Source organism: Vibrio sp. 5S239 (assembly GCF_041439575.1).
Taxonomy (GTDB): domain Bacteria; phylum Pseudomonadota; class Gammaproteobacteria; order Enterobacterales; family Vibrionaceae; genus Vibrio; species Vibrio kanaloae.
Genome location: NZ_JBGOOM010000002.1, coordinates 1 through 57671 on the forward strand (window position 1 = coordinate 1; position 57671 = coordinate 57671).

General features: G+C 43.4%; 52 protein-coding genes and 2 pseudogenes. 25 read left to right on the top strand and 29 right to left on the bottom strand.

Features of this window, described 5'->3' with window-relative positions; genetic code table 11:
• Nucleotides 1-70: 70 nt before the first annotated feature.
• The 6 genes from ACED48_RS02220 to ACED48_RS02245 all read left to right on the top strand — a co-directional run bounded on the left by ACED48_RS02220 (nt 71) and on the right by ACED48_RS02245 (nt 3125).
• A complete protein-coding gene (locus tag ACED48_RS02220; RefSeq protein WP_017057318.1) occupies nt 71-493 on the top strand; it encodes a DUF6678 family protein in 423 nt (140 codons plus the stop codon).
• A 359-nt stretch (nt 494-852) separates the two neighbouring features.
• Nucleotides 853-1365, top strand: a complete 513-nt coding sequence (locus tag ACED48_RS02225; protein ID WP_158006793.1) for an IS3 family transposase — start codon at nt 853-855, stop codon at nt 1363-1365.
• Between the two features lie 31 nt (nt 1366-1396).
• The gene (locus ACED48_RS02230) at nt 1397-1492 is read left to right on the top strand and encodes an IS3 family transposase (protein ID WP_371692170.1); all 96 of its coding nucleotides are present in this window, start codon (nt 1397-1399) and stop codon (nt 1490-1492) included.
• 51 nt (nt 1493-1543) lie between these two features.
• Complete coding sequence (locus ACED48_RS02235) at nt 1544-1972, top strand: hypothetical protein (RefSeq protein WP_017057316.1); 429 nt, start codon at nt 1544-1546, stop codon at nt 1970-1972.
• A gap of 134 nt (nt 1973-2106) precedes the next feature.
• Nucleotides 2107-2616 (top strand): peptide deformylase, encoded by a 510-nt coding sequence (gene def, locus ACED48_RS02240; RefSeq protein WP_017057315.1) that lies wholly within the window; start codon nt 2107-2109, stop codon nt 2614-2616.
• Between the two features lie 56 nt (nt 2617-2672).
• Nucleotides 2673-3125, top strand: a complete 453-nt coding sequence (locus tag ACED48_RS02245; RefSeq protein ID WP_017057314.1) for a hypothetical protein — start codon at nt 2673-2675, stop codon at nt 3123-3125.
• A 126-nt stretch (nt 3126-3251) separates the two neighbouring features.
• On the opposite strand, the pseudogene ACED48_RS02250 reads toward ACED48_RS02245, so the two are convergent.
• The 15 genes and pseudogenes from ACED48_RS02250 to ACED48_RS02320 form a co-directional block, all read right to left on the bottom strand.
• Nucleotides 3252-3663 (bottom strand): annotated as a pseudogene (locus tag ACED48_RS02250) (hypothetical protein); the annotation flags it as partial.
• Nucleotides 3659-4318, bottom strand: a complete 660-nt coding sequence (locus ACED48_RS02255) for a sugar transferase (protein WP_017057312.1) — start codon at nt 4316-4318, stop codon at nt 3659-3661. The pseudogene ACED48_RS02250 and the gene ACED48_RS02255, both read right to left, overlap by 5 nt.
• A 9-nt stretch (nt 4319-4327) precedes the next feature.
• Nucleotides 4328-5515: a glycosyltransferase family 2 protein gene (locus ACED48_RS02260; protein ID WP_017057311.1), complete on the bottom strand. Its 1188-nt coding sequence runs from the start codon at nt 5513-5515 to the stop codon at nt 4328-4330.
• Entirely contained in the window at nt 5512-6654 is a 1143-nt protein-coding gene (locus ACED48_RS02265) for a glycosyltransferase (RefSeq protein WP_017057310.1), read from the bottom strand. Before ACED48_RS02265 ends, ACED48_RS02260 begins: the two co-directional genes overlap by 4 nt.
• A gap of 317 nt (nt 6655-6971) precedes the next feature.
• Nucleotides 6972-8405 carry a chain-length determining protein gene (locus ACED48_RS02270; RefSeq protein ID WP_017057309.1) on the bottom strand — a complete coding sequence of 478 codons (1434 nt, stop codon included), beginning with the start codon at nt 8403-8405 and terminating at the stop codon, nt 6972-6974.
• On the bottom strand, nt 8402-9520 hold the full coding sequence (locus tag ACED48_RS02275) for a glycosyltransferase (RefSeq protein WP_017057308.1): 1119 nt from the start codon (nt 9518-9520) through the stop codon (nt 8402-8404). Before ACED48_RS02275 ends, ACED48_RS02270 begins: the two co-directional genes overlap by 4 nt.
• Entirely contained in the window at nt 9513-10298 is a 786-nt protein-coding gene (locus tag ACED48_RS02280) for a DapH/DapD/GlmU-related protein (RefSeq protein WP_017057307.1), read from the bottom strand. The genes ACED48_RS02275 and ACED48_RS02280 overlap by 8 nt, the downstream gene beginning before the upstream one ends.
• A gap of 92 nt (nt 10299-10390) precedes the next feature.
• Nucleotides 10391-11764 (bottom strand): O-antigen ligase family protein, encoded by a 1374-nt coding sequence (locus tag ACED48_RS02285; RefSeq protein WP_017057306.1) that lies wholly within the window; start codon nt 11762-11764, stop codon nt 10391-10393.
• Nucleotides 11765-12020: 256 nt separating this feature from the next.
• Nucleotides 12021-13160: a glycosyltransferase family 4 protein gene (locus ACED48_RS02290; RefSeq protein WP_017057305.1), complete on the bottom strand. Its 1140-nt coding sequence runs from the start codon at nt 13158-13160 to the stop codon at nt 12021-12023.
• A complete protein-coding gene (locus tag ACED48_RS02295; protein WP_017057304.1) occupies nt 13141-14676 on the bottom strand; it encodes a sigma-54 dependent transcriptional regulator in 1536 nt (511 codons plus the stop codon). Before ACED48_RS02295 ends, ACED48_RS02290 begins: the two co-directional genes overlap by 20 nt.
• A 249-nt stretch (nt 14677-14925) precedes the next feature.
• Nucleotides 14926-15321, bottom strand: a complete 396-nt coding sequence (locus ACED48_RS02300; RefSeq protein WP_017057303.1) for an Hpt domain-containing protein — start codon at nt 15319-15321, stop codon at nt 14926-14928.
• A 360-nt stretch (nt 15322-15681) separates the two neighbouring features.
• Nucleotides 15682-16371, bottom strand: a complete 690-nt coding sequence (locus tag ACED48_RS02305; RefSeq protein WP_017057302.1) for a tyrosine-protein kinase family protein — start codon at nt 16369-16371, stop codon at nt 15682-15684.
• A complete protein-coding gene (locus ACED48_RS02310; protein WP_017057301.1) occupies nt 16371-18470 on the bottom strand; it encodes an SLBB domain-containing protein in 2100 nt (699 codons plus the stop codon). Before ACED48_RS02310 ends, ACED48_RS02305 begins: the two co-directional genes overlap by 1 nt.
• Nucleotides 18467-19300, bottom strand: a complete 834-nt coding sequence (locus ACED48_RS02315) for an OmpA family protein (protein WP_017057300.1) — start codon at nt 19298-19300, stop codon at nt 18467-18469. Before ACED48_RS02315 ends, ACED48_RS02310 begins: the two co-directional genes overlap by 4 nt.
• Before the next feature lie 62 nt (nt 19301-19362).
• A complete protein-coding gene (locus ACED48_RS02320; RefSeq protein WP_017057299.1) occupies nt 19363-19692 on the bottom strand; it encodes an STAS domain-containing protein in 330 nt (109 codons plus the stop codon).
• Between the two features lie 294 nt (nt 19693-19986).
• Between ACED48_RS02320 and ACED48_RS02325 the strand changes: the two genes are divergently transcribed.
• Nucleotides 19987-20829 carry a DNA ligase gene (locus tag ACED48_RS02325; protein WP_029627123.1) on the top strand — a complete coding sequence of 281 codons (843 nt, stop codon included), beginning with the start codon at nt 19987-19989 and terminating at the stop codon, nt 20827-20829.
• A gap of 114 nt (nt 20830-20943) precedes the next feature.
• Here ACED48_RS02325 and ACED48_RS02330 read toward each other — a convergent pair whose 3' ends face one another.
• Complete coding sequence (locus tag ACED48_RS02330) at nt 20944-22314, bottom strand: MATE family efflux transporter (protein ID WP_017057297.1); 1371 nt, start codon at nt 22312-22314, stop codon at nt 20944-20946.
• Between the two features lie 151 nt (nt 22315-22465).
• Between ACED48_RS02330 and ACED48_RS02335 the strand changes: the two genes are divergently transcribed.
• Complete coding sequence (locus tag ACED48_RS02335) at nt 22466-23074, top strand: riboflavin synthase (RefSeq protein ID WP_017057296.1); 609 nt, start codon at nt 22466-22468, stop codon at nt 23072-23074.
• Nucleotides 23075-23203: 129 nt separating this feature from the next.
• Here the strand turns inward: ACED48_RS02335 and ACED48_RS02340 are convergent, their stop codons facing one another.
• On the bottom strand, nt 23204-23407 hold the full coding sequence (locus tag ACED48_RS02340) for a CPXCG motif-containing cysteine-rich protein (protein ID WP_017057295.1): 204 nt from the start codon (nt 23405-23407) through the stop codon (nt 23204-23206).
• A 56-nt stretch (nt 23408-23463) separates the two neighbouring features.
• On the bottom strand, nt 23464-24330 hold the full coding sequence (locus ACED48_RS02345) for a fructosamine kinase family protein (RefSeq protein ID WP_017057294.1): 867 nt from the start codon (nt 24328-24330) through the stop codon (nt 23464-23466).
• Between the two features lie 528 nt (nt 24331-24858).
• Here ACED48_RS02345 and ACED48_RS02350 point away from each other — a divergent pair.
• Complete coding sequence (locus tag ACED48_RS02350) at nt 24859-25203, top strand: DUF3802 family protein (RefSeq protein ID WP_017057293.1); 345 nt, start codon at nt 24859-24861, stop codon at nt 25201-25203.
• A gap of 80 nt (nt 25204-25283) precedes the next feature.
• Here ACED48_RS02350 and ACED48_RS02355 read toward each other — a convergent pair whose 3' ends face one another.
• Nucleotides 25284-25769 carry a C40 family peptidase gene (locus tag ACED48_RS02355; protein WP_017057292.1) on the bottom strand — a complete coding sequence of 162 codons (486 nt, stop codon included), beginning with the start codon at nt 25767-25769 and terminating at the stop codon, nt 25284-25286.
• A 104-nt stretch (nt 25770-25873) separates the two neighbouring features.
• On the opposite strand from ACED48_RS02355, the gene ACED48_RS02360 reads away from it, so the two are divergent.
• Nucleotides 25874-27928, top strand: coding sequence for a methyl-accepting chemotaxis protein (locus tag ACED48_RS02360; RefSeq protein WP_029627122.1), 2055 nt, complete (start codon nt 25874-25876; stop codon nt 27926-27928).
• Nucleotides 27929-27999: 71 nt separating this feature from the next.
• Here ACED48_RS02360 and ACED48_RS02365 read toward each other — a convergent pair whose 3' ends face one another.
• On the bottom strand, nt 28000-28803 hold the full coding sequence (locus ACED48_RS02365) for a sterol desaturase family protein (protein ID WP_017057290.1): 804 nt from the start codon (nt 28801-28803) through the stop codon (nt 28000-28002).
• 72 nt (nt 28804-28875) lie between these two features.
• Between ACED48_RS02365 and ACED48_RS02370 the strand changes: the two genes are divergently transcribed.
• Together ACED48_RS02370 and nagK are read left to right on the top strand one after the other, a co-directional pair.
• Entirely contained in the window at nt 28876-29622 is a 747-nt protein-coding gene (locus tag ACED48_RS02370; RefSeq protein WP_077680385.1) for a tRNA-uridine aminocarboxypropyltransferase, read from the top strand.
• A gap of 163 nt (nt 29623-29785) precedes the next feature.
• Complete coding sequence (gene nagK / locus ACED48_RS02375; RefSeq protein WP_017057288.1) at nt 29786-30694, top strand: N-acetylglucosamine kinase; 909 nt, start codon at nt 29786-29788, stop codon at nt 30692-30694.
• Nucleotides 30695-30831: 137 nt separating this feature from the next.
• Here the strand turns inward: nagK and ACED48_RS02380 are convergent, their stop codons facing one another.
• The 6 genes from ACED48_RS02380 to ACED48_RS02405 all read right to left on the bottom strand — a co-directional run bounded on the left by ACED48_RS02380 (nt 30832) and on the right by ACED48_RS02405 (nt 35983).
• Nucleotides 30832-31098, bottom strand: coding sequence for a DUF2960 family protein (locus ACED48_RS02380; RefSeq protein ID WP_017057287.1), 267 nt, complete (start codon nt 31096-31098; stop codon nt 30832-30834).
• Between the two features lie 122 nt (nt 31099-31220).
• Complete coding sequence (locus ACED48_RS02385; protein ID WP_017057286.1) at nt 31221-33038, bottom strand: bifunctional molybdopterin-guanine dinucleotide biosynthesis adaptor protein MobB/molybdopterin molybdotransferase MoeA; 1818 nt, start codon at nt 33036-33038, stop codon at nt 31221-31223.
• Nucleotides 33038-33622: a molybdenum cofactor guanylyltransferase MobA gene (gene mobA / locus ACED48_RS02390; RefSeq protein WP_017057285.1), complete on the bottom strand. Its 585-nt coding sequence runs from the start codon at nt 33620-33622 to the stop codon at nt 33038-33040. The genes ACED48_RS02385 and mobA overlap by 1 nt, the downstream gene beginning before the upstream one ends.
• Entirely contained in the window at nt 33600-34319 is a 720-nt protein-coding gene (locus ACED48_RS02395) for an energy-coupling factor ABC transporter ATP-binding protein (protein WP_017057284.1), read from the bottom strand. The genes mobA and ACED48_RS02395 overlap by 23 nt, the downstream gene beginning before the upstream one ends.
• A 10-nt stretch (nt 34320-34329) precedes the next feature.
• The gene (locus ACED48_RS02400) at nt 34330-35028 is read right to left on the bottom strand and encodes an ABC transporter permease (RefSeq protein WP_017057283.1); all 699 of its coding nucleotides are present in this window, start codon (nt 35026-35028) and stop codon (nt 34330-34332) included.
• A 148-nt stretch (nt 35029-35176) separates the two neighbouring features.
• Nucleotides 35177-35983, bottom strand: a complete 807-nt coding sequence (locus ACED48_RS02405) for a substrate-binding domain-containing protein (protein WP_017057282.1) — start codon at nt 35981-35983, stop codon at nt 35177-35179.
• A gap of 301 nt (nt 35984-36284) precedes the next feature.
• On the opposite strand from ACED48_RS02405, the gene ACED48_RS02410 reads away from it, so the two are divergent.
• From ACED48_RS02410 to ACED48_RS02420, 3 genes are all read left to right on the top strand, one after another.
• Nucleotides 36285-37748 carry a sigma-54 dependent transcriptional regulator gene (locus tag ACED48_RS02410; protein WP_017057281.1) on the top strand — a complete coding sequence of 488 codons (1464 nt, stop codon included), beginning with the start codon at nt 36285-36287 and terminating at the stop codon, nt 37746-37748.
• On the top strand, nt 37738-39765 hold the full coding sequence (locus ACED48_RS02415; RefSeq protein ID WP_017057280.1) for a cache domain-containing protein: 2028 nt from the start codon (nt 37738-37740) through the stop codon (nt 39763-39765). The genes ACED48_RS02410 and ACED48_RS02415 overlap by 11 nt, the downstream gene beginning before the upstream one ends.
• 273 nt (nt 39766-40038) lie before the next feature.
• Nucleotides 40039-41658 (top strand): methyl-accepting chemotaxis protein, encoded by a 1620-nt coding sequence (locus ACED48_RS02420; RefSeq protein WP_371692173.1) that lies wholly within the window; start codon nt 40039-40041, stop codon nt 41656-41658.
• 129 nt (nt 41659-41787) lie between these two features.
• Here the strand turns inward: ACED48_RS02420 and ACED48_RS02425 are convergent, their stop codons facing one another.
• Both ACED48_RS02425 and ACED48_RS02430 read right to left on the bottom strand, forming a co-directional pair.
• On the bottom strand, nt 41788-42675 hold the full coding sequence (locus tag ACED48_RS02425) for a mechanosensitive ion channel family protein (protein ID WP_017057278.1): 888 nt from the start codon (nt 42673-42675) through the stop codon (nt 41788-41790).
• Between the two features lies 1 nt (nt 42676).
• On the bottom strand, nt 42677-45022 hold the full coding sequence (locus ACED48_RS02430) for an ATP-binding protein (RefSeq protein ID WP_017057277.1): 2346 nt from the start codon (nt 45020-45022) through the stop codon (nt 42677-42679).
• Nucleotides 45023-45467: 445 nt separating this feature from the next.
• Between ACED48_RS02430 and ACED48_RS02435 the strand changes: the two genes are divergently transcribed.
• A complete protein-coding gene (locus ACED48_RS02435; RefSeq protein WP_017057276.1) occupies nt 45468-47051 on the top strand; it encodes an ABC-F family ATPase in 1584 nt (527 codons plus the stop codon).
• A 174-nt stretch (nt 47052-47225) separates the two neighbouring features.
• On the opposite strand, the gene fdhD is transcribed toward ACED48_RS02435, so the two are convergent.
• Complete coding sequence (gene fdhD / locus ACED48_RS02440) at nt 47226-48071, bottom strand: formate dehydrogenase accessory sulfurtransferase FdhD (protein WP_029627115.1); 846 nt, start codon at nt 48069-48071, stop codon at nt 47226-47228.
• Between the two features lie 401 nt (nt 48072-48472).
• Between fdhD and ACED48_RS02445 the strand changes: the two genes are divergently transcribed.
• The 9 genes and pseudogenes from ACED48_RS02445 to ACED48_RS02485 all read left to right on the top strand — a co-directional run bounded on the left by ACED48_RS02445 (nt 48473) and on the right by ACED48_RS02485 (nt 57470).
• Complete coding sequence (locus tag ACED48_RS02445; RefSeq protein ID WP_017057274.1) at nt 48473-48937, top strand: DUF3305 domain-containing protein; 465 nt, start codon at nt 48473-48475, stop codon at nt 48935-48937.
• Nucleotides 48927-49615 (top strand): annotated as a pseudogene (locus ACED48_RS02450) (DUF3306 domain-containing protein). Before ACED48_RS02445 ends, ACED48_RS02450 begins: the two are co-directional and overlap by 11 nt.
• Nucleotides 49616-49916: 301 nt before the next feature.
• Entirely contained in the window at nt 49917-51578 is a 1662-nt protein-coding gene (locus tag ACED48_RS02455; protein ID WP_017057272.1) for a 4Fe-4S dicluster domain-containing protein, read from the top strand.
• Nucleotides 51579-51587: 9 nt separating this feature from the next.
• On the top strand, nt 51588-52220 hold the full coding sequence (locus ACED48_RS02460) for a molecular chaperone (RefSeq protein WP_017057271.1): 633 nt from the start codon (nt 51588-51590) through the stop codon (nt 52218-52220).
• 76 nt (nt 52221-52296) lie between these two features.
• Nucleotides 52297-52497, top strand: coding sequence for a twin-arginine translocation signal domain-containing protein (locus ACED48_RS02465; protein ID WP_017057270.1), 201 nt, complete (start codon nt 52297-52299; stop codon nt 52495-52497).
• A gap of 10 nt (nt 52498-52507) precedes the next feature.
• Nucleotides 52508-55363, top strand: a complete 2856-nt coding sequence (locus tag ACED48_RS02470) for a formate dehydrogenase subunit alpha (protein ID WP_017057269.1) — start codon at nt 52508-52510, stop codon at nt 55361-55363.
• A gap of 11 nt (nt 55364-55374) precedes the next feature.
• Entirely contained in the window at nt 55375-55983 is a 609-nt protein-coding gene (fdh3B, locus tag ACED48_RS02475; RefSeq protein ID WP_010440854.1) for a formate dehydrogenase FDH3 subunit beta, read from the top strand.
• A 13-nt stretch (nt 55984-55996) separates the two neighbouring features.
• Nucleotides 55997-57070: a formate dehydrogenase subunit gamma gene (locus tag ACED48_RS02480; protein ID WP_017057268.1), complete on the top strand. Its 1074-nt coding sequence runs from the start codon at nt 55997-55999 to the stop codon at nt 57068-57070.
• On the top strand, nt 57054-57470 hold the full coding sequence (locus ACED48_RS02485) for a hypothetical protein (RefSeq protein ID WP_017057267.1): 417 nt from the start codon (nt 57054-57056) through the stop codon (nt 57468-57470). Before ACED48_RS02480 ends, ACED48_RS02485 begins: the two co-directional genes overlap by 17 nt.
• The last annotated feature ends 201 nt before the right edge of the window (nt 57471-57671 follow it).

Consider the following 57671-nt stretch of genomic DNA (forward strand, 5'->3'; position numbering starts at 1 on the left):
AAGGTGTTATGCGGTGGCTTCGTATTACGTTGCTCACTACTTAGCTTAGCGTTATGTGTATTGGGAATTTATGCGTTTAGATTTAAAGTCAAATATCATCAAACTAATTGATAGTAATAGTCTTTTTGGTGTTATGAATGACACTAAGTGGAACAATTTGCTTGCAGCGTTGAGCGATATCGATGAGCTACTAAGCTACCGAGTTACCTACATTGACGGGTCAACATGGCCGGAAAGTGACTCTAGCTATCAATATACCAGTGAACTGGCACAAATATGGGGAAACTTTCGAGCGATACATTTTATTGATATTGATGCTCGTATCTCTCATTCAAGAGGCGTTTTGCTGGAGCCAGAAGTTCTAGATCATAGGGATAAGGTCATTGCTATATGTAAAGAGCAAAATGCTAAAATATCTCTCACAGAGTGTGGTGTTAGAATTTGGGGCTATTTTCAGCACGGTAAAGATATAGAAATGTATAAATACACATAACAAAGCGTTCAAGAGCGACTCACAACGCGTGGCATTTTTGATATGCGTTGGGTTAAGTGATTACGGTGCATTGCAGAGGCTTCTGTATTGCGTTGCTCGCACCTTAACGCGGCGTTAGTTTGCAAAGGGCAGAAAAGCGTTTGTGGTCTAAAAGCCTTGTTCTGCGTTCTCGCTATACATCTGTTATTTCCCAAAGACTCTCCATCGAAATAGGCATCTCGCGTAGCCCGTTTTTCGGTTAATTGGCTTCCGTGTCATTCAATGCTTTCGTGTTAGTAAGGTTCATTTCTCAACGTTCTTGCGCGCTGCTTCTTTGGTTTTGAAAGTTAAGCGGGAGCATTGAAAGATGGTATTTGTGGTTGTCAGCATCTATGACAGTCTTCTTAGCCAAGTGCGTTAACTATGTTGCTGATATTATGAAAGAAAAGGGTATCAAAGCGCGCAACGGTATAGGGTTCAAATACACTAAAGATGTTGCCGCGATGACGAATGTAGCTGATAATTTATTACGTAGAGACTTTGAAGCAGCGCGCCCTAATCAAAAATGGGTGACTGACATTACGTACATCTGGGTGAAGAGCCGTTGGCTCTACCTAGCGACGGTTCTGGACTTGCATTCACGCCGTATTGTTGGTTGGTCGTTAGATACGACGATGACGGTTCAACTGATTACGAATGCCCTGAAAATGGCGTTTAAGTCACGTAAGCCGCCTAAAGGCGTCATAATCCATTCAGACCGTGGTGTACAATACAGAGCACATGACTATCAGGACTTCATGCGTAAGCATGGTGGGGTGCCGAGCATGAGCCGTAAGGGCAACTGCTGGGATAATTCGGTGATGGAGTCGACTGAAAGTCGAGCTGATATATGAAGAAGACTACCAGAATATCGAAGAAGGTCGAATGGGGATTTTTGAATACATCGAGATCTATTACAATCGAAATAGAAAGCACTCAGCGTTGGGCTACGTAAGTCCAGTTGCGTTTGAAAGTGTGTAGTTATGTTGTGTCCACTTTTCGTGGGGTACACTAGTATCTAGGAAGATTAGGATGACCAAAACTAATAAATTACTCTTAATTTTAGCTCTCTCTATGATTATCATGGGAGCTTCAAAGGTAGTTGGATACTATTTCAACTATGGATTAACCAACATCGTATATACAGCCTACGTATTGATTGGATTACTATTTTGCTTCCTGCTTTACGCTAAAATGCAAATTGCTAACTGGCTTTTGTTCGTGTTTTTTCTAGCTCAGGTTGTCGTGATATATAGCCCCACATATAGATATGACTTTACTACGGGGTTGAGCGTACACCTCACATATTGGACTGGCTCGATTGACACTCCTGTAAACGAAAGGTTGGGGTTTGCTTTCAATTTTCTGTCGGTTTTTCTTATGGGGTTGTGTATAGCAGGGATAGGAAGCGCCAAAAAAGCTAACACCCTCAAAAATAGGGGCAAAGTTGAAAATACATAACAATCTGTTTAAGAGTGATTCCCAACGCTTGGCATTTTCACTATGCGTTGATTTATGTGTTATACGGTGGCTTTGTATTGCGTTGCTCACTACTTAATTGGGTGTTAGTTACTTCCAAGGACTATAAGGTAAATATGGCAGTTTTAGGAATTCTGACTGCACCAGATCCAAGGCTCAAGCTTAAAGCGGAAAAGGTGCAAGATCTGTCGACGGTACAAACATTAATAGACGATATGTTGGAAACGTTATATGCGACTGACAATGGTATAGGTTTGGCGTCGACTCAAGTTGGTCATAAAGAGGCCGTTGTTATTATCGACCTTTCAGAAAGTCGAGATGAACCGTTAATTTTAGTTAATCCAGAAGTGGTTAGTGGCTCAGATAAAGCATTGGGTCAAGAAGGTTGTTTATCAGTTCCTGATTACTATGCAGACGTAGAGCGTTTTACCTCAGTTGTTGTGTCTGCTTTAGATCGCGAAGGTAAACCAATTACCATAGAAAGCGATGATTTCTTAGCTATCGTAATGCAGCACGAAATAGATCATTTGTCGGGCAATTTGTTTATTGACTACCTTTCTCCACTTAAGCGTCAAATGGCCATGAAAAAGGTTAAAAAGCACGCAAGGTTGATTTTGTATTCTTGAGTGTGTCATATCGTGTTGTTTTCTACTGAATTAGATGGTTTGTGAACAGGGGAGTTATGGGTAATTATTTAGATATTTGGTTCACGGTTACCGCCCTAGTTTTTATTGTCAGCTTACTTTCAGCAATGTTTGTTGGCGTTTGGCATAAGAATGGGAAAGCGTTAATACTATTAATCGGAGTCGCGTTCATTAGTATTGCTCTGTTTTTTTCTCAAAAATATCAAATTAGATGGCTCCTTTCTGAAGAGTTGAGTGCGTCTAGTTTCGTCATTGAGGCACATGAAGAGTTTGAAGCATCTAAATTGTTAGATTCTTTGAAAAATAAGAAGTACGTGGAGATGAATAGAACGGACCCATTGTCTAAAAGTAAAGTGCGTATTGTTACTAATACTGGTGAGGTTGAGTTATTAATAGCTCAAGATTCTAAGAACAAAGAACTCTTTTGGATATATTACCCTAGGTATCGATTTAGCCGTCTAAACCCAATTGGAAAAGTGCGTATTCATTAGACTTAGGCAGGCAGATACTTCCAGATGAGTACCGTTAAATACAAAAATACCGCCGAGATCATCAGCGGTATTTTTATGGATCTAATTGTCCATGTAAGTAATCTGTCGCTGCTTATTTAACCAGAGCTAACTGTCGAGGCCCTGTTTTTTGCTAGGTGTTTTGTGCGTTGCTTGACCTTCTTTTGCTGTCTGTTCAGAGGAGTTTGCTTTCGGCTTTACTTGCCAATCTCCGCCTAAGGCTTTGTATACAGCAATGGTGGTGCTGGCTGTTTGAAGTTTGGCGGCCTTGCATCATTTTTTGTTGTCTCTGTGCATCTAATACCGATAAGTAATCCACTAGGCCAGCTCTATATAATGACTTGGCTTTACTGACCGCGCCATCGACGGCCAGAGTGGCTTCATCAATACGTTTTTGGTTCTCTTAACTGCGGCCATAGGCGAACAGGCTTGAATCTACTTCTGTGAATGCACTGTCTACCGAATGTTGGTAGTTAAGTGCAGCTGATCGAAACCTTGCTTCGTTCAGCTCGATACTAGCGACCTCGGCCATCAACCATCACCAAAATTGTTTTTGTCATAATGTTTAGATCTGCAGCAATCCATGATCTCATAGAACATAGACTAAGAGCATAACTGTGGTCGAAGCCAACTTTGCGACGAACATCTTCAATGCACGTGTCATACCCTTGGTTAACCTGTGCAAGACCTGTGATGCCAGGCATAACACCATAAGTACGGTCAGCAAAGTAAGGGATTTCATTTTCCAGTTTGTTATAGAACGTTGGGCGCTCGGGGCGAGGGCCAATTAATGACATTTCTCCTTTCAACACGTTAAACAACTGCGGAAGCTCATCAAGGCGCGTCTTTCTTAAAAAACGACCAACTGGTGTGATTCGAGGGTCATTTTCCGTTGCCCACACTGCACCTGAGCGAGTTTCCGCATCTTGATACATGCTACGAAACTTCATGATTTCAAAAATCTCCATCTTTTCCGGTGTCGATTTTCCGACGCGCAGTTGACGGTAGAAGATCGGGCCGCGAGAAGTCAGTGCAATAGCCAGTGCGATAAATGGGAACACTGGAGATAAGATGACTAACGCGAGTAAAGAGCTAACAAAATCAAAGGTGCGTTTCGCGCGAGAAATCTTGTATTGGTATAGATTCAGGTTTGATAGTTGATCAATGTTCATCATGGTCAGTCCTTAACGATTCACTCGAGTCCAAGGGGAGTTTTCAAGTCCCAGTAGGTAACGTACGCCACCAATGAAGTTGGCATAATGACCAACGATTAAATAAGAAATTAATGAAATAGGCTTATTGATCAGGGCTTTTGGCATGATGCAGCCCAGTACACCAATGCTGTAGACCGAGATTTGTATCCAAAGTAACACTTCGAATAACAGGTTTTCTTTGAGAAGGGCGGAGCAAACTAAGCACATAATCATTAGATAAGGAGTGAGAAGTCGCAGGCCTTTCCCGGAGAAGAAAGCAAAAGCGGTGCCTTTAAATTTAGGGTTAAACAAGCCACACAACAGAATCGCTTGTTGCATGTTGCCAGCAGAAATTCGCAAACGTCGATTGAAGTCTGTCTTTAGGTTTGATTCTTCTAATTCTAAAGCCACCATTTGCGTTTCGTATTCAGCTATATAGCCTTGTTTGACGATTTGCATGGGTAAGATAAAATCGTCATTGATGGCGTTATGAGGTAATAACTCAAACAGTTCAGTTCGGAATAAGTAGAAGGCACCGTGAGAACCTAAGCTTGAACCCATTGACGATTCATACTCTTTGACAGCGGTTTGATACTGCCAATAACTATTCTCACCCGTGTTTTCCGTTGGGTATAATTGATAAGTGGCATTAACGACACCAACCTTGTCATTTTCAAAATGAGCAGCAGCAATCAATAACGCATCCAATGAAATGAGTGCTGAAACGTCACTAAGAGCAATGATATTGCTGGTTATGTTTGTTACTTCTTCGTTGATAATGGCGACTTTTCCTCGATTTTGAGCATAGTCATGTATCTCGAAGTGAACATCACTACACATCGCTTCTTGGATTGCCATTTGTGCAATTTCGACCGTGTTGTCGTTACAGCCATCACATGCAATGATCACTTGCAGTTTCTTTTTTGGGTAATCCAATGCGGCTAGGTTACGTATTTTGTCCGCTATCCATAGCTCTTCGTTAAAAGCGGGAACAAGAATGGTCACAGTCGGAAGTGTATGATCTTGTTGATCGTCTTTGTAACAACGCGAACTCTCTGCAATTTGACGTGTAGGGTGGTGTCTTGCATACCAACGGAGTAATACCGGGTACGCGACATGATGATACATAATCAAGAGCCCAGAGAATAAACATAGTACAGCGAGTATCCCATTCATCATGCATATACTCCTTCAGTGATGTTGTTATAAGAGGCAACCATTTTCACAATGTCGAAGTTATTAAGAACGTAGCGACGAGGGTTAGAAGTATTTTCAAAAGTTAGATCTATTTGATGTTGCTTCTTGACTGATGAGTTGAGAGTGGCTTTAAGCAGTTCGCCTGCTAACCCTGTGATACTGCCATTTTTGACAAGATGTCCACTGATTGGACAGAGTGTTTCTTCGACAGCCCCCACATTCATTGCGACGGTCGGAATGTTACAAGCTTGAGCTTCTAATGCAGAAAGAGGTAACCCTTCGTGACGGGATGGTAGGCAGAAGGTATCGAGAGCACTGTAAAATGTAGCCATGTCTTCAACTAGACCTAAAAAGATGACGCGTTCGACCAAGTTGAGTTTGTTGATGAGCAGTTCCAACTGTTTGCGTTTAGAACCTGTGCCAGCAAAAGCAACAATAGTATTTTTTGGAAGCAGTGTAAGTGCTTTGATCAACTGGTCTTGTCCTTTAACGTGCTCTAGACGACCTGCGCAACCTATGATGTTTTTTCCTTGTGGTAGATTTAACGCTGCTCTTGCATCAATTTTAGATACTGGCTTGAATTTGTCGCAATCAACGCCATTTCTGATGGTAATAATCTTGTTGTAGGTGAAAGCTGATCGGAGTTGGTTGTAGACACGTGTTGCATCGGCCACGAGTGTTGGTTGAACGGTTTTCAGTGCTAGAGCTTGTAGATGACGGCGTTTATCGTCTTGAAGATGCCACGCATCGTGTTCGGTATGGATTCGGGTCTGTACACCGGTGAGGCGAGCGGCATAACCCGCGTAAAGTAGTGGGCCAATATGATGAGTATGAACCACATCTGGACAAATAGATTTGAATGCTTTGACCAACTTGAGAATGACATTGAATTGAACGCCTGGCGCTTTGTCTAGGAATATGATTTGGTTTTGGTAACGCTCTAACTTTGGCCAGTTATCAATAGACTCTTGTTTTGTTCCCTCTAAGCTCACAATAAACACTTGGTCACAAGGCTTAGCAAGGCGAAGCAAATCTGTGGTGAGTATCTCTAGGCCTCCAGGAGCAAGATGCTGAACAACATGTATTACCTTCTTCCCATGTGTTGTGAGTTGGTTTTCCATAGCGCTCTCCCTGCTATTAAGTTATCTAAGTTGCTTCGTTTTCATTTTGTTATTCAATAACTGCACGAGTTGTGCCAATAAATTAAGTTTTATTTATCAATAACTTAATTGTTTTTTGGTTTTATCCTCTTGTTATTCTCAAAATAGGAATCAAAACAGAATGTCGAAATAGGTGAGAGATCAATTAAGTGGGAGAAGAATAAGGTGAGGCGGTGTTTTAATCTGACAAAGACAAATGGCAGAGATGAAAATACAAGCGTAAAAAAGTGCCCATAGAAAGAAAAACACCAGTACGAAGCTGGTGTATTGGTTAAGTCTTAAATTGGATTGCTCATTTTGGGGATAACGGTGATCACAGGAACGCCCAAAATATCTTCGATTTCTTCTTTACGTTTGATAGAAGAATCAAACAATTCGAATAACACCGCTAAACCGACACCAAGACCAATGCCAGCAACCAAACCTGCTAGGATAAATACGAATGTCGGCATGTTAGATTTTACGCTTGGTGTAAAAGGCAAATCAATAATCTTGACTCGCTTGTTCTGCTCGAATATACCTAGAGAGCCTGTTAGTTGTGCCATTTCATAGCGTTCAGTAAGTTCATCATATAACTGACGTTTGATCTTCACATCTCGTTGAAGTCGGTACATTTCTTTTGCGTTTTCACCGAAGTTGTTGGCCTTGTTTTCCAATTCAAAGATTATAGTGCGAAGGCTTTTTGTTTCTTCTGTTAATGATTCAAAGCGCGATCGCACTAATTGAAGGCTTTGCAATTGTGTGACCAGCAATGGTTGATTGTCGGATAGCTTACTCAATGTTGTGCTACTCGCAATATCCCACAACTGGTCATTGTTCATTCCTGGTTGTTTTAGAGCCAGCAATGTCTTGCGCTCGTTCTCCAGCCTCTCTAGTTCGCGAACCTTGGCTTGAACTGCGCTGTGTTTGTCTGTGTATTTAGCTTGTAGCAAGGTTAGCTCACTACGAATATCAATCAATTGGTCTTCTAAGCGCCCAATTACCGGGTTGGTTTTCGATAGTTGCTGATCAATCGAGCCTAGGCTTTTTTGGACACCAGATAACTCCGCCTCTTTCTCGGCCAATGTTTGTTTGAGTGACGCTAGTCGATTCAAACTCTGACTCTGAACTTCAGGTGTTGAGTGCACGTTTTCATTTACATAAAGTGCTAACGCTTCCTCTGCTTTGGCTAATTCTGCGCTGCGTTCGTCAATATGTACTTTTAAGAAGCTACTAGAGTCTTGAATTGATGAACGCTCCGGCGCTAACAGCTGCTCAATAAAATGCTCGCTGACTGACTGAAGGGTTGCCTCCATGCCAGTTGGAGTGTTTGACCTCAGGCTTATTTTTAGAAAATCTTTTCCTAGTTGAGTGACTGATAAACGTTGTGACAAATCGGAGATGAGTGTCTCTTTGTCGAAATTGGACATTTCCGGCGTGAGCAATTTAAGCTCTTCCGCCACTGAGTAAAGTACATGGCGGCTATGCAGCAGTGTTCTGAGTGCGCTAATTCGATCTTTAAGCATTGTCGATACAGCGATGTCTTTTAAGAAAGGGTTCATCTTTGCGGTTTCTTGGATCAACATGCTGGTGTGAGCATCATATTGGGTAGGAGCCAGTTTACTGACTCCGAACCCGACGAAGGGGAGAACAAGAATCGGGACTAATATTACGTAGCGTTGACGCCACATTGCATTCAAAAGAATCAATAATCGCAATTTCAGAGTATTCATAGTAGCTCCAACATCCAGTGTACGAACTTGGCGCGGTTCTGCCAGCTGTCTTTTTCAACGAGTGATAATGGTGAATTGTTAAGCTGCCGAGCTTTGTTTAACGCCTCTATCATTTGTTGTGCATTACTGACCTTTGTTACGTGCTCTTGATAAGGCAATAACGCTGGAAAAGGAGTGGTTACAATAGGCGTTCCTGCCGCAAGGTATTCCATCAGCTTTAAAGGGCTACATGCACGAATCTGTTCGTTATCAACAAATGGCAAAAGGCTCACATCCCAATGTTGCGAATAACTTGGCAAAGAATGATGTGGTTTTGGACCAAGGTAATGAATATTGTCAAGGTTAGGAAGCGCTAAATTATCAAGCTCATTCGGGCCAATGAAAACAAAATCCCAGTTAGGCATTGCTGTCGCTACATGTTCAATAAGGCCGTAATCGAGCCATTGAGATAGGCTGCCATAAAAACCTGCGATTGGTCTGTGATTACTGGGTAAGTCTTTCGCTCTCGGTACTTGAGTAGAGAAAAGGCTAACATCTACGCCATGTGGCAACAGCTGGACTTTATCTTCTGGAAACTTGTTGATTAATGTCTTACTCGCGGCAAAAATTAGGTGCGATTTTTTTATCAGATCGGATTCATGCTCGGCAACAGTTTGATGGTCAACTCCGGCTAATGCACTAAAATCGTCTCCACAATAATAAACCACTGCGGATTCACCAAGATGACCACACAGGTCGACAGCGGTAGGAAGTGACGTCCACAAGATCGGTGCCCGCAGGTTTAGCTGTGCGATAATGGGCTTTAGTTGTTTCAACATGAGCATTTGTGCAAGCTTTCTTGCTAATGTTGATGAAGGTGCGGGGATAGTTTTTAGGTTTACCACCGTAATATGACTGTGTTCATTTGAATCGAGCATATTCTGTGTCACGGCATTGGTTTTACCAAACCATTTGTTGAACGCACGCGTGACATCTTTTGTTGACAGTTTAGGTTGTCTTAAACCAATGGAGTTAATCCATAGCACTTTGTGTGTCTTAGCTAAATGGCGAATCAGATGCTGAGTGGATGAAGGAAGCCCGCCAAAGTCTTCACCAAATACGATTAGATCACGCATAGTCACCTCTATGATTTTCAAACGATTTAGCGGTATCTGGTTTGGCTGCTTTAACTGATTGAACCTGTCCTACAACTCGTGCTGGGTTGCCGGCTGCAATTGCAAACGGCGGGACATTTTTGATGACGACACTACCTGCAGCAATCACAGCGCCTTCACCAATGGTCACACCGCCTTTTACGGTCACGTTTGTGCCTAGCCACACATCTCGCTCGAGGATAATATCGCTGATCTGTTGGGGGTCATCGCCTTCACCGTCGGCTCTTCGTTTTGCATCAAGAGGGTGACCCGAATACCCAAACAAGAATGCACCGCCAGCGATACGCACATTGTCAGAGATGATGACACGTTTACCCACTGCAATCGTTGATTGCCAGCCGATATCAACATTGTTGCCAATCGATAGAAGAGGGGGCTTGAAACTGTCTAGTGGCTGTGAACACCCTGAAAATGTCGTGTGGCCAGAAATTCGACAGTTATCGCCAATTGAAATTTGTAAAGGACCACTCACAAACGGTAAACCACCGTACAGGTACAAATGTTTTCCGCATTGCGTGACTCTTCCTTTGAATGCGGGTGTCCAATAGCAAAAACGAGTAAAGCCCGTAATCATGCTCACAACCAACTTGTGTAATTGGTAAAGGCAACGGTTAACCATTTGTGGGGTCGGTAACTCTGCGCTTCTTACGCTTTTCAAGATAGAAAATACATTTCGAATTCGAGAGTTTGGGTGAAACTTAAGCCAATGCTTGAATTGATGTAAGGATACTGTCGTCATAATGAAATTCCTTTTACGTTGTTACATAGAAGTCCTTCATATTGCGTGCCACTAAATAAATATATAATTTTCATATAGTTATAGCTTGCCTTTTAGATTTTCTCATTTTGACAAGCAGTATGAGACACGTTTGATACGCAAACGGTAAGTGCGGCTAAGATGTAAATTGGCCAGTTGAAGCCTTGTGTTAGGAAGGTGCCTGATACAATGGTACCAATTAAGCCCGCATAGACAGCATAAGCAACTGCATTAAGCTCGGGAGCGACCGCCGTACCTGCTTCAGACAGTCTTGCTAGTGTGGAGCGAGAAGTTCTGATTAATGAGATAATTAGCATGACAAAAATAATGAGACCAATAAAGCCTGTTTCTGCTAGAACGCCAAACCATGTACTGTGAACCGCGTGATTTAAACCATCCCAGTGGGCGCTGTAAAAAAAATAATTTGAGAAGAAATTGTTTAATCCAACACCAGTCAATGGGTTTTCCACGGCCATTTTTATTGCAGCTTCCCAAGCGTAAATTCTCCCCATGGCAGATTCATCAATGCCTTGCTCAGCAGCGCCTCCAGAGGCTCTGTCGGCAATGCCTGCGACAAGATAAAGTATAATCGCAGCTATGGATCCTAGAGATAGCAACAACACTTTTGAACGAATCAATTTCAAAGCAAAAATACCTATTACCGCAATAGAGCCAAGTAATCCGCCACGACTCTGAGTGGCAATAATCGCCGCTAGCAATAAGACGCAAACTAGCGCACTTATTATTCGCTTGAAATGGGAAATGCCTGGCGTTGTGGTTTGACTAATGGCGAATGCCAATGGGAAAAGCAACACCAAAGCGAGGTCGTTCGGGTCACCAAGCATCGAACCAAAATCTCGTCCAATGGTTACTCTTGATCCTTCAACAAGACCAATACCGTTCACGGAGTTATAAACGGCGATAGTACTCACTAATGCGCCGGCGTAGATGATGGTCATCGCTGTTTTAGCAAGATTTTCTGTTGTATTAACGAGCCAAACGATAGCGAGGGACATGACTATTATCTTCCAATAAATGCTTTTGAACTCTGTGATCGCTATGTTTCGGTTCGACGCGAATACGATTCCAATAATGGTTAACACCCAAAATATAGAAAGCCAATTAAGTGAAGGGTGCCAATAGATTTTTAGCTCTTTACTGATTAGTGAGTGCCATAACAGTGCCGATAAGGCCCCTATGGATAGCAGCAAAGGTATTTTCAAAGGGTAAAGTAAAGGTAGTGCTTCGTGAATTCTAAAAAATGAAAACACAACAAACAGGATCACAAACCAAAATGCTTTGTTGATAATAAACAGTGCGCCTAAAGGAATGAAGGCGATCAATATCACCATCGCTGGATGTGGAACAAAATACCAAGCAGCACCAATCAGTAGGCTTAAGGTGGATAGCCCAATAATGAGTGGTGTTCTGTTGGCTTGATATTTCATTACATCTCCTAGAAACGGATATATCTGCTAGCTCTGTTGATAGGCCTTTCTAATCGACAATTTGATTCTAAAACCAATCAATAACTTTACTTCTGAATAAGAGATAGCAAGGTAAGTGCCACATACGTATTAAATTTAAATCACTGTATTCGATGAACATTTAAAATATAGATGGGGTGTACTTTGACGATTGTTCAAATTGAGAATCAGATTGAATGGAGAATTAAAGAGATTGAAGTAGCTGATCAGAAGGGAATTATAAACCGTAACACTTTAAAATTTGGGGAATAACAGCTTGAGGGGAGTAACGCTCAATGATGGTGCTTCTTGCTTTATCTCCCACCGTGCTTTTGTCTTGAAGAGGAAGGTTGATCCAGTTCTGCAAACATGTGTGGAGTTCTGCTTCATTTTGAGCGAGGTAACCATTGGTTTGATGTTCAATCAACTGTGGTAGATTACCAACCGCTGTGGCGATAACAGGAATACGTCGTGCCATGGCTTCGAGCGCTGCCATCGGTAATCCTTCATATCGAGAAGGTACAACTAACACATCGATGGTTTGCCAAGCTTTTTCCATACTTGTTTGGTGACCATGAAAGGTGAGGTTAGCAGGTTGATTACACTCTAACGATTGCCTTTCAGGGCCATCACCGAAAATATGGAAGTGTTGATTTGGGTTAGACCTCGCTAACATCACAAATCTATCGGCGGCTTTTTCGTGACTCAAGCGCCCAACAAAGCCTATGTCATAAGTGGTTGTGTTTTCTTCTAATGCGCAATGCTCTGCTGAGTTAGACTTACAAGATGAACAGGATTGCTCCGGGATTGAAATGAAGTTATTGAGCAGTGTCGTTTTCGTTGGGATCTTATCTCTGATTTTATCGCTCACCACTAAAGAGCGATTAGAGATAAAACCGCTATATCGGTCGATAAAGTCATAGAGCCACACTTTTCCTCTTGGCTTTTCTCCTGCGTGATAAGTGGATATTTGACGCAGTTTGTTCAGAGTCGTTAACTTAATTATCTTACTCACTATGCTCGCTTTGTAACCATGGGCATGAATAAAGCTAGGTTGGTATTCGGTAATTGCCTGTTTGAGTTGAGATAGTGCGTTTTGGCTATTTGGAGCAAGCTCGCAGAGGTGACAGTAAGGAAGCTGTAATTGGTTTAAGCGTGTGATAATCGGCGGTGGAGGGTTGAACTTAGTGAGAAGAACGACTCTTACTTTCTGTTTATGCTCAATTAAACCCATTGCTAATTCAATAACGTGAGTTTCAATTCCTCCGAAAGTTTGGCTGTCGATCAACAGCCAAATTTCATCATGCTCAAGAGCAAGTTGTTGTTGAGCCGAAGTGAGTATCGTCGTGTTCAATTGATTAGGCTTGATTGTACTCATCTTCTGATTCCCAAGCCTGTTTCTTACGATAAACAGTAGAAGGGCTTAGCTCTAGCAATACGGCAGCGCTTAGTACATTGCCATCACAATGATTAATGGCGTGCTGGATTGCTTCACGTTCAATTTGCCACATAGGGCGAATTGCGCCATCACTGGTTGTTAGTGGAGGCGTTATTGGAGCATGTTGTGCTGGCATTTTGTGATCGTGAGTCGTTGAAGTGTGCAGCAGCTCTTCAGGGGGGATTGGTGATAATCTAGTTTCGGAGACAGCGGTCTCTTGAGGCGCAGCAACAGAGGGCGATGCTACATTTCGTATTGAAGTAACACTTTTCGGCGTCGCAATATCCATTCTGTTGATTGGCGGCGGTACCATCTCTATAGTCACGCTCGTTTCGTTGTTTAACACCACTATGTTTCTAATGACGTTCTGTAATTGACGAACGTTTCCTGGCCATGGGTAACGTTTGAGTTGTGTCTGTGTTTCTTTGTCTATGGATTTGAATTTCTTTTTATCTTGCTTAGCGTACAGCTTTAAAAAGTGGTTAGCTAAGGTGAGAATATCACTCCCGCGTTCTCTTAAGGGGGGCATTTCGATAGGCACGACATGTACCCGATAGTAAAGGTCTTCTCGGAATCGGCCTTCTTCAACTTCAACGAGTGGGTCACGGTTAGTTGCACAGATAATTCTGACATCAACTTTTATTTCTCGATTACCACCTAACGGTGTGAAGGTTCCGGTTTGCAAGAATCTCAGCAGCTTTTTTTGCATCTCCAATTCCATTTCACAAAGTTCATCAAGAAATAGGGTTCCGCCATTGGCCTGCATTGCTGCACCTTTACGATCGGTTGTCGCTCCAGTGAAAGCGCCTTTTACGTGACCAAAAATTTCACTTTCCATCAAATCACGAGGAATCGCACCACAGTTAATGGCAACGAATGGTTTACCGTTACGTTGACTTTCTTGGTGAATGGCTTCTGCGCAGACTTCTTTACCTGTACCACTTTCGCCGTTGATGAATACGCTTGCGGTGGTGGGGGCTACCGAGTCAATGATTTTGTAGACTGCTTGCATGGGTAAACAAGAGCCAATGAAATTATGAAAGCGGTTACGATCGAACTTACTCTGGATGTCGTCGACAAGGTTTTCGAGCTTAGTTCTACGCAGGTGGAGGTTGATTGACGTTCTCAGGCGGTCGGCCTGAATGGGTTTCTCTAGAAAATCTTCTGCGCCACGTTGAATGAGGTCAACAGCGATATTCACGGAACCATGCGCAGTTGCGATTACAACGGCCGTGGGAATGTCATTATCACTGATCCAATCCAATACTTCTTCACCCTGCATATCGGGCAGTTTCAAATCAAGGATAACCAGTTCTGGAGCGTGTCTTTCAATGAATATTTTTGCTTCAGTACCAGTCTCAACATGAAATATATCGTAAGGCTCGTCTTTAACATACTGTTTGTAGAGCACAGCGAGAGAGGTGGAGTCTTCAACCAACAATACTTTAGGGCGCATTGAGTCTTCCTTTTGAAACTTTATCCTAACCAATCAATAGCATAGTGATATGCAACCATCAACATGAAACAAGTAGAATTGTTATCTACGTGTACAATATCTTTAATAACACTTGGTGAGTAACGAATAGTTCTTAGTTACTGGATCTTAACAATAAATGTGATTAAGCCTACTGCAGATACTTAAATAAGTATTGATACCGTCCTATTCGAAGTTTTGCTTTTCCAGGATAATTCGAAAGCTGACTTATTAACTAAAGCCTTCGTTTTTTCTTTTCAGTAAGGCCTTAATTGAACGGTCTGCGAGCTCTAACAACTCTTCAACCCTAAGAAAGGCGGCATCATACTCTTGCTCTAGACATTGTTTTTCTAAAGTTCGAGACAGTACTGATAGAGGGCGGTTGCCTAACACCAATGCAGTACTGCCTATAGTGTGTACTTCAAATTCGAGGGCTTGTGCGTCGTTATTGGTGGCGGCATGTCTAATGGCGGCTAAGCGCGTTCGTGATTCTTCAACGTAGTGATCGATTAAAATAGGGATAACCTCCGCACTTGTGTCATGAATTAGCTGTTTTATAATTCGCTCATCAACAAGTTCTGCACCCACTTCTGCAGAGATGTCTGAAGCTAAAGTCGAGTTGTCCACACTAACTCCTTTATTGTCCCGTGAGTAAATACGCTCGATTGAGGTATATATATTTTGAGCATTATTAAGTTTTAGTCATTTACTAGAATAATTTCAACTGCTTGTCGGTAAAAGATGAGAATTAGTCGACGGGCTCTAGCTAATGACTTTATAAAGGCCTGAATGCAGATCTATACCTCGTTGTTCTTGAATGTTTTTAAAGGTGTCGAACCTATAGACTATGAGCGAAAATGTGATTTCTTTTCTCTAAAAATCAGTTTCTTAATGATTTCCTCAGTAAGAGGATTGATTATGTAGGGTTTAAAGGCTGGAAGCGCTAGGAAGGGAGAAAGCTGTCAGTTTTAAATGACAGCTAACGGATTACATCGACAGGTTTAAGAATTCATTACGATGCAGCCTATTCGCCAAGTTAACGCGAATTTTTTTGGGAATGAACTTCATCCGATTAATCTGCCTAACGAGTTCTTGAGCGAAACTAGGATGTTGTTTCATATTCATTACGCAGCCCATGAGAGAGATACTTTTTGCGTCGAGTAGTTGCTTAGCTTGCTCTAGATGATGAGTCGACGTTTCACCATAGGCGACAACCAGTAATGCACAATCACAAGCACTTGCGACGGATTGAGCTGGGATATTGCCTTTGTTGATATTCAGTAGTGGTGAGGTATCGACGATGACACGATCATAGCTGTGCAGCCATTGGGTTACTGCTTTTTGAAGCGTCGAAGGATCTTTGTATGCCAGTTGAGCAGATGCCAATTGTGGGGCCGGGACCCCAAGGAACATACGTTGTGACTCTATGTGCTCTATAAGTTGGCCTGACTGATCTTCTTCACGCATGTTTACGTCCTTAAACCCAGGGTTAAACAGGTTAAGGTCTACGTAAAGCGTAGAGTGACCTGCCAACAAAAAACGTTCTGCAAGTGCTGTGGCGATAGATGTTACACCGTCACCAGATTGGCAAGCCGTAACACAAATTGAACGCTGACCGTTAAGTTCCGAAGCTAAATACAATTGTTCAACTTCGGCATGCGTGGCTGAAATAGTCATTATAAAGCCCCTATAAGAACGATGGTGGTCGTGAGACGAAGAATGTCATCTAACCCTACACGGGCTTTTTCAAGAAAACTTTCACGACGGTCAGGAATGTAAATGGTGTCACCCGCGCGCAATACCGGTAAATTGTAAATATTCGCGGTTTTACTGAACTCGATAAGGTTGAAGGTGCGTGCTTGGCCTTGGCAGCAAGACATATTGACGATGGTAATTTTCTCTACGTAAGCATTGTCGGTAGGACCTGCTGCTTCTGCCAATATATCAAGGATCGTCATATTGTCGTTGAACACATAACGACCAGGGTTGTTGATAGCGCCCAGCACTCGAACGGTTGCTTCTTTTGGCGTATCTAACCAATTCTTGTTTTTCTCTGGGATGTAAATGGTGTCACCAGTGGTCACGTTTGGCAGCAATGATTCATCACCAGTTTCAAAGTAAACGGATAAGTTTAGCTTGCTTACTTGCGAATAGGTTTTGTCACGATGTGTCACTCTAATATTGTGTATATCGGCACCTTTAGCTGGGCCATCAGCGGCAGACAATATGTCTAAGAAGTGCATGTCCTTGGTAAAACGGTAACGGCCGGGGGAATTCACTTGACCAAAAACGTAGATCGAAGCATCTGAGCTTTGACGAACCCATTGTGATTTATTGTCTGAAGGATCTTGTGGTAAGTCGTGAACACGGACGATTGAACCAGCTCGAATCGAGGGCATTTGATCTCGTGGGGCGCCGTTTTTAATAAACTCATCAAGGTTAAAGACAACCAGTTTTCTTCCTGTCACCACCTCAATTTTTGACGTGTCTGCACGTAGAGTTGGGCCTCCCACGTGAGCTAACAAACCCATGAAATTCATTTCATCTGACCATTCTATACGACCGGGTCGATTCACCTCACCAATAACATTAACGGCTCTATCGGGCGTAATTTTCAACCAAGACTTCTCATTCATATCGGTTTTTTCAGGAACGAAAATCGCGTCACCCGCCTGAATTGAGGGGGGATCTGAATCTGATATGCCTTCAGTATAGGCTGCTAGGTCAAATTTAAGTACACGGCCATTGGATTTGATAACGCGGATTTGTCTAGACTCAGCAAATCGAGTCGGACCACCAGCATTCGCAAGAATGTCCATAAATGTCGCGTCTTTTTTACCTTCAAAAGCACCAGGTGCAGCTACTTCTCCCATGACGTAAACTGTATTCGCACCAGATTTAATCTCTTCTTCTTGTTTCGGTACAAAAATGGTTGAGCCGGGTTGAAGGACGGGCAACAAGCTTTCATCTCCAGAGTCTAGGTAGCGCTTAAGGTTAAACAGAGTCGGTGTGTTGTTCGAAATTACGCGGATTTGTTCGACGCCGGCATAACGGGTTACACCACCAGAACGCATCAGTACATCAACTAAGTCGGTGTTCTCTTTGTAAGTAAACGAGCCAGGTGCGTTCACTTCACCAAACACCTTAATGGCGTTGCGAGAATCGGCACTGTCGCCAGAGTTAGCAAGTTTTGCTGCATCAAACTCTTGCTCGATGTTGCCTACTAACGGAGAAGCTGGAACAAACAGGGAGTCGAGCGATTTAAGCGTTGGTAAGGTAGATTCATCACCAGAATCAAGGAAACGTTTATAGTTAAACTCTGTCTTACCAGCCCCGCGTTTTAAGATAAGTTTGTCTAATTGTGCGCCCGGACGCAGACCACCCGCAGCATACAATGCCATTTGAATACTAGAGCCCAATGACAATGTGTATTCACCTGGCTTTTCTACGTAGCCTTGAACAGCGATAATGATTTGCTGCTCTTTCACGTAAACTGAAGCGTTAGTTAGATCTTTATATGCGGAGGCTAGTGCTTCAAGCACGACTTGATTCAACTGGTCGTTATCGTAACCCGCGACAAAAATTGTACCCACTTCCGGAAGAGTGATTCGCCCGCGCTTGTCAACCTGAAAACCTGTATTCAAGGTGACTTCTCCGGGTAAATTGACTTGAATAAGATCTCCCACTTGTACTGCACCTGAAAATTTGTCTTCTGCATTGATTGTGGCTGCAAAGCATAGCGAGATGGTAATAATAAACGTCAGTAGTATTTTCATAGTGCGACTCCCATTTTTGCCGCATTTTCATGCGAGATCACTTCAATGCTTACCCGACGATTGGTTAAACGTGTTTCGTCATTCTCACCTTCGAAAAGTGGTACTGTTTCACCGACTGACACTGCTTTGATTCGTTGTGGGCTTAACCCAAAGATAGTGAGGTAACGCTCAACTTGTTTAGCACGGCCGAGCGCCAGTTTGTTGTTGTAAGTTTCTGATCCGCTTGCGTCTGCATGCCCCGTAACAATAAGGTCTAGCGATTTATTTTGCTTTAAAATATTGGCCGCCTCAGCGAGGTGTCCCATGTACTTAGGATTTACTTCGGTAGAGTTTTTCGCGAATTGATTGTCGACATTGAGTAGGTCATACAACTGCTCAATCACCGACAGTTGCATACGGAATTGGCTTTCATTCTTAGGAGGTTCACAACGAGCCTGTGAGGTCACATAATCAAGTTGGAGCTCAAGTTCATTAAGGCGTTTTCTTTGAATAACCAAATCGTTAGCAGCATCTAACAACAACCCACCTTGCAGTTCGCGTGCAATTCGGTTTTGCTTTTCGATGGCTTGAAGTACCGCAGCAGGAAAGCACCAACGAGCGCCTTCCTGAATTAAGGCATTTAGGTGCAGTTTTGCTAATTGCCAATCAAAGCGTAAGCCGTGTTCTGGGCCGAGTGGTTCGTCAGGCATGACTGGCGATAAATCTGAATTTTGATAGTTAATGGAATCATAACTTTCAGCCAATCCTCCCGTGCCTTGCTCCGGGTAGCTTGTACAACCAAGAACAAGAAAAGACAGAGAAAGGCTTATATAATTTTTCAGTATTTTCATGCCAACGTCCTTTGTTTTCTATTTTTATTATTATGTTTTGTTATTTCTAGCTTAGTGGATCTTCATGAATTAGTAGGATTTTTTGAGTTAACTGGGATCGCGTGGCCAATGCGAAGTAGCTGCATAATTTCAAGAGGTTGCCCTGAGACATTTTCTAAACGCATATTTCTTTCTCGCTCCGTAAGACGTTTGAACATATAAACAATGGCACCTACACCTGATGAATCAAGAAACTGAACTTGGCTAAAATCCACTTCGATTTCTTGATGCCCATAATTTGAAATAACATCATCAATATCGGCTTGCGCCTCGCGGCTACCTGCTGCGTCTAAGTTGCCAAAAATAGAAAGAGTCAGTGTTGTAGTGTCTAAGTCAATTTTACGTAATTCCATAATGCTATCTCCTTTAATGTATGACTTAACAAGAGCATGTAGCATGCCAAGTTTAATTTTATTGTTTTTCAATGAGTTACAATGTCTATTGTTTTTAATCTCATATTGATAGAGGTTGTTTCTCAATATGAGAATTAGAAATGAGCTAATTTTTGTGAGTTATAAGTCATTAATTTTATGAATGAAATTTAAAATTAAATAAGGTTGATGTCTGGATCGCATCTTATTCCAAAGTTTGTCTATCTGTGGAGTGGAACGCTTAGGATTGAAGGAGTTATTAATACGGAGCAGATAATGAGGCTAACCAAACTGGCTATAGCGACTTTATGGGCGTGTTCGCTTTCATCTCATTCATACAATTTACCGCCAGAAAATTTAATCTTGGCAAACACATACCAGCAAGGTATTGATGTTTCTGAATATTGGAAAAGTGAAAAGCTCGATGGGATTCGGGCGCTGTGGGATGGTAACCATCTCTATACTCGTAACGGAAACCAGATTTATGCACCAACGTGGTTCACTGAACAGCTACCAAAGGTCCGCCTTGAAGGGGAGTTATGGGCCGGTAGAGGCAAGTTCCATTTAGTGCAATCGACTGTTCTTGATCATACCCCTAGTGATACAGCATGGCGTGAAATAAAGTTCATGTTATTCGATATGCCGGGAGCGGCGGGAGATTACCAAAAACGCTACTATAATATCTTGCATTGGGTGAGTTTAATTGACGAGTCTCATGTTGGTTATATTGAACATGTCCCAATCCAAAATGAAAAGGCGTTATTTCATCAGTTAGACAATATCGATGAACGTAACGGGGAAGGTTTGATGCTCCGCAAGATCACAAGTCGTTATCAGGCAGGTCGAAGTAATGATCTTCTAAAACTGAAAAGACATCATGATGCGGAAGCAACAGTCATTGGTTACAAAAGTGGTACAGGAAAATACAAGGGGATGATGGGTTCAATTTTGGTCCATACGGAAGAGGGGGTTGAGTTCTATATCGGTAGTGGATTTAGCGATAAAATGAGACTGTCACCTCCTGAAATCGGCAGCAGGATTACCTTTCGTTATAATGGCTTTACGCAAAATGGAAAACCGAAGTTTGCCCGCTTCGTTCGAGAGAAGAGTGAATATTAGACCACATTCACTGAACTCATACAGTAAAAAATTGAGCTCTAGACTCTTATCGTAAGAAAGTCAGAGCTCTTTTTTATTTGTGGTATCGGTTCTATCAATTTAGCAATTGAGCATTTAACGAGAACTAAATTCTAACTGTACAACGTCATCTTGCTTGTGCATCCAGTGCAGGCGCATACCAAGCATCATTGCGGCTGAAGTGAGTCCGATAATGAAACCAATCCAGAAGCCGTGAGCCCCCATTGGTTCCACAAGCCAATCCGTCATCCCAAGAATATAACCCGTCGGTAGACCAAGTAACCAATACGCAATAAAGGTTATGTTAAAAATAGAACGCATGTCTTTATATCCACGTAATGCACCCGCCGCGATCACTTGAATCGCATCAGTACATTGATATACCGCAGCAAAAATAAGAAGCTGCATAGCAATGGTGATCACTGCGGTATTTTCTGTATACAGTAATGATACTTGTTCTCTAAACAATACCGTCAATGCTGCGGTCATAAAGGCGGTAACCAAACCAACAATAATCCCTACATGGGTCGCAATCTTAGCGCCTTCGGTATTATTCTCGCCCAGCTTATGTCCCACACGAATACTCACTGCAGCGCCGATACTCATTGGAATCATAAACACCAAAGTCGAGAAATTAATTGCGACTTGATGCGCTGCAACCACTAGTGAACCTAATGGGGCAACCAGAAGAGCAACTACCGCAAACAAGGTCACTTCAAAGAAAAGTGCCGCGGCTACGGGAAAACCTAGCTTAAATAAACGGATTTGTGCTTTTAATTCAGGTTTATGGAATTGACCAAAGATGTTGATCTTCGCGAGACGCTTCGAAGTGAGTATGTATGCAAATAGTAGAGCAAACATTATCCAATAAACGATAGCCGTTGCTACGCCACAACCAATACCACCCAGAGCAGGAGCTCCAAGCTTACCGTATACAAACATCCAGTTAAGCGGGATGTTTAGCAACAAACCAATAAAACCAATCACCATTGCAGGTTTAGTTAAAGACATACCGTCAGTAAAACTTCTTAAGGTTTGGAAAAGTAAGAAAGCAGGTACCGCAAACATTACCGCATGCATATAGCCAATGGTCTTTTGAGCCATCAAGGCTTCAATGTCCATTAGCTCAAGTATGGCTTGAGTTTGAAAAAGTACGCCAATGATCGGCAGTGATATCAATAACGCCAGCACCGCGCCTTGTTGAATCTCGTATGGAATTTTAACTTGACGACCTGAGCCATTAAGTTGAGCAACCACTGGGACTAATGCCATCAATAAGCCTACACCGAACAAGATCGAAGGAAGCCAAATACTCGCAGCTATTGATACTGCGGCCATGTCAATAGCACTCACGCCACCGGCCATCACAGTATCGACGAACCCCATTCCGGTTTGTGCTACGGATGCGATCAATACAGGGGTCGCAAGTTTGATTAGATTTGAGGCTTCTTCTTTGTAACGATGCACAAATTACTCCAAATTAGATTAGTAGTATGAGGGATAGACGTTCAGAATAAATCAGAGGCACTGATCATTAAGCTTCCATTGGACGAATCATAAAGAAATGTCACAATAACTGCTATTAAAAACTGATAGTAATACGCTAAATAGGAATTTTATGTTTACAGGTATCGTTCAAGGAATGGCAACATTGGTTGCTATAAATAAAAAAGAGTTGTTTCAGACTCATACCATTGAGCTAACAGATGAAATGATTGAAGGATTAGTGATTGGCGCTTCATTAGCTCATAACGGTTGTTGCTTGACTGTCACTGAAATTTCAGGAAACCAAGTTGCATTTGATTTAATGCAAGCAACGTTGAAGTTAACGAACCTTGGTCAATTGAATGTTGGAGATCAAGTAAATGTAGAGCGTGCGGCCAAGTTTGGCGATGAAATTGGTGGTCACAGTATGTCTGGGCATATTGCTCTAATGGCTAAACTTGTTGAAGTGATCAAAACTGAAAACAATCGTACACTATGGTTCGAATTGCCGGAAGCATCGATGAAATATGTACTTAGTAAAGGCTACATTGGTCTAGATGGGTGTTCATTGACTATTGGTGAAGTTGAAGACAATCGTTTTTCTGTGCATTTAATACCAGAAACATTAAACCGAACTCTATTTGGTGGTCGTAAAGTAGGGGACGATATAAACATTGAATTCGATCCTCAAACACAAGCCATTGTAGATACGGTTGAACGCGTACTAGCTAATCAGAAATAGCTCTGTTTACTTCAAAGTTTCGTTTATCCTCGGATTAGCCCGATACATTGCGATAAAGACACAATATAATTAAAAAAGAGCGCTTGATGTGCTCTTTTCTCTCTCGTGTAGGGCATCAATACATGCTACTCAAAACACCTGCTCGTCATCAGCGTCAATGGATAGACTTATTTTTTCTCTTATCTCGTCGACCTGCATATCTAAGTGAATCGGATTGCAACATACAGGACAATCGTCATAAAACTCCTGGCTGCCGTTGGACGCATCAAGCGTTATATTGATGGCGTGCCCGCAGTGAGGGCAGGAGACATGTTTTTCGGTGTATTTATGCATGGCAAATTCTCCTCACTGTAACCAATAGCAACCCTAGTTAATTACTGTGATTAGCATTAAACGGCCTGAATCTTCTGAATACACGCTTCGGTTTGTGCCAAGTAATGACCGCCAAATTGATTGCAGTGGTTAAGAAGATGGTACAAGTTGTAAATGTCTTTCCGATCAGTATAGCCAACGTCGAGTGGATTGATGCTTTGGTAACCTTCATAAAACTCTTTTGGAAACCCTTCAAACAATTCGGTTAATGCCAAATCACATTCATGATCGCCCCAATAACAGGCTGGATCATAACAGATTGGACCAAAAGCTGTGTTCGCAACATTACCATACCAAAGATCACCATGAAGCAAAGAAGGGCGAGGGTTGTGGCCAGCGAGGCGCATATTAACAACATCGACGAGTTCATCAATATCACCGAATTTAATGCCTTTTTCTTTCAACAGTTGCAGTTGAAAACCAATGCGTTGTTCTGAGAAAAATCGGCCCCACTTCTTATGCCAAGGATTAGGCTGCAGTGTACTACCGATGTAATTGTCTTGATCGCAACCAAATTCTTTCTGTTCACCCCATTGATGAAGTCGAGCAAGTTGAACGCCGAAATCAAAGCTATTATTGCCGGTTTCTAGCGGCTTGGTTGGTAAGTAATTAAGAATGATGAATGAGCACTCTTTGGTTTTACCAATAAGTACGAGTTCGGGAACATAAACCGTGGAGGTCTCTCTCAACAAACGCAAGTTCTCGGCTTCAATTTCGAACTTTGGTAAAAATTCTCGCTGATTCACTTTCACAAAGTAACGCTCGTTACCATCACTTATCATATAGCAATCATTAATGTCGCCACCAGAGAGTTTGGTGCGTTCAGTAATCTGGAAGCTAAATAGAAGTGTATCTGAAAGCTGTTGAGAAATGGCTTGCCACATAGAAAACCCTCAGGGAATGTTTGTTTAATAGCAATAGTTTAGGATAAATCTGAGTAATTTATAGATGTACTCGTCAATGTTCTTGTTTCTTATTCATCTTATGTTGATTCATTTGGTTAATTTGTGAACTCGAACTATTTCAAATTCATTGATAAATAAGAATAAATTGAAAATACGATGTCATAAATGGTTTGAGACGAGTCTCACAAACGGCACGTTTTGGATCGTAATAAACTGGAAAAGTCGACATGACTTGTTATTGTTTCAGCTTCATCTTAGGTAAAGCCTCTGAGTGATAGAATGTACTATCATTCAGTGGAAAGCCACGCTGCTGGAACACTCGTCTAACTCTTTGGAAGCATGTGACTGTCTATGTCATCCGTATATTGCTTGAAATTCAAGCTTAAAGACTCATTAGGAGCATTTTAATATGATTTTTAGTAATAAAGTGATGACAAACAACTTCATTTACATAGTATTAGGCAATTACGTATTAATCTGCTCTAGAGCTTAAAACGGAGATTTATTGTGGTTGTAGAAACCGATGGCTATTTGGCTTTGATCGAACACTTATCATTTAACTTAGATGTCTTTACGAATAGTAATGGCTATACAGGTAATGAAAGTGTTGAAGACATCATTACTGACATGATTTCAACTAACATCATGGCTATTTTCGAGCAAAATCCCGAGTTACATTCCAGCGTTCGTTTTCAGCTATTGAAAGAAGCTGATGCCGTAGTAGCTGATTTAGGTGAAGTGCTAGCCGGTGTGTGGACCAAAAAAGCAACCAACGAGCAAATCGTATTTCTAGACGAATACATCGCTTTGGTGAAAAACCTATTTGATTCAGCCGTCGCTAAATACGATTAGATAGAACTGATATTATGATGCACGCTTACCTAGCATATTAGTGAGCGTGTAATGTCGGGTATAAGCCTGCAGTGGATCTGTTATAAACGCCTAAAGTGCCAAAACTTGGAAGCCCAATAAGGGTTATCCAGCCTCGATATAATCACACCTTTCGATGTAGAAGCATGTAGAAATTGATTATTTCCGAGGTAGACACCTACGTGTCGCACAGTCATCGATGTCTTAAAAAACACCAAGTCGCCACTCGTTGCCTGTTCATACGCAATTTCTTTTCCCTTTTGACTTTGATCTTTTGTGGTTCTTGGTAAAGCTTGTTGGGTCGCATTTTGCACGGCAATCTGCACAAAAGCGGAGCAGTCTACACCTCTAAATGAGGTTCCACCGAAATGGTACGGCACGCCTTTCCACTGCTCATACACGCTCATGTAAGCATTTTTAGTCAATTGTTCTGACTTTGATAAAGGTTTCTGTGCGGTTTGACTAAGCTGAGAGGGAGACGGGGTCGAGCTACATGCAGCTAATGTTGCGAAAGTTATTGTAACTGCAAGCATTTTTCTGAATTTCATATGTAACTCTTCTGAAAAAAAAATGAAATAAAAACGTCATCAAGGACTTCTAGTATACAAACTAACTTAAGGATATCTCTTTTCGTAGTCAAACTGGATTTCACATGCCCGACACAAATTTATCAACAAAACCCTCACGTTATACATTCTCGCTCATCCAAACCGTCACTACCGTATTTATCTCCATTCTTTTACTCGTTAGTTTTTTGTCGATGGTCAGCATAACGGGAGTTGAACGGATTGGGGGTCACTTCAACGCGTTGTCCGAACGAGCACTACCATTAGCTCTTCATAATGCAGAACTGACACAAAACGTGTTAGAGCAGGTGAAGCTCCTCACTTACAGTACTCAATCGAAAGATCTAAACACATTGAATACGACTCGCTCATCTATTGAACAACTCGTCGAGTCAAGTAACAAAGTGCTAGAGGAACTCCTTTTTATCTCTCAATCTTTTCCCGAAGCGATTTCTGTTGAACAAAAGCAAAAACTAACTGAAGACATGGCGGCATTAAAGCTTATGACCAACAAGGTCTTGATGTCTCAAATTGAGATTCAAAATAAACAAAATCATATTGATGGCCAAGTCGCTGAGTTTCGCTATGGTGTAAATTCAATTGGACCTGAGATGAATCGTATTAGCTCTTTTCTTGTTCAGGAAAACCCCGCTGCACACGATGCCGCCAACCGCTTCACGGCGAGTGCTTCGTCAATGGCGAATACCTTCTTAATGCTGATGATGCAATCGGACTTAGACAAAGCTGAAAGTGAGTTTCGAGAGTTACGTAATCGCATGGCTGGGATCAATCTCGCTTATGACGATTTTTCAGAATGGCACCCTGATATCACTGAGTTTGCAAGTTTAACGGCCCCTTATGAGATGGTTCAGACTGGATTCCAAGACAATGGTGTCTTAAAACAAATCCTGCTAAAGCTTAAGTTAATCAAGCAACAAGAGGCCGACCTTGCTGAAGTGATAAAGCTTGCCAACACCGTAATAAGTACCTTAAATCAACTGTCTAATACTGCATCCATATTAATTGATGAAAGTGAATCTGTGGTCAATCAAACGATAGCGACCATTGACAGAGTGCTATTTATAAGTGGATTAGTGATCGCCGCTATTATTGCTACTTCATGGTTTGTGTTACGCCGTTGGGTCAATAAAGGGCTCAAAAACATCACTTGCCAACTAAGCTCCCTTGCTGAGCACGATTTTTCAAAGCAAAGCGAACTGGTTGGGCCAAGAGAGCTTCAAGTTATCGCTTCGAAGCTCAATAGCGTTGTAGACTCGACTGCCGATTCTGTACGATCGGTGACGCGTAACTGTGAAACGCTTTACCAAACAGCAGAAGTAAGCCACGACGCTGCAGAACAAACTAATTCTAGCTTGAACGAGCAAAACGAATCGCTGCAGAACATGATCACCACCATTACTGAACTGGAAGCGTCAATCGGTGAAATAGCACGTATCTCGAATGCATCGAACGACGACGCACAAGTCGCAGAAGACGAGTCAGTCAATGGTAGCCAAGTCGTTGGGCTTAACCAGCAACGTTTGCAAGCGTTAGAACAGTCACTAAGCATGAACGAAGAATCAATGGCCGACCTTGATGGCCGCGTGAAACAGATTCGTGAAATGGTCGATATGATCAGTGGCATTGCAGAAAACACCAACTTATTAGCACTGAATGCAGCGATTGAAGCAGCGCGAGCAGGCGAACAAGGCCGCGGTTTTGCTGTCGTTGCTGACGAAGTACGCAAATTGGCGAGTGGCACATCTCAACAAACCACCAACATTCGCAATATGATGAATGAGCTGGTGGCTGCGGCTGACCGCTCTCGAACGTCTGTCACAGAATCTCGAAGTGAAATGGCCAACGCACTGCAAACTAGTGAGGACGTGAAGCAAGCTTTTGAAAAAATAGACGTTGCGGTTAGCCAGATAAAAGGACGTGTTGAGCAAATTATGGTGGCAACAGAACAACAAGCACGTGCAACGGTGGACGTGACACATTCAATCACGCGCGTTTCTGAACAAGGTGAAAATACCAAGCTTCAACTTGAATCAATGATTGAAAGTTCAGAACAAGTGGCCGAGATAGCGGGACATCAGCAGGAAATGCTTCACAAATACCAGTTTGATGCAGAAAAATAGCGAATATTTCTAGTGTCTTAAGAACTTAAAAACTGAACCACAATAATAAAGCAAAACTTTCGGATAGCTTGTTAGTTCTTATTTTTCTGATTATATCTAAATGGCTGGGTAATCAACTTATCTAGCCTTTGTTCTTTTCCATCGCGTATTTCAGGAACGCCAATGCTTACCTTGTCATGGCCAAGCTTAGGTTGAGCGCGATAGGTTTTGAACCAAATGTCCCACACCGATAAGAAGAAACCAAAGTTCGAATGGGTTTCTTTAACAATGACAGAGTGGTGAACTCGATGCATGTCGGGCGTGACAATCACCTTGCGTAATTGCTTATCGAACCATAACGGCAAACGACCATTACTATGGTTGAACATCGCACTCACATTCAACACCACTTCAAATATCACCACCGCTAAAGCCGGTACGCCGAGTACAAAAATCAATGCGACTTTAATCAGCATCGATAAGATCATCTCAATCGGGTGGAAGCGTGTGCCTGTCGTTACGTCAATATCTAGGTCTGCGTGATGAACTCGATGTAACTTCCATAGCCAAGGAATACGGTGAAACACCAAGTGTTGGAGGTAAATAGCACAATCCAACAGCAACACGCATATCAGAATGCTAAGCTCTTTAGGAAGTGACAGGGTATTGAATACCCCCCATTGATTATCTTGTGCGATAACCGCCGCTTGGAACGCAGCGATAGGGATTAGAGTGGCTAATAGAAAACTATTCAAAGTGACTAGCGCGAAGTTATTCCCCCAACGAAACCATTTGCTTTGAGTCAATGTTTTACGTGGGAAATGTTGTTCCCATAGAGCACACAATCCAAAAGCGACAATAAAACAAACAAGGCGAAGTAGCGATGGGTCCTGCATAAGAATTCCTTCTATCATTATCAAGCCACTGTAAGTACAATCGTTCCACTTTTCTAGTTCTATCTGTCGTTATTGTCCATGAGAATCCATGCTTTCCACCGTTTATACCAACACCGTTTATCTCTTTCTACCAAACCGTTTAATGCGCGCGGGTGTAAAGTAATACGATGTGAGTACTGCAAAATCAAACAAGACAGTTGTATCTGTGAACATCAACCAGACATAGATACGAACGTCGCGACCATGTTGATCTTGTCTGATAACGAAATCTTAAAGCCAAGCAACACAGGCCGTTTGATTGTGGATACCGTAAAAGACAGTCATGTTTACCTTTGGCATCGTACAGAGCCAAACACAGAGATGCTGGAAGTACTCAAAGACGACAAGTATCAGCCTGTCATTGTGTTCCCTGAAGACTACACCGATGACAAAACGCGAGTGGTTCAAGACTTACCACAAATGCGTGACCCAAATAAAAAGCTACTGCTAGTTTTCATCGATGGTAGCTGGCGTGAAGCAAGACGTATCTTCAGACGTTCTGAGTATCTGCAAGATTTACCGGTGCTGTCGATTGAGCCTGAATCGGTTTCCCAATACATGATGCGTAAGTCAGACAACGATCAACACCTCTCTACTGCTGAAGTCGCTAGCTTAGTATTAAAACAAGCCGGTGAAGGAGAGGGCGCGAAGACTTTGCAGCTTTGGTTTGAAGCCTTTCGTGAAAGCTATATGTTGAGTAAGACTCGTTATAAGTCGGATCCGACCAAACCAAGTCTGAACGCTTTCATAGAGCACGGTAAAAATGAGAAGTCACTCTAACCTTTAACCACTTTGTGCTGACTTGTTGTTCAAACGGACTCGAACACGAGATAAGTTTGTTATCTATCACGGTTTGTAGGGGGAGTGTTATGGATAATGCTCCTTAGTTTTTTATTTACAAAAATTTGTTTGCCCGAATTTAGGGAAAAATTGGAGAGATTTCATGTATTACGGCTTCGATGTTGGCGGCACAAAAATTGAGTTTGGTGCGTTCAATGAAAAACTTGAGCGAGTAGCAACCGAACGCGTACCAACGCCTACTGAAGATTATCAACTGCTACTTGATACGATTGCCGGTTTGGTAAAAAAATACGATAGCGAATTCTCTTGCGAAGGCAAAATTGGCCTTGGTCTTCCTGGCATGGAAAACGCAGACGACGGCACAATGCTGGTTGTTAACGTACCAGCTTCAACAGGTAAACCACTACGTAAAGATTTAGAAGCGCTTATTGGTCGTAGTGTAAAGATCGAGAACGACGCAAACTGTTTTGCGCTTTCAGAAGCGTGGGATGACGAGCTTAAAGATGAGCCATCAGTTGCTGGCCTGATTCTAGGTACTGGCTTCGGTGGCGGTTTAGTTTACGAAGGTAAAGTGTTCTCTGGCCGTAACCACGTTGCGGGTGAGCTCGGTCATATGCGTCTTCCTATTGATGCATGGTTTCACCTTGGCGACAACGCACCACTATTAGGCTGTGGTTGTGGTAAGAAAGGTTGTCTAGACAGCTACTTATCTGGTCGTGGCTTTGAGTTGATTTACGAGCACTACTTCGGTGAAAAGAAGAAAGCGATTGAGATCATCCAAGCGTACAACGAAGGTGAGGCGAAAGCGGCTGAGCACGTAGATCGCTTCATGGAGCTCTTGGCTATCTGTTTCGCGAACCTGTTTACCGGTCTTGACCCACACGTTGTTGCATTAGGCGGCGGTCTTTCAAACTTCGAGCTTATCTACGAAGAGATGCCAAAGCGTGTGCCTAAGTACCTGTTGTCTGTAGCGAAGTGTCCTAAGATCATCAAAGCGAAACACGGTGATTCAGGCGGCGTTCGTGGTGCTGCATTCCTTAACATCAAGTAAGATCTATTTGATGTAAGTTATTTAAAAGCACAAATAAAAATGCCGCAATCTCGAAAGAGGTTGCGGCATTTTTTATGGTTTGGTGTTTTCGTCTCTCTAACTCAAAACAAAAAAACTAGAAGTCAGAAGCTTAAGGCTTATTTCTTCTTTTTACCTACACCTAGGTTGTCTTTTTGCTTCAACGTAAGCTTAGTAAAGCCAAGCTTGCGGAAGTAGTTGTCCTGGTAGTTACGAACCGCTTTAGTATCGGAAATCAACTCAAGCTGTTGCTCAGTTTTAAGATACTCAGAGATGTCGATGCCTTCCGCTGCAGCAACCGCTTCTTGGATCGTGCGGTGTTCTTGTTTTGAAAACAGTAACTCTTTTTCTTCGTCTTTGTACGTGTACAGAATGGTACGAGCCATAATGCGCTCCAATAGAATTTTTACTTTGGGCGCACTCTACATAAAAACCGTACGTCGCTCAAGGTAATGGTAAGAAATCTTAAGATTATCGTCTTAACGCTTATCGCTATATGAGCTTTGAATTAAACGCGGCCCTGCAGAGGAATAATAGTCACTGTTTCGCCAACCTTCACCGTATCAACCGCTGGTGAGATTTCGATCAAGCAGTTTGCTTCACTCATTGAGCGCAGAATACCTGAACCTTGTTTGCCAGTCGTCTTCACTTCAAGCACACCAGATTCGTTCATAGAGAACACACCACGGCTGAACTCAGTACGACCTTGGCGAGAACGTAATTGCTCAGTCGCAACTGCGTTCGCTTTCACTGGCGTCCAGTTCGTTTGACCTTGAAGCTTGCGGATCGCTGGCTCTACAAAGTTAATGAACGACACCATCACAGCAACTGGATTACCCGGCAAGCCGAAGAACGGTTTGTCTTCAATCTTACCGTAAGCAAGAGGACGCCCCGGACGCATATTGATACGCCAGAAGTTGATTTCACCTAGCTTATCTAACGCAAGCTTGATGTAATCCGCATCACCGACAGACACGCCACCTGAAGTCAGAACCATGTCGGTCTCTAACGACGCAGCATGAAGTACATCCATCATCTTTTGTTCGTCATCTTCAATGATGCCGTAGTCAACAATGTCACAGCCTAGCTTTTGAAGCATGCCGATGATCGTGAAACGGTTCGAGTCGTAAACAGAGTTCGGCTTCTGCTCGCTACCCGGAGCTTGAACTTCATCACCTGTAGAGAATACGCCAACTTTCACTTTACGTAGAACAGGGCAGGTACCGAAACCTAATGATGCCATCATGCCCATTTCTGGCGCTTCGATTCGCGTGCCACGAGTAAAGACAGGTTGGCCGATTTCAAGGTCTTCACCCGCCATACGGACATTTTGTCCTACTGAGATTTTAGCGTCTGGGAAGCTAACTGTGTCGCCTTCTTGAACGGCTTGCTCACGCATCACAACCACATCTACACCTTCAGGCATTGGCGCACCAGTCATGATCTTAACCGCTTCACCTTGTTGAACCGTTTTGTCGTAGCTGTGACCAGCCATGACTTCAGCAACCAGTTGGTAACTATCCAGTTCTAAATCTTCGCCACGAATGGCGTAGCCATCCATTGCAGAGTTTGTGTTCTGAGGCACGTTGATTGGCGAGATAACATCTTCAGCCAATACACGACCATAACCTTGCTCTAACGCAACAGATTCAATCAGCTCAAGTGCATCAATGCTATCGACAATCTTTTGCTGACCTTGCGTAACGCTTAAGCCAGCAGGAGAAAATGAATCACAACAAACAACAGGTGAATCGTCTTTTGAAGATGAACACGACACTGTTTTGCTTGTTGTCGATGAAGGGGCGAACGACTGAGCATATTTGATGATGAAATCACGAATCGCTTCTAAGTCACTGATCGCCATTTGTGGCAAGTCTGATTCAACTTTGCTGTCTGCGGCGATAGCAATGATGTTGTCATCGTTTGGATAAAGCCAAGGTTTGCCAACTCCGTCACGGTGAAGCTCAATCTTAGGAAAGGCGATGTTCTTACAGCCTTCAACCAGAATTAAGTCCAACGTGTTGGTATCGAAACGTGTAAGCAGATAATCAAAGTCGGCTTCGGCTTGTGGTGTTTCTGTCATCATCACGTGACGGTTACGCGAAGCGATCAGCATTTGATTTGCGCCCGCTTTACGTAGGCGGTAGCTGTCTTTACCTGGCTTATCCACATCGAAATCGTGGTGAGCGTGTTTAAGAACACCCACTTTTAAACCCACATTAGTCAGCAGAGGCAGCAACGCTTCAAGTACAGTTGTTTTGCCTGTGCCGCTGTAAGCAGCAAAGCCCAATAAAGGAAGGTTAGGGCGTTGTTTTGAATCTTTCATTATTGAAGCGTTCCAAATTGGGTGAGCTCTTCTGGCGTATTGAGATTAACAAAGCAGTTAGGCGCGTCGCTAAAGTCGACGTACTCCGTCACACACTCTTTGTAGAGCAAAATGATCTTACGGTCGCCACGTTCTAAAAACGCTTCTAGCTTTGGAAGAACACGTTTGTGGAATAGGGTAAACACAGGTTGTTTATATTCACCATCGTGAGCCACTAGAATGTCGCTGTCTTCCTTTACCGCAGCGCAAAAACGCTCGACAAGGTCGCCACTGATTTGAGGGCTGTCGCAAGGAACAAAGCCCACCCAGTCTGTGGCCGCATTTTTAAGGCCAGCGTGAATGCCACCCAAAGGACCTGGGTAATCAGGGAATGAATCGGAAACAACCGGAGCGAATGTTTGGTAACTGTCTAAGTTACGGTTGGCATTGATGGTGATGCTGACATCTTGTTGTGACAGCTTGTCTATAACGTATTGAATAAGCGGGGAACCGTTGAGCTCAACAAGTCCTTTATCTTTTCCGCCCATACGGCTGGCTTGTCCGCCAGCCAAAATAACCCAACTAGTTTGCGTTGGAAGCAGCATAAATATTCTCTTGTGCTTTGTTCTTTTTAATAACTTGCAGAAGCGGTGATTCTGTCAAAGTGTTGTCTTTGATCCACCACTGCTTCTTACATAAATCGGTTAACGCGTTAGTTTGGTGGCTCGTGATGACTAAACTCGCGCCTCTCTGAAGAAGATCTTCGGCCATAATCACCAATCTTTCAATAGACTCTTTGTCTAAAGAAGCACTTGGTTCATCCATCAGTAAGATTGAAGGCTTGAGAATCCAAGCTCGTGCCATTGCTACGCGTTGACGCTCGCCACCAGACAACACGGAAATGTGCTCGTCTGCTAGGGTTTCTAAACCTACCATCCTTAAAGCATTAATTATTTGAGCTCGCTTATCTTTTTGGCTCTCTTTGTTAAAGCGAACGCCATAAGCGACATTTTGGTACACCGAGCCATCAAATAGGTAAGGGGTTTGATGGAGATAGATGATGTCTTTAAATTTTAGTTTGGGAAACAGGTTATGTTGCCAACTTTGTGTCGGGCATTGAATACGGCCAGAGCTTGGTTTGAGCAAGCCTGACAATATTTTAAGTAGGGTCGTTTTGCCAACACCGTTGTCACCTTTAAGATAAATAGCATCGTTTGGGCCGATAGACAGTTCAGGAATATGAAACAAAACACGCTCTTTATAGCGCATTGAAATTTGCTGCGTTGTTATTTTTATACTCATGACAGCGTTCCTATGTTCTTAAATAGCCTTTTCCTCTCACACTGGAAAGGAAAAAGTTAAGGGCTAATGCCAATGCCAATAAAACCATGCCTAGCGCGACACCTTGTGCGAATGCGCCTTTGTGACTTTCCATAGCAATAGCCGTTGGGATATTTCGTGTCATTCCCATAATGTTGCCGCCGACCATCATCGAACATCCGACTTCGGTTACGATGCGAGAAAAGGCTGCAATGGTCGCTGCCAACAAAGGAAATCGTGTTTCCCAAATTAAAGTACACGCGACTCGAGTGGTTGAAACTCCAAGGGTACGTGCCGTTTCTACCGCTCGGCGATCACTGGCTTGCAGCGCACCGTGCATCATAGCAACCAGAATAGGGAAGCAGATCAGCATTTGGCCCAAAATCATCGCCTTTTGAGTGAACAGCAATTGCCAGTCACCTAAAGGGCCAGAGCGAGAGAGCATCATGTACATCAACAAGCCAATCACCACAGTCGGTATCGCTTGTAAGGTGTTGATCACCGACAGCAGCGCCCATTTACCGGGAAACTCGGTATAAGCCAATATGAAAGCCATGATGATTGCAGGAATAATCACCAGAGAAATGGCAGACAAAGACACGCTGAAGGATACCGCTACGATTTTCCACAGTTCGTGGTCAAAACTGACTAGTAGGTTCATTGCATCAATCGTTGTTTGCCATAGAGTCATGAAGTATCTCGTGTGAATCGACAATAAGTCTTAAAAGGTAATGCTTATATTTAGGTTATAGCTGACACGGGATTCGTTAAACAGGGTGAGTCAGCTATTCATTTTTTGCGAGCTCAATATTCACCCTGTAAGAGTAGTGCAATGACGACTATTCAGCGCTCGCAACAAACAACTGCTTGCCGTGTAGTTTGAAGTCGTTAATCAGTTTCTGACCTTTAGGGTTCACCAACCAATCACTGAATACCTTCGCCGCTTGGTAGTTGATGCTTGGGTAGCGCTCAGGGTTTACAAGAATCACTTGATAAGGGTTAAATAGGTTCTTGTCGCCTTGGAACAATACTTTTAAGTCAAGCTTGTTTTGGTAAGCCAACCACGTGCCACGGTCGGTCATGGTGTAGCCTTGCATTTCAGACGCCATGTTCAGAGTAGGGCCCATGCCTTGACCAACACTGCGGTAGCCACCAAAGTTTGGTTCCATTTTGGTTTGTGCCCAAATCCCCATCTCTTTCTTGTGCGTACCTGAATCGTCACCACGAGACACAAACGTCACATTGTTGGTTGCAATCGCTTTGAACACATCAGCCACTGCTTTTTGAGATTCAATTTTTGCCGGATCGCTTTGAGGGCCAACAATCACAAAATCGTTGTACATCAGTTTACGAGGTAAAACACCGTAGCCTTTTTCAACAAAGTTCGCTTCAGCCTTTGGTGCGTGAGTCATCACCAAATCCACATCGCCATTTTCACCCATGCGAAGAGATTTACCGGTACCCGCCGCTAGAACATCGACTTTAATGCCAGAATCTTTTTCGAATTCAGGCAGTAGGTAATCCAGTAGGCCAGAGTGATAAGTGCTTGTTGTTGTCGCAAGTTTGATATGCGTGGTGTCTTCTGCGCTGCTAGCCGAGTAACTGACGATAGATAGAGCGGCAATCGTTAAGGGAATTGCTTTCATTATTATCATGTCCATTCTGTTATAAATGAATGACACGCTTTCTTTTAAAGAACTCAAAGAAGAGCATGTGCATAAGATGCTAATTTTTGTAATTAGAAATCATCACATTACAAGCAAGCTTAATGCCAATAAATAGTGCATCAGACTTCATTAAATTGCTGTTATTCCGCACAAAACTGCGCCATTTGACCCGATAAAATGCATCAAAATATGAGCTAGGACAAAATGTCGCACGTTGACCCTGTTGATCAAAAGGTTAATTGGTACACTCTGTCCCAACTTTCCCTATCGGCTGATCATTATGTCTTTACCTAGTTCAAGCGCGTCTCATCTCAACTCAAACACATTGACTCAATATCAAGCATTTTCTGTCTTGGTTGTCGATGATGAAATCGGGATGCAAGCAATCCTTAAGAAAGCACTAGGTAAGTACTTTGGCAAGGTATCAAGCGCAGGTTCAGTAGAAGAAGCCGAGGTTCTGCGTTGCAACGAACACTTCGATCTCATTGTTCTCGATATCAACCTTCCAGGTCGCTCTGGTATTGAATGGGAAGAAGCGTTTAACGACAGTGATCGAAAAGCTGATGTAATTTTCATGACCGGCTATGCTGATCTAGAGATGACTATCTCGGCACTTAAGCTTGGTGCTTCAGATTTCATTTTAAAGCCGTTTAACTTAGAACAGATGATACAAGCCGTGCTGCGTTGTATGGACAAGCGCCTAGACCAAAGGATGCAATACGCATTGAAGCGCGATGTTAGCCGTCATATCAAAACAGAATTGATCGGCGGTTCCGACAAAACCAAACAGCTCAAGCTCCTCATCAGCCAGTTTGCACCATCACGAGCATCGGTGTTGATAGAGGGTGAGTCAGGCACGGGGAAAGAGTTAGTGGCGCGTGGCGTGCATGAAGCCAGCAAGCGAACAGGGCCATTTGTGCCAATTAACTGTGGCGCAATTGCTCCAGAACTTTTAGAAAGTGAACTGTTTGGTCACACCTCTGGCGCCTTTACCGGGGCTAAAAAAAACCGCGAAGGTCTGTTCAGAGTTGCAAGCGGCGGTACGTTGTTTCTTGATGAAATCGGTGAAATGCCATTGCCAATGCAAGCCGCACTTTTACGTGTATTAGAGCAAAGAACCATTCGCCCGGTCGGTAGTGAGAAAGAAATTGCCGTTGATGTACGTGTTGTAGCGGCGACCAACCGTAATCTTCAACAAGAGGTAGATAAAGGAAACTTTCGCCGCGATCTGTTCTATCGATTGAATGTATTGAAGATTGACGTGGTGCCACTCAGAGAGCGTCCATCAGATCTTATTGAGCTAGTTCCATACTTCACCCGCCTATTATCGAGTGAGCTAGGCATGCCACTTCCAAACTGGGCACATGAAGATATCTTAGCGATGAATGAATACGAATGGCCGGGGAATATTCGGGAACTTAAAAATTTAGTGGAACGCTGCATTTTATTAGACAAACCACCAGCTCACTATTGGCGTGAAGTGAATGGCGACCCTGCACCAACCAACATATCAGTGACAGTGTCACACGGCGCAGAGGTGCCAAACTTGAATAACGCAGACGCCGTAGAGGGCTACCCAAATACTTGGACACTCAAAGAAGTGGAAAAATCCCATATAGAACAGTTGGTAAGTTTCCATGATGGTAATAAGTCTGCAGCAGCAAGAGATCTTGGTGTTGCACGGAAAACCTTAGAACGTAAATACAAAGACTGGAATACAGAAGGCTCTGAATATGCCGATTAGACGTCAGTGGTGGTCCAAGTGGGCGTTCCGCTTCAAGACTATGGTACGTTACCGTTTATTGTTTCTGACATCTGCGCCGATCATTCTGACGTTGTGCGCGCTTGTTGCTATCACGCTGTATTGGTCGATTCATTATACGTGGCAGGGGGCATTAATTGATGTTGATGAGCGCTTGGACGTCGCCGATAATAGTATTCAACTGATTCAAAGCCAACAGGCCTATAACGTCCGAGCATTTGCTGAGTCTTACAACTTCCGGATCAAACTTTCGAGTGATACTTCAAAAGAAGAGCTCACACGTTGGGTTTCAGAAAACAAATCTCGCTATGAACTCGATTTTCTACGCTGGCATAGTGTCGAACGTATGGATAAGAAGCTGGAATACCTGAATCTGACCCACAAAGCGTCGTTTTTCAGCGTATTAAGCCAAAATGAACTCAGCAACCTAGACCGAGAGCTCGCGAGAAAAGCCGAAGTGCCTATGCTTAACGGACAGAGCGTCGAAACACGAGGTCTAGTCAGTCGCACAGTAGTATCCATCCGGGATGAGAATGACCGTGTAATTGGTTTTCTAGATGGCGGTATCCTACTCAACAACAGTACACAACTCGTCGATCAAATCAGTAACTTGATCTATCCGCAACGCGATGGACTTAATCGTCGTATTGGTACTGTCACCGTGTTCCTTGATGATCTACGTGTCAGCACGAACGTGCCTTTAAGCAGTGAAAAGAGTGCAGGACGCGCGATTGGTACGCGTGTTTCGCATGAGGTTCACTCAAAAGTCTTAAACGAAGGCAAAGAGTGGCTAGATCGCGCGTATGTTTACGACGCTTGGTACATCACCGCATATCAGCCTATACATGACCAGTTCGATAATGTGATTGGCATGCTTTATACCGGTTATCTGATTTGGCCGTTGATAGAAACATATTTGACCAACCTTGGTGAAATCAGCATTACGATTGTGCTGCTATTGCTGGCTTCTGGCTTGATCGTTCATCGTGGTGCACGTGATCTTTTCAACCCAATTGAACGCATCCATAAAGTGGTCAAGCTAGTACAGATGGGTAAAGACAAGCGAATTGGCGCGCTTGGTCTGGATGATCAACATGAATTAACACTACTCGCTAAACAGTTCGACAAGATGTTGGATTTGCTCCACGAGCGCAACCAAGAGATTCAACAAGCCGCGTCTGAGCTAGAATGTAAGGTCCACTCGCGTACTGCCAGCTTGAAAGAGAAAACCGAAGAACTCGAACTGCACATCAAACTGCTCAATCAAGCCAGAGATAAGCTGGTGGTCAATGAAAAATTAGCGGCACTAGGTGAATTAACCGCGGGCATTGCCCACGAGATCAACAACCCAACCGCTGTGATTCTTGGTAACGTTGAGCTAATGAAGTTTGAGTTGGGTGATGAAGTGAGCCGTGTAGACGAAGAAGTCCACGCCATCATGGAGCAGATTGACCGTATCCGAAACATCACCCGAAGCCTGCTTCAATACAGCCGACACGGTGGTGTACAAGATGAAATCACTTGGCAACACATCAACCCAATCGTTGATGAAAGTATCACGCTTGTAAAAACAGGCGCGAAGAAAAAAGGCATTGTGTACGTATCACAACTGAATGCTAAAACCTCAGTGGAAGTGAACCGAAACCAATTATTGCAGATTCTAGTTAACCTACAAATGAATGCCATTCATGCCATGGACGGACAGGGCACATTGACTATCTCAAGTGAAGACTGGCTTGAAAATGGCGTGTCTCATGGGGCGATTGTTCATGTGGAAGATGAAGGTTGTGGTATCAATGAAGAACAACTGAAACGCATCTTCTCGCCTTTCTACACCACCAAACGCGACGGTACGGGCTTAGGTTTATCCGTTTCTCAAAGTATATTGAGCCAAACGGGCGGCGAGATACGAGTTGAATCGAAAGTGGGTAAAGGAAGTCGCTTTAGTATTTACCTTCAACAGAAAGCTACGCCTCAATTGCTAGTATCAAATCTATAAGTTCTAACAACTAATTCACTGATATTATTACCCGATAATATTTCTAACGCGCTTGGGCTATTATACGAACGTTTTAGCCCAAGCACGAAAATTCCGCACTACTAATCTATCGCCAACAAAAGCTCAACCTATGGCTATTTGACGGGCACCTCTTTTTGATTATGTAACACAGTGTATATATAGTTCACTTGATGCATATCAACTTAGCTGCGCGATTTTTTGATACCTTGCTCCAAAATTCATAATCAAAAAAGATAATAAAGTCAGTCAGCTATGAAACTAAGTAATCTATCCATCAAATCTAAGCTCGCATCCATCGTCGTTTTATCGGTTGTTCTATTGGGAATGGCGTCGACCTTTAATTTAATCCAGCAACGTGAAAGCTCTATGCAAGAGCGACAAGATAAACTCAGTGCTCAAGTCGAAACAGCGGTCAGCTTAGCTCAACACTATTATGACCAACGTAATGTTCTTGGCGAAGAGGTAGCAAAGAAACAAGCACTACAAGCCATTGAAACGCTTCGCTATGACAACATCAACTATTTCTGGATTTTAAACCAGCAACTCAACATCATTAACCACCCATTAAAGCCAGAGCTGAATGGCACCAATGCCGGAAACTTGAAAGACGGCGCGGGTAAACACCATTGGCGTGAGATGGTGACTATTTCTCGTACTCCAGAAGAGAAAGGCTTTCTTGATTACCAATGGATGAGCCCGCAAGGTGAACTCAAAGACAAGATTTCCTACGTACAGCTGTTCCCCGAATGGAATTGGATTGTGGGCTCGGGCATCCTAGTTGCGGACATTCAAGAAGCCTTCTATGCGTTAGCCATTAAAGAAGGGGTGGTTGCCGTTGTTTTATCGGGTCTGTTGTTTGCGATGGGATATGCGATTTCAAATAATATACTCGCCCCACTTAACAAGCTGATTGATAACACCCATAAGATTGCAGACGGCGATCTTCGCGTACGTATGAATATGACGCGCAAAGATGAGTTGGGTGATATGAGTCATCAAATTGATACCATGCTCGAAAAACTACAAAGCACACTTCGCACTGCCAATGAATCGGCGGATTTATCCAGCAACATGGCAAGTCACATTGCCCAAGCCAGTGAAGAAGCCGCAACCAGTGTGAACTCGCAACACGCACAGCTTGAGTTATTGTCTACCGCAATGACCGAGATGAGCGCCACCATTTCTGATGTCGCGGTTAATGCAGAAAATACCGCCGAGAGCACCAATAAAGTGGTCGGTCATGCAAACCAAAATGACAAGAACATGCAAGTGACGTCTAAGACGATATCCCAGGTTTCAGAGAATATTTCGACAGCAAACGACCTAGTGAGAGATCTGCAATCAGGCGTCACTGAGATAAGCCAAGTGGTGAGTGTGATACGTGATGTATCAGAACAAACTAATTTGCTTGCGCTTAACGCAGCAATAGAGGCTGCACGGGCTGGAGAGCAAGGGCGAGGGTTCGCCGTAGTGGCAGACGAAGTACGTAACCTAGCGAGCCGTACTCAGAACTCAACCAATGAAGTACAGGCGACGATTGAGAAGCTGACTCAGCAAGCAGAGCGTACCTTTAAAGCGATGCAAAGCAGTAATGAGAAAGTCGATCATAGTGTCGTTGCCTCTAACGAAACTCGTCAGCAGCTTGATGTGATTGTTAATGAACTTCATAACGCTAATGACATGGTGGCACAGATTGCTGCAGCGTCGGAGCAACAGAGCACCGTTGCGACGGAAATGAGTGAAAATGTCACCGGTATTCATTTAGCGGCTAACGAAGTTCTCCAAGCGTCACAATCACTCGCAGAAGACAGCCAGAAAATGGCCAACACCACAGAACATCTTACTGACCAGTTGAAGTACTTTAAGGTGTAAATCCCTTTCCACACATAGCAACCTCATAAAAAACACCTCCGCACTTGAGATAGTTCGGAGGTGTTTTCGTTCGTTAATAACTAAGTGGCTAAATAGAACACAGAAAGCTAAATCTGAAACCAATCTTGATTAATGCGCCGCCACTGAAATTTGCGGTGGATTAATGTTGTGCTTTTTAAACTCTTTCATTACTCGAAGGGTAATGTCTGTCTCGAACAACTTCTCATACGCCGTATCCACTACATAAGCCTTACACGTTAACTGTATCGCTAGGTAGTTGTCAGTAATCGTCTGTTTAACAAGAACAGTCACCGGCTTTGGTAAGTGAATGTAGCGGCTTGAAGAAGCAGCCTCTTGAATCAAATCACGGGCGAGAGTGATGTCTTCATTCATCCCAACATAAAACGGAATCACCACTTGCATATCCAACGCGCCATAGTTTCCACTGGTGGTCACTTCATTCAAGAACTTGTTGTTTGGAATCGTAATGATGTCGTCGTTTAAAGTTCTCATCCTTACAGAGCGTAAACCGATAGTAATGATATCACCGTAGTTGCCCTCAAACGTAACACGATCACCAACTTGGAACGGTCTATCAATCATCACCGTGATGCCAGCGATGAAAGATGCCGCCAAATCTTTAAGCGCGAAGCCAACCGACACTGCAAGGGTACCCCCAATCAGAGCCAGTATTTGGTCGTTGATTCGAAAACTCATCATGAATACGATAAGCCCTGTACTTACGTAAATGAAGAACTGAGTAAACGACTGCAGCTTTTGCAATAACATTCTATATTGCACGAATTGGCTACCAAAGCTTGTCACCAACGAATTGATGAATTTAAGCAATAACCACATTGCTGCTATCACGATCATGGAAAAGAACACACCGCTCCATCGTACTAAGCTAGCTATCTTCGAAATGTTTTCTACGTTAGCTAACTCTTCCGTTGCGTAGATCGGGAAACTGACCGCCGTCGCTAGGCCAACAAGTAATAGGACAAATAACTTCTTCATTTTACTTCACCAATAAATGTTGACGGTCGAGAACGTTAGTAATGTGCCGGAACCAATGATCTGAAATCTTTGCCTTATCTTCATTCCAACCAATGTAACCACGGCTCTCGAAGTAACGTAAAACCCCAGTAATTTCAGCGATACTCAATTGAGTACAGTCGGACAGCACTTCAGGAGACGCGATTTCCAACTGCACAATAGAGCGCAACACAGCCAACATAGGTTTAGGCATGTTTTCGAGTTCTTGCGCTTCTGGCACATGAAACAATCTCACTACAGCTTGATCCGTCTCTTTATTCCGATTTAGAGAGAAACGGAAGAAACGCAAGGCGACAGTAGGGTTGCCATCTGAGTAGTGCCATAAGATCCGATAGAAACCTTGGCGAGCGCGTTCTTCTTCTGTCATGTCATCTTGATCCCACTGTTTGGGAACGACCAAGCCATCAAACGACAGCGGTTTTTCTAACTCGGTATTAATACGGCTTGTCAGTAGCTCACCGATTTGTTTCTCTGTCCAACGTGGCAGAAAGCAAACCAAATCAAACAACAAGCGTTCACCACGCGCTCTATCAACAAAGCGCCAACTAGACTTTGCAATCGACATCACTACACGGTGATTCTTTTTAGAACGACGCAATAAATTAGTTAAACGGATAAGATCAGATAAGCCTCCAACCATTGGTTTAACCAGCCTCTGAGCATTATCAATTGCGATCAAGTAAGTTGTTTCGCTTTTCCTTAAATGTGCCAAGATTTGAATTTCTGTAGCGTCTTCATCTAAACCAATACTCATGGCGAGGTGACATAGAAACTCTTGGTATCCGGCATAAGGGCAACTGACGTAAAGGGGTTCAGCATTAGAAACTTTGTGCAGTAAAGTATAAAGCAGAGTTGTTGACCCAATGCCACGTTCACCAGACACGATACAGATAGCAGGGCTGTCCGACATGAGGTAACGAGACAATTGTTTCACTTCGTCGCCAGCGTAATCAATTAGTGTGCTGTCGATCGAGCCCGGAAGTATGTATTCAAAAGTTTGATCGCCTTTGATTCGTACTAAGTTTTGCTGGCTTTTATCAAGATCAGATTGCTTTGCCACTTCGATTCTAAATAGGTAAGCCAAAGCTTGGCTAAACAGTGTGTAATTAGAAAGCAGACCCATTATGCGATGCTGACCGCTGTAGATACCCAACCATATAATGCCCAGTACTGTGGCTATTATATTAAGTAGGAAAGTGTCTTTGCGATTAACCGCCCAGTCGACCCATACTGGTCTTTCTGAGATATGCACAAGCGCGTCAAATACCTTTGAACGCCATAGTCGTAGAACAGATATCGTGACCAGTACAAACCATACGAACAGAGCACTGTAGATCCAGCTGTAAATGGTACCTTTACCAAGAGTTTTAATAGAGATCTGAAGGATTACGCCCGCGACAATAAAACTCCATACATAACGTCGGATAGTAGACAAACGGAGTGCTACGACTTCTTGGTTTGAAGTTCTACTCATACGATAAGCAAATTCGAGTATAAAGCTAATCGCGATCGAACCACCAAGTATCCACCACGTAAAAATCTCTAGGAAGATCAAGTGCTGTAGACTAGGCAAACTGGAGAGCACTCGCAATGAGATAGTGATAGCAATTAACCACGCTATCGCACGATGGGCACGGCTGATATACCAAACCAAACGGACCAAAAAAGGAGGGTTCTGCTTGGCTTCCAAAATATTAACTCGGAATAATTCGGTAAGACGCGTGCTGTTTGATAACCACCAGGCTAAACAGAAATAGATAAACAATACCTTCAATGAAGCCCAAATAACTGGGACCGGTGAAATGAAGATCTCTGTAATCAAAGCGTTGAAGCTACGAGTTTGTAAATACACCAAGTACTCGACATTCAGTTGAGTTAGCTGCCATTCCTGCTTAAATTGGGTTACACCATAAGGGCCGAAACCCGTTAGGCGATCTCTGTTCGCGTTCGTTGTTTGCTCTAACAGGTCCTGTTTACTGACGTTCAAACTTTTTAATGTTAAGTAACTCGATTCAACAAAGAACCACTGGTCTGAATCGGCCTTGTCTCGATATGTTTTGAGCTGTCGTTCAAACGTTTCGATTTGTTGGTTTTGAATTCGTATTACGTCAGCAAGCAAGATACTGACTTTACGTTTATCCGATTCGTCCATAAACAAAGGGTCAGGCAGTGCATCGATTCGTTTAGCCAGATTTTGAACAACCTCCGACACCTCAGGTTGTAATTGCACGTCATATTCCAAGTTGGCATTAACAGGCCAAGAGAGTAGGGCTAATGTGAGTAATAAGAAGCGCAATAATGAATGCATAAAAGTCTCTTAAAATTATGAGGTTAGGAATACTATAGTTAGTTAACCTTATTTTGTGAAATCTAACTCCGTTTGGAGATAAGTACTTTATTCTTGTTTCTTTCATCATGCCCATGATGCTGTCAGGTTTCAGGCTAGTATATGAGCGTCTTGCTATGCACGTGTTACTGATATCAAAGAAGTTTGTAAATAACTAGCTGTGCTAGAGAATTTGATCATTGTAGAGGACACATAAGCCCCAATATTGGTTATCGTTCTCTATTTTGTTGTTTCTAAAGAACAACGTTTTTAGCGGTAAGATAGAGAATAAAAAGTGTGAGTTAACTCAAAGTATAATTTGACTGGGTTATGCTCAATTAATGACGGGTAATTACAATCAAGACTTGCAGTTAAACCCTTGAACAAGTAACGTTGCGGCGTTTTTCACATTAAAAAGGTAAATGCATTGATCTCCACAGCAAATATCACTCAACAATTCGGTGCTAAGCCACTTTTCGAAAATATTTCAGTTAAGTTCGGCGAGGGTAACCGTTACGGTTTAATCGGCGCGAATGGCTGTGGTAAATCGACGTTCATGAAGATCCTATCTGGTGAACTTGAGCCAAGTGCTGGTAACGTAAGCTACGATCCAAATGAGCGCGTTGCTAAGCTAAACCAAGACCAGTTTGCTTACGAAGAATTCACGGTAATCGATACGGTTATCATGGGTCACAAAGAGCTTTGGGCTATCAAACAAGAACGTGACCGTATCTACTCGCTTCCAGAAATGAGCGAAGAAGACGGCATGAAAGTGGCTGACCTTGAAGTTCAGTTCGCTGAAATGGACGGTTACATGGCAGAAGCGAAAGCGGGTGAGCTTCTTCTTGCAGTAGGTATTGAAGAATCAATGCATTTCGGCCTGATGAGCGAAGTAGCACCGGGTTGGAAACTTCGTGTTCTATTGTCTCAAGTACTGTTTGCAGACCCGCATATCATGCTTCTTGACGAACCAACGAACAACCTGGACATGGACACCATCAAGTGGTTGGAAGATACGCTAAACCAACGTAACTGCACAATGATCATCATTTCGCACGACCGTCACTTCCTAAACTCTGTTTGTACACACATGGCTGATCTTGATTACGGTGAGCTTCGTCTTTACCCTGGTAACTACGATGAGTACATGACAGCAGCAACACAAGCTCGTGAGCGTCTACTTTCTGATAATGCGAAGAAGAAAGCGCAAATTGCTGAACTTCAAACGTTCGTTTCTCGTTTCTCAGCTAACGCATCTAAAGCGAAACAAGCGACATCTCGTGCTAAACAGATCGACAAAATTCAACTAGACGAAGTTAAAGCGTCTAGCCGTCAAAACCCGTTCATCCGTTTCGAACAGTCTAAAGAGCTATTCCGTAACGCACTTGTGGTTGAAAACCTATCTCAAGGTTTTGAAGAAGACCTTTACAGCAAGTTCGATGCGATTTTCGAAGTAGGCGAGCGTGTTGCTATTATTGGTGAGAACGGTGTGGGCAAAACAACGTTACTCAACACACTAGCAGGTGCTTTGGAACCTCGCACTGGTGAATACAAGTGGTCTGAAAACTCAAACATTGGTTACTATGCTCAAGATCATGCACATGACTTTGAGACAGACATGAACCTGTTTGATTGGATGAGTCAATGGCGCCAAGAAGGTGAAGACGAGCAAGTTGTTCGTGGCTTCCTAGGTCGTATGCTGTTTGGTCAAGATGATATCAAGAAGTCTGTAAAGGTTATCTCTGGTGGTGAGCAAGGTCGAATGCTTCTTGGCAAGATCATGATGCACAAGCCAAATATCCTACTTATGGATGAACCAACGAACCACATGGATATGGAATCTATCGAAGCGCTTAACTTGGCTCTTGAGAACTACAAAGGCACACTGTTCTTCGTATCTCACGACCGTGTATTCGTAGACTCGCTAGCAACTCGTATCCTTGAGATCAAAGACGGCAAGATCAACGACTTCCGCGGTACTTACGCTGAGTTCTTGAAAGCACGCGGCTAAGCATTAAGCAGGCCTTAGTTTCCAACTCAAGAGGTTGGAAACTTTAAGCTTTAACTAAGAAAACGCCGTCATACTGAAAAGCTGACGGCGTTTTTGTATTTATCTCTTGTGAGCCACTAACTCTTCACATCAGAATTTTACATTAAAAACAATTAGCGAATCACCAAGTCGAACTCACGCTTTTTGTCCGGCTGCTGATTGTTCACCTTTCACATCAAAGTCGATCTTGTCTGCACCCGTGAACACTTGGAAGCGTAAACCTTTAGCGCGAGCAATGGTTGTGATGCCGAACTTCTGAGCCAGGTCTAAGCCCATTTGCGTTACGCCAGAACGTGATAGCAGAACAGGGATACCCATCTGAGCAACCTTAATCACCATCTCAGACGTTAAACGACCTGTGGTATAGAAAATCTTGTCTTCACCTGACTCTTTGTTAAGCCACATCTCACCAGCCAATGTATCAACAGCATTGTGCCGGCCAACATCTTCAACAAACGATAGAACCTTGTCGTCTTTGCAAACCGCACAACCGTGCACCGCGCCAGCCTTCTTGTAGGTGTCGTTGTAATGAGTCAACGCTTCAAGCGCTGTGTAGATTTCAGATTGCTTAATCTTGGTTTGAGGCACTTGGTAATTTTCCAACTGCTTCATTACATTACCAAACATGGTGCCCTGACCGCAGCCAGAGGTTACTGTCTTCTTCTTAAGCGCTTGCTCAAGTTGGCTCGTGTCTTCTTTGGTGATAACCGCTGCAGAGCTGGTTTCCCAATCGATGATAATTGATTCAACCGCTTCAGGATCGGAAAGGAAGCTTTGGTTCTTCAAATATCCTAACACTAACGCTTCAGGACGTGAGCCGAGTGTCATCAGCGTGACTATCTCTTTCCAGTTCAACATGACCGTGAGAGGGCGCTCGCAAGCGATTTGTTTGGTTAACTTTTCGCCATATTCATCAAATACTTCAACTTCGATTGTCTGAAGTGGGTTTTCACTGGTTTTTATTATGTTTGGTTTTACCACAGTCATGTCCTACTTAATGAGACAGCGATGTTATGAGATAAGAAGTCACAAGAGCCATCCTATGACTCTGTAGAATACATTTGTTCGCTGTAATTTATTCAGTCTTAGTTTTACTTTAACTCAAGCATTTAGCAATTCTCATTCCAAAATAGCGGCTATTCGAGAAAACATGAAGCATTCGATTAAAATAGAGCAAATTATGAGAGTTCACGGGTAGAGCTGTCTGAATTTACGCGTATCGACTACCGTTATAAGGGTGACTGACTAGCAAAAGCAGCGATGTTTGTTGATGTAGGTTAGCGGTTATTGGCGTGTTTATTGCTTTATAGGGCTTATATGATTGCGCTCAGTACAAAATGTCCTAAGCACATTCAGACCAAAGAAAATCAATTGGGTGAAGTATGTCTGAGATAAAAGAACTCAAAGAACAATATGAAAAAACAGAAGCAGCTTGGCCAATAGGTGTCCAAAGAATAGAGAAAGAGATCAAGACAGGTATCTGGGTAACCACGCAATGGGAATTGACGGGATTTGAACTGTCACCAGAAGACGATACCCAAGACGTGTGTTTACTTCAGTTACACAAAGACGAGCGTACAGACTATCGTTTCAACCTAAGCTCTCAGCAACCTAAGCTTTTCTTAGTAATGGATAATGTTGATTCTGGTGTTAAGCCAATCATTCAGTTACTTACAGCATCACAAACCGTAGCAGGACAGTACATGGACGGAGACAACCAAGTGCTGTCTTACGACATGCCTCTTCCCGTACAAGCTTGGATGGAAGCATTCATCGGCCGTCATGGCGAGTTATTAGAAGCAAGACGCAAGAAACGTAAAGGGGTGGGCAGATCAAATGGCAACTAATTTCTTTAGCCGTTGGTCTCAACGAAAACTTGATGAATCCACTGACGAGCCTTTTGAAGCAGAACAAACACTGGAAGAAATAGAACTTACCTCCTCCGATTCTGTATCTTCTGAGATTCTATCTACTGATCTTTCACCTGCTGCTGCCGCAGAAGCACCTCAGCCTTTAGAAAGTGATGCTTTAGAAAGCGATGAAGAAGCTCATGCTGTCGACTCCCAAGATACGGCATCAGAATCGACTGAAGATTTGTCTGTTGCTCAACTATTAGTGTCGGAAGCCTCAGAAAGCGTAAAAAAAACCGCATTACGTAAATTATTCCTCTCAGAGGAGTTTAACGTGCGTGATGGCTTGGACGATTACGACGACGACTACAGCAATTTGAAGACTCTCTCTGAAGGTGTTGCAGAAACGCTTCGCGATTGGGTAAAAGACAAGACAGAAGAAGACACAGTAAACGAATCAGATCAAGTCGCTGATAATGAAGAAGAAATTTTGATTGATGAGGTTGATGACTCTATCAACGAAGCCGAAGTGACCGAATCAGAACTCAGTGAAAGTGACGAAATTGCGGGGGAACAAAAAGAACTGTATAAAAATACAGTAACCAGCAATAATGATACTGTGACTAACGAAGATACTTAAAAGAAGTGAGACAAAATATACCACACAAAGAATAGGTACATTTTGACTAAACACTCAATGAGCCGCTTGCGACAAAATGTCCCAAGCGGCTTTTTTATTATCTAAAGAGACTCAGAATCACACTAATTCATTGAAAATAATGAATTATTAATTTGGCATGGCACTTGCTAAATATCGTTCATTATCGACTTTTTTGTAGATAGGTTGAGTAAGGTTGAATGGATAATGAATAGCTAACGAAACAATTAGCTGTTAACTGATTACTCAGCAAGTTCTCTAACGCTAACTACAATGAAGGTTGAACAGATTATCCATGTCCAAAGATGGAACTGAGCAATGCTTAAACAATTATTAGAACAAGCAACTTCAAATAACGCTAAAGCAAGACTGTATGCATTTGAAAATACAGTCGAATTAACAAACCTAATTCCACCGACAGTCAGTTATGAGAGCGGGGGAAATACACTCATTATTGGTCCAACTGCGATCATCGAAAGTGCGGCTGCGCAATTACCTCAGCTAACTAGCCTAACTTTATTGTCGACAGATGGTGAAAAGGGCACAAACCCAGAATTGTACTTCGCGAATTCGGTTCAAGTATCCGGTTTCCTTGGCACGTTTGAAGTTGTGATCGAAAGTAAAGGCACATCAAGCAACCTAGCGAAAGTCGCGATTAATCACGATTGTTTCGATGTTGTTCTAGACCTATGTCTGAATAGCTGCATGACAGAAGAAGTGCCTGTACCGGGTTATTACCCAGTAGGCCGTGGCTATCCAAAACTGGCTGAAGCACTGGAAGAGATTCCAACGCTAATGGGCACATTTGATAAGCCTAAATTCTTCCGTTTAGACACAGACCTATGTGCGCACAGTTCACGTGGCGTTAAAGGCTGTGAGCGTTGTGTTGACGCTTGTCCTGCTGGTGCACTATCAAGTGAAGGCTCGGATAAGACGGGTCACAAGATCGAGATTAACCCTTATCTATGTCAAGGCGTCGGAACTTGTGCAACAAGCTGTCCTACAGAAGCGATTACCTATGCGCTTCCAAATCCTGACGACACTCAAAAATTCATTGAACGTACGCTAGCGAACTATGAGCAAGCGGGCGGTCTGGCTCCAATCGTACTCATCTGTAGCTCTCGTCATGAAACCTACAATGTAATGGCACTTAAAGCGCTACCAGATAACGTGATTCCGATTGTTGTCGAAGAATTGCCTTCTATCGGTATTGATACTTGGTTTGCAGCGCTAGTGAATGGCGCAACTCAAGTTCTGTTTGCAGCTTCTCGCTTTATGCCAGAAACCATCATTCGTGTTCTGAATAGCGAAGTCGGGATTGCTCAAGAACTGCTAGACCAAATCGGTATTCCAAAAGAAACCATCGATATCCTTTATCTAGAGTCGCTACGTGAAGGTCCTCCGACATTGTGTGTGGATTCATTCGATCTTGCACTTGGTGATCTTCAAGGCAATAAGCGTCAACGCCTGTTTACAGCACTTGATGCAATGTCTTCGTCTCGTATTCCAGTTGAGAACATTGTTGAGCTTCCTTCGAATGCACCCTATGGCACGGTTTCGTGTGAAAGCAAAGATTGTACTTTGTGTATGAGTTGTGTGGCGGTTTGTCCGACACGTGCTCTGCATACCGATGGCGCATCTCCATCCCTTAAATTTGTTGAACAAGACTGTATTCAATGTGGTCTGTGTGAAAAAGCATGTCCTGAGAATGTTCTCACTCTGACTCCACGTATGAATTGGGTGAAAGAAGAACGTCAACAAGCGGTTGTGATTCATGAAGAGAAAGCCGCGGAATGTTTACGTTGTCATAAGCCATTCGCACCACAGTCTATGATTGACATGTTACAGGATAAGTTACGCGGTCACTCTCATTTCTCAGACGAGACAGCAATTAATCGTATTGCGATGTGTGAAGACTGTCGAGTGGTGGATATGTTCGACTCAATGGCTCAAGACCCATTGAATCAATTGAAATACTAGGAGTTGGCATTGGAAACTAATTTAGATCAAGAACAGACACTAAGAACTGAAATCTATTTGGTTCTTTCTGCATTGTTTCGTAGCGCACCTTCTGAAGAGCTGATTGATTTCCTAAAGACGCTAGACATTGAAGCGTCTGAGAGTGCGATGCAAAAGGCTTGGATTGCGATTCAACAAGCGGCAACCGAATCAAACCGCGAAGCACTACAAGATGAATATCAGAATCTTTTCATTGGCATTGGTCGTGGGGAGATTGTTCCATTTGGATCTTGGCATAGAACAGGATCGATGATGGAAAAACCATTAGCTGAGATCCGTCACGATCTTGAATTGCTTGGCATTGAGCGTGATGAGCAGGTTAAAGAGCCTGAAGATCATATCGCGGCTCTTTGTGAAGTAATGGCGATGCTAACCGATGAAGAAGACGCGCTACAACAAGCCGTTTTCAATAAACATATCGGTCCTTGGTTTAACTCATTTACACGTCAGCTTGAAGCAGCAGAGAGTGCCAACTTCTACAAATCTGCAGCTCAGTTATGTGAAGCATTCTTAACGTTGGAGCAGGTTCGTTTCAGCGTGAATACAAAAAGCAGTAAACACAAATTAAAGATTGATGTGAAAAACGTCACTGATTACGAGTAATCGAGCAGTACGCGATTATATCGATAGAGGGGCATGAAGCCTCCAAAAAGATCTACCGCAAGGTAAGGAAGCAATGATGAAAGATAATAAAGAAATAGATACAAGCCGTAGAGACTTACTCAAAGGTTTAACGACTGCAGCCGTTGCTGGTGCCGTTGTCGCTGGTACAACCAAAGTGGCAACCGCTTCAGAAACTGTTGAAATGCCTAAAAAAGACGTGAAGAAGACGGGCTATCGTGAAACGCAACATATTCGCGATTACTACGACACACTTTAGGAGATAACGGATGAAACTTGTCAAACGCTCCGATAGTGTGAGCAAAGAAACCAATCAGTTAGGTGTGTCTCGTCGCGCGTTCATGAAAAATACTTCATTGGCTGCTGGTGGTGCGGTAGTAGGCGCAAGTCTATTCGCTCCGGGCATGATGAAGAAAGCACAGGCTAAATCAGTCGACCCTGAAGCGAAAACAGAAGTGAAACGTACGATCTGTTCTCACTGTTCTGTGGGTTGTGGTATTTACGCTGAAGTTCAAAATGGCGTATGGACGGGTCAAGAGCCTGCTTTCGATCACCCATTCAACGCTGGTGGACATTGTGCAAAAGGTGCTGCACTGCGCGAACATGGCCACGGTGAACGTCGTCTTAAGTACCCAATGAAATTGGAAGGCGGTAAGTGGAAGAAGCTTTCTTGGGAACAAGCGATTGAAGAAATCGGCAACAAGGCGCTAGAACTTCGCAAAGAGTCTGGCCCTGATTCGGTTTACTTCCTAGGTAGTGCAAAACACAGTAACGAACAAGCTTATGCATTCCGTAAGATGGCGTCGCTTTGGGGCACCAACAACGTTGACCACCAAGCGCGTATTTGTCACTCAACCACAGTAGCCGGTGTTGCGAACACTTGGGGTTACGGTGCAATGACAAACTCGTTCAATGACATGCACAACTGTAAATCAATGCTGTTCATTGGCTCGAACCCTGCAGAAGCTCACCCAGTTGCGATGCAACACATCCTGATCGCGAAAGAAAAGAACAACTGTAAGATCGTGGTTGCGGATCCTCGTCGTACGCGTACTGCTGCGAAATCTGATCACTATGTTTCTCTTCGCCCAGGTTCAGACGTTGCGTTTATCTGGGGCATCTTATGGCATGTATTTGGAAACCAATGGGAAGACAAAGAGTTCATTCGCCAACGTGTATTCGGCATGGACGAGATCCGTGAAGAAGTCGCGAAGTGGAGCCCAGCTGAAGTTGAGCGCGTTACTGGCGTAAGCGAACAGGACGTTTACCACACAGCAAAACTGCTTTCTGAAAACCGTCCGGGTTGTATCGTTTGGTGTATGGGTGGTACTCAACATACTACAGGTAACAACAACACACGTGCTTACTGTGTACTTGAGCTAGCGCTAGGTAACATCGGTAAATCAGGCGGCGGTGCAAACATTTTCCGTGGTCACGATAACGTACAAGGCGCAACCGACCTTGGCGTACTGTCTGACACACTTCCAGGCTACTACGGTCTGTCTGAAGGTTCTTGGCGCCACTGGTCTAAAGTCTGGGACGTTGACTTTGATTGGATCAAGGGACGCTTTGACGACAACGCATACGGCGGTCAAAAACCAATGAACAGTGCTGGTATTCCTGTCTCTCGTTGGGTTGATGGCGTACTTGAAGACAAAGACAAGATTCGTCAGCGCGAAAACATCCGTGCCATGTTCTACTGGGGTCATGCAGTGAACTCTCAGACTCGTGGTCCAGAGATGAAGAAGGCGATGCAGAAGCTGGATATGATGGTTATCGTTGACCCATACCCAACGGTTGCAGCGGTAATGAACGATCGTACTGACGGCGTTTACTTGCTTCCAGCTACTACTCAGTTTGAAACCTACGGCAGTGTAACGGCATCAAACCGTTCGCTTCAGTGGCGTGACAAGGTTGTTGATCCTCTGTTCGAATCCAAGCCTGACCACGAAATCATGTACCTTCTTTCTAAGAAGCTTGGTTTCTCTGATCAGCTGTTCAAAAACATCCGTGTTGAGAACAACCAACCATTGATTGAAGACATCACTCGTGAATTCAACAAAGGTATGTGGACGATCGGCTACACAGGTCAAAGCCCAGAGCGTTTGAAAGAGCACCAACAAAACTGGCACACGTTCCACAAAACCACGCTTGCTGCAGAAGGCGGCCCAGCGAATGGCGAAACTTACGGTCTGCCTTGGCCATGTTGGGGCAACCCAGAGATGAAACACCCAGGCACACATATCCTTTACGATACGTCTAAGCCTGTTGCAGAGGGCGGCGGTAACTTCCGTACTCGCTTCGGTGTCGAATTTGAAGGTCAAAGCCTGTTAGCTGAAGACAGCTACTCAAAAGGCAGCGAAATCAAAGATGGCTACCCTGAGTTCAGTGACAAACTGCTGAAACAACTGGGTTGGTGGGACGACCTAACAGCAGAAGAAAAAGCCTCGGCTGAAGGTAAAAACTGGAAGACTGACGTTTCTGGTGGTATTCAACGTGTGGCTATCAAGCACGGTTGTATTCCGTTTGGTAATGCAAAAGCGCGTGCGATTGTTTGGACATTCCCAGATAGAGTGCCACTACACCGTGAGCCACTTTACACACCACGTCGCGACCTAGTCGCTGATTACCCAACGTGGGATGACAAAGAAGCAATTTTCCGTGTTCCTACGTTGTACAAGTCAATTCAAGACCAAGACAAGTCTGGTGAATACCCGATTATCCTGACTTCTGGTCGTCTGGTTGAATACGAAGGTGGTGGTGACGAAACTCGTTCTAACCCTTGGTTAGCAGAACTGCAACAAGAGATGTTTGTTGAAGTAAACCCAAAAGACGCAAACGACATCGGCTTCAAAGACGGTGACGATGTTTGGGTCGAGGGCGCAGAAAAAGGTCGTATTAAAGTGAAAGCGATGGTCACACGTCGTGTGAAACCGGGTCTGGCGTTCATCCCATTCCACTTCGGTGGTAAGTTCCAAGGCGAAGATTTGCGTTCTAAATACCCAGAAGGCACTGATCCTTACGTTATTGGTGAAGCTGCTAACACAGCAACCACATATGGTTACGACCCTGTCACGTTGATGCAGGAAACGAAAGTAACCCTTTGTAATATTCGTAAAGCGTAAGGAGTCTTAAAATGGCTAGAATGAAATTTCTTTGTGACACCAAACGTTGTATCGAATGTAACGGTTGTGTCACTGCATGTAAGAATGAAAACGATGATGCCCTGGAATGGGGTATTCAACGTCGCCGCGTTGTGACACTGAACGACGGTGAACCGGGTGAAAACTCAATATCAGTAGCGTGTATGCACTGTACTGATGCGCCTTGTATGGCAGTTTGTCCTGCAGACTGTTTTGAACATACCGAAGACGGCATTGTACTTCACAATAAAGATCTTTGTATCGGTTGTGGTTACTGCTTGTTTGCTTGTCCGTTTGGCGCACCTCAATTTCCTAAACAGGAAGCCTTTGGTGAACGCGGTAAGATGGACAAATGTACCTTCTGCGCTGGCGGCCCTGAAACAGAACCAGGTTCTGTTGAAGAGCGTCAAAAATACGGTGCGAACCGTATTGCTGAAGGAAAGCTACCAATGTGTGCTTCGCTTTGTTCGACAAAAGCGCTACTTGCCGGTGATGCTGAGCAAGTCTCTGATATCTTCCGTCAGCGTGTTGTAGAGCGCGGTGCGAAAGGTGCCGGTTGGACAGACGGCAACGACCTTTCTTACGATGCGATGAAGAGCTAGTTAGGAGAGACATATGCTTACAATGTTTAAGCGTCTCTTCCTTGTAGTGCTGCCAATGTTGGCAGCACTAACAGTGCTTTCTCCTATGAGTCATGCATCTGAGACGAACTCATCACAAACTCAATCGAATAGTGCAGAAAGAGAAATCACACAACTTGCTGGCGCCGATTTTTGGCGACAAGTAAGAAATGGTGAGGAAGGTTACACCACATCTCAATCTGCTGAGCACGGTGTGTTAATCAGTGCCCCTGGGCAAACATGGTACATACTGAAAGAGAAGTGGATGTCGCCAGCCGGCGCTGTTGCTATCTTTGGCAGTATTGCTTTCGTTACTCTAATGTACGTTGTGATTGGCCCACTAATGCTGAGCGCACCAAGAACAGGCCGTAAGATCAAACGTTGGTCTCGACTTGACCGTGCTTTGCACTGGAGTATGGCGTTTACCTTTTTAACACTGGCGTTCAGTGGTTTGATGTTGGTTTACGGTAAGCACTTCTTGAAGCCGTACATTCCAACGGACCTTTGGGGCTTCATCGTTCTATTGGCCAAGCAATACCACAACTACATCGGCCCGATCTTCTATGTGTTATTGATGTGCGTACTGATCAAATGGTGGCGCAAATCGATTTTCAAAATGGTCGATATCCAGTGGTTCATAAAACTGGGTGGTATGGTCGGGAAACATAAAGGTTCTCATCCATCTGCAGAGTTTTCTAACGCGGGTGAGAAAGCGCTATTCTGGCTATTGATTGTTATGGGTAGTGTCGCTGCGATCAGTGGCTTGGTTTTGGACTTCCCAATTTTTGGTCAAACTCGACGTGATATGGAGCTTTCAAACCTTGTTCACATGTTGGCGGCTCTGATCCTTATTTGTGGTTTCGTGTTCCACATCTACATCGGCCTGTTCGGTATGGAAGGCGCGCTAGAAGGCATGGTAACAGGCGAAGTTGATGAGACTTGGGCTAAAGAGCACCATGACCTTTGGTACAAAGAAGTGATGGAACAAGAGAAAAACGGCGCTGAACAAAGCGCAAACGTAGCAACAGAGAAAACAGAAGAGGTGAATAAGAATGAACAAACCTCATAAAGGTATTTGGGTCGCTTACATCCTAAGCTGCTTTACACCATTTACTTGTCTTCTCTCTGGTGTGGTCGCGATTATCTACGCAGGCTATCGTTTAGATAAAGGGGAAGACGGCGAAGTCGTGGATACCCATTATTACGGCTTGATTCGCTCTTTCTTCTTGAACTTAACGTTCTTTGTGGTGCTTATCGTAACGGTAGCGACCTCTAATGGCGTGTTGATCGGTGTGAACGATTACTGGTATCAAAACCATATTATCGATTACATCGCTTATTACATTCCATATGTAGGTATGTTATTCGGTGGTATCGCAATTGTGGTTTGGTTTATCCGCATGTATCAAGGTATGCAGCGTTTAAGTCAAAACCTACCTCAAAACCCTTCAACAGGACCGAACCTCTAGCTCTAACTAGCAAGCGAATGGAAGAGTTAAGCTTCGAACTAGCGCGATAACGACTTGCCCAGAGCAATAGTTATTTATAAAGCCCAGTGATTCATTTCACTGGGCTTTTTGTGTTTAAACACCTAGATAACTACAAGCAGCTCTGAGTCACTCAACTCTGAATAAAATTCGCCCCATAGACCGCTTCAATATGGTGCAACT

What these genes read in the sequence shown, in the direction of transcription:
- ACED48_RS02220 (WP_017057318.1), top strand. Translation starts at nt 71, where the DNA reads ATGCGTTTAGATTTAAAGTCAAATATCATCAAACTAATTGATAGTAAT.
- ACED48_RS02230 (WP_371692170.1), top strand. Translation starts at nt 1,397, where the DNA reads ATGGGGATTTTTGAATACATCGAGATCTATTACAATCGAAATAGAAAG.
- ACED48_RS02235 (WP_017057316.1), top strand. Translation starts at nt 1,544, where the DNA reads ATGACCAAAACTAATAAATTACTCTTAATTTTAGCTCTCTCTATGATT.
- def (WP_017057315.1), top strand. Translation starts at nt 2,107, where the DNA reads ATGGCAGTTTTAGGAATTCTGACTGCACCAGATCCAAGGCTCAAGCTT.
- ACED48_RS02245 (WP_017057314.1), top strand. Translation starts at nt 2,673, where the DNA reads ATGGGTAATTATTTAGATATTTGGTTCACGGTTACCGCCCTAGTTTTT.
- ACED48_RS02255 (WP_017057312.1), bottom strand. Translation starts at nt 4,318, where the DNA reads ATGATGAACATTGATCAACTATCAAACCTGAATCTATACCAATACAAG.
- ACED48_RS02260 (WP_017057311.1), bottom strand. Translation starts at nt 5,515, where the DNA reads ATGATGAATGGGATACTCGCTGTACTATGTTTATTCTCTGGGCTCTTG.
- ACED48_RS02265 (WP_017057310.1), bottom strand. Translation starts at nt 6,654, where the DNA reads ATGGAAAACCAACTCACAACACATGGGAAGAAGGTAATACATGTTGTT.
- ACED48_RS02270 (WP_017057309.1), bottom strand. Translation starts at nt 8,405, where the DNA reads ATGAATACTCTGAAATTGCGATTATTGATTCTTTTGAATGCAATGTGG.
- ACED48_RS02275 (WP_017057308.1), bottom strand. Translation starts at nt 9,520, where the DNA reads ATGCGTGATCTAATCGTATTTGGTGAAGACTTTGGCGGGCTTCCTTCA.
- ACED48_RS02280 (WP_017057307.1), bottom strand. Translation starts at nt 10,298, where the DNA reads ATGACGACAGTATCCTTACATCAATTCAAGCATTGGCTTAAGTTTCAC.
- ACED48_RS02285 (WP_017057306.1), bottom strand. Translation starts at nt 11,764, where the DNA reads ATGAAATATCAAGCCAACAGAACACCACTCATTATTGGGCTATCCACC.
- ACED48_RS02290 (WP_017057305.1), bottom strand. Translation starts at nt 13,160, where the DNA reads ATGAGTACAATCAAGCCTAATCAATTGAACACGACGATACTCACTTCG.
- ACED48_RS02295 (WP_017057304.1), bottom strand. Translation starts at nt 14,676, where the DNA reads ATGCGCCCTAAAGTATTGTTGGTTGAAGACTCCACCTCTCTCGCTGTG.
- ACED48_RS02305 (WP_017057302.1), bottom strand. Translation starts at nt 16,371, where the DNA reads ATGACTATTTCAGCCACGCATGCCGAAGTTGAACAATTGTATTTAGCT.
- ACED48_RS02310 (WP_017057301.1), bottom strand. Translation starts at nt 18,470, where the DNA reads ATGAAAATACTACTGACGTTTATTATTACCATCTCGCTATGCTTTGCA.
- ACED48_RS02315 (WP_017057300.1), bottom strand. Translation starts at nt 19,300, where the DNA reads ATGAAAATACTGAAAAATTATATAAGCCTTTCTCTGTCTTTTCTTGTT.
- ACED48_RS02320 (WP_017057299.1), bottom strand. Translation starts at nt 19,692, where the DNA reads ATGGAATTACGTAAAATTGACTTAGACACTACAACACTGACTCTTTCT.
- ACED48_RS02325 (WP_029627123.1), top strand. Translation starts at nt 19,987, where the DNA reads ATGAGGCTAACCAAACTGGCTATAGCGACTTTATGGGCGTGTTCGCTT.
- ACED48_RS02335 (WP_017057296.1), top strand. Translation starts at nt 22,466, where the DNA reads ATGTTTACAGGTATCGTTCAAGGAATGGCAACATTGGTTGCTATAAAT.
- ACED48_RS02340 (WP_017057295.1), bottom strand. Translation starts at nt 23,407, where the DNA reads ATGCATAAATACACCGAAAAACATGTCTCCTGCCCTCACTGCGGGCAC.
- ACED48_RS02345 (WP_017057294.1), bottom strand. Translation starts at nt 24,330, where the DNA reads ATGTGGCAAGCCATTTCTCAACAGCTTTCAGATACACTTCTATTTAGC.
- ACED48_RS02355 (WP_017057292.1), bottom strand. Translation starts at nt 25,769, where the DNA reads ATGAAATTCAGAAAAATGCTTGCAGTTACAATAACTTTCGCAACATTA.
- ACED48_RS02360 (WP_029627122.1), top strand. Translation starts at nt 25,874, where the DNA reads ATGCCCGACACAAATTTATCAACAAAACCCTCACGTTATACATTCTCG.
- ACED48_RS02365 (WP_017057290.1), bottom strand. Translation starts at nt 28,803, where the DNA reads ATGCAGGACCCATCGCTACTTCGCCTTGTTTGTTTTATTGTCGCTTTT.
- nagK (WP_017057288.1), top strand. Translation starts at nt 29,786, where the DNA reads ATGTATTACGGCTTCGATGTTGGCGGCACAAAAATTGAGTTTGGTGCG.
- ACED48_RS02380 (WP_017057287.1), bottom strand. Translation starts at nt 31,098, where the DNA reads ATGGCTCGTACCATTCTGTACACGTACAAAGACGAAGAAAAAGAGTTA.
- ACED48_RS02385 (WP_017057286.1), bottom strand. Translation starts at nt 33,038, where the DNA reads ATGAAAGATTCAAAACAACGCCCTAACCTTCCTTTATTGGGCTTTGCT.
- mobA (WP_017057285.1), bottom strand. Translation starts at nt 33,622, where the DNA reads ATGCTGCTTCCAACGCAAACTAGTTGGGTTATTTTGGCTGGCGGACAA.
- ACED48_RS02395 (WP_017057284.1), bottom strand. Translation starts at nt 34,319, where the DNA reads ATGAGTATAAAAATAACAACGCAGCAAATTTCAATGCGCTATAAAGAG.
- ACED48_RS02400 (WP_017057283.1), bottom strand. Translation starts at nt 35,028, where the DNA reads ATGACTCTATGGCAAACAACGATTGATGCAATGAACCTACTAGTCAGT.
- ACED48_RS02405 (WP_017057282.1), bottom strand. Translation starts at nt 35,983, where the DNA reads ATGAAAGCAATTCCCTTAACGATTGCCGCTCTATCTATCGTCAGTTAC.
- ACED48_RS02410 (WP_017057281.1), top strand. Translation starts at nt 36,285, where the DNA reads ATGTCTTTACCTAGTTCAAGCGCGTCTCATCTCAACTCAAACACATTG.
- ACED48_RS02415 (WP_017057280.1), top strand. Translation starts at nt 37,738, where the DNA reads ATGCCGATTAGACGTCAGTGGTGGTCCAAGTGGGCGTTCCGCTTCAAG.
- ACED48_RS02420 (WP_371692173.1), top strand. Translation starts at nt 40,039, where the DNA reads ATGAAACTAAGTAATCTATCCATCAAATCTAAGCTCGCATCCATCGTC.
- ACED48_RS02425 (WP_017057278.1), bottom strand. Translation starts at nt 42,675, where the DNA reads ATGAAGAAGTTATTTGTCCTATTACTTGTTGGCCTAGCGACGGCGGTC.
- ACED48_RS02430 (WP_017057277.1), bottom strand. Translation starts at nt 45,022, where the DNA reads ATGCATTCATTATTGCGCTTCTTATTACTCACATTAGCCCTACTCTCT.
- ACED48_RS02445 (WP_017057274.1), top strand. Translation starts at nt 48,473, where the DNA reads ATGTCTGAGATAAAAGAACTCAAAGAACAATATGAAAAAACAGAAGCA.
- ACED48_RS02455 (WP_017057272.1), top strand. Translation starts at nt 49,917, where the DNA reads ATGCTTAAACAATTATTAGAACAAGCAACTTCAAATAACGCTAAAGCA.
- ACED48_RS02465 (WP_017057270.1), top strand. Translation starts at nt 52,297, where the DNA reads ATGAAAGATAATAAAGAAATAGATACAAGCCGTAGAGACTTACTCAAA.
- ACED48_RS02470 (WP_017057269.1), top strand. Translation starts at nt 52,508, where the DNA reads ATGAAACTTGTCAAACGCTCCGATAGTGTGAGCAAAGAAACCAATCAG.
- fdh3B (WP_010440854.1), top strand. Translation starts at nt 55,375, where the DNA reads ATGGCTAGAATGAAATTTCTTTGTGACACCAAACGTTGTATCGAATGT.
- ACED48_RS02480 (WP_017057268.1), top strand. Translation starts at nt 55,997, where the DNA reads ATGCTTACAATGTTTAAGCGTCTCTTCCTTGTAGTGCTGCCAATGTTG.
- ACED48_RS02485 (WP_017057267.1), top strand. Translation starts at nt 57,054, where the DNA reads ATGAACAAACCTCATAAAGGTATTTGGGTCGCTTACATCCTAAGCTGC.